Annotated in this window: 54 protein-coding genes, 1 tRNA gene and 1 other RNA gene (2 of these 56 only partly in view); 23 read left to right on the top strand and 33 right to left on the bottom strand. The window is 71.9% G+C overall.

Annotated features, from left to right (window positions below):
- The 3 genes in view from LL239_RS15170 to LL239_RS15160 are tightly spaced (at most 30 nt apart) and all read right to left on the bottom strand, a layout consistent with a single transcriptional unit that may run on beyond the window.
- Positions 1–1,001 carry the 5' portion of an epimerase gene (locus tag LL239_RS15170; RefSeq protein ID WP_228164281.1) on the bottom strand. The gene continues 25 nt to the left of window position 1, outside the view, so 1,001 of the gene's 1,026 nt are visible here — the first part of the coding sequence; its start codon is at positions 999–1,001; its stop codon lies beyond the left edge, outside the window.
- A 23-nt stretch (positions 1,002–1,024) separates the two neighbouring features.
- Positions 1,025–1,459 (bottom strand): hypothetical protein, encoded by a 435-nt coding sequence (locus LL239_RS15165; RefSeq protein ID WP_228164280.1) that lies wholly within the window; start codon positions 1,457–1,459, stop codon positions 1,025–1,027.
- 30 nt (positions 1,460–1,489) lie between these two features.
- A complete protein-coding gene (locus tag LL239_RS15160; RefSeq protein ID WP_228164279.1) occupies positions 1,490–1,990 on the bottom strand; it encodes a CinA family protein in 501 nt (166 codons plus the stop codon).
- Between the two features lie 86 nt (positions 1,991–2,076).
- Between LL239_RS15160 and LL239_RS15155 the strand changes: the two genes are divergently transcribed.
- Complete coding sequence (locus LL239_RS15155) at positions 2,077–3,069, top strand: aldo/keto reductase (RefSeq protein ID WP_228164278.1); 993 nt, start codon at positions 2,077–2,079, stop codon at positions 3,067–3,069.
- Between the two features lie 35 nt (positions 3,070–3,104).
- On the opposite strand, the gene LL239_RS15150 is transcribed toward LL239_RS15155, so the two are convergent.
- The 7 genes from LL239_RS15150 to LL239_RS15120 all read right to left on the bottom strand — a co-directional run bounded on the left by LL239_RS15150 (position 3,105) and on the right by LL239_RS15120 (position 9,703).
- Complete coding sequence (locus tag LL239_RS15150; protein ID WP_228164277.1) at positions 3,105–4,043, bottom strand: carbohydrate ABC transporter permease; 939 nt, start codon at positions 4,041–4,043, stop codon at positions 3,105–3,107.
- Positions 4,040–4,990 carry a carbohydrate ABC transporter permease gene (locus LL239_RS15145; protein WP_228164276.1) on the bottom strand — a complete coding sequence of 317 codons (951 nt, stop codon included), beginning with the start codon at positions 4,988–4,990 and terminating at the stop codon, positions 4,040–4,042. Before LL239_RS15145 ends, LL239_RS15150 begins: the two co-directional genes overlap by 4 nt.
- Before the next feature lies 1 nt (position 4,991).
- Positions 4,992–6,368, bottom strand: a complete 1,377-nt coding sequence (locus LL239_RS15140; protein WP_228164275.1) for an ABC transporter substrate-binding protein — start codon at positions 6,366–6,368, stop codon at positions 4,992–4,994.
- Between the two features lie 140 nt (positions 6,369–6,508).
- Complete coding sequence (locus LL239_RS15135) at positions 6,509–6,961, bottom strand: SRPBCC family protein (protein ID WP_228164274.1); 453 nt, start codon at positions 6,959–6,961, stop codon at positions 6,509–6,511.
- A gap of 108 nt (positions 6,962–7,069) precedes the next feature.
- On the bottom strand, positions 7,070–8,275 hold the full coding sequence (locus tag LL239_RS15130) for an NAD(P)/FAD-dependent oxidoreductase (RefSeq protein ID WP_228164273.1): 1,206 nt from the start codon (positions 8,273–8,275) through the stop codon (positions 7,070–7,072).
- Positions 8,276–8,342: 67 nt separating this feature from the next.
- On the bottom strand, positions 8,343–8,669 hold the full coding sequence (locus tag LL239_RS15125) for a DUF7882 family protein (RefSeq protein ID WP_228164272.1): 327 nt from the start codon (positions 8,667–8,669) through the stop codon (positions 8,343–8,345).
- Between the two features lie 104 nt (positions 8,670–8,773).
- Positions 8,774–9,703, bottom strand: a complete 930-nt coding sequence (locus LL239_RS15120) for a helix-turn-helix transcriptional regulator (protein WP_228164271.1) — start codon at positions 9,701–9,703, stop codon at positions 8,774–8,776.
- Positions 9,704–9,946: 243 nt separating this feature from the next.
- Here LL239_RS15120 and LL239_RS15115 point away from each other — a divergent pair, with 243 nt between their 5' ends.
- Positions 9,947–10,309, top strand: coding sequence for a sugar ABC transporter ATPase (locus tag LL239_RS15115; RefSeq protein WP_228164270.1), 363 nt, complete (start codon positions 9,947–9,949; stop codon positions 10,307–10,309).
- Here LL239_RS15115 and LL239_RS15110 read toward each other — a convergent pair.
- The 4 genes from LL239_RS15110 to LL239_RS15095 form a co-directional block, all read right to left on the bottom strand.
- On the bottom strand, positions 10,279–11,328 hold the full coding sequence (locus LL239_RS15110; protein WP_228164269.1) for a glycosyltransferase: 1,050 nt from the start codon (positions 11,326–11,328) through the stop codon (positions 10,279–10,281). The two genes, LL239_RS15115 and LL239_RS15110, sit on opposite strands and share 31 nt — an antisense overlap.
- Positions 11,328–11,528, bottom strand: a complete 201-nt coding sequence (locus tag LL239_RS15105) for a CDGSH iron-sulfur domain-containing protein (RefSeq protein ID WP_228164268.1) — start codon at positions 11,526–11,528, stop codon at positions 11,328–11,330. Before LL239_RS15105 ends, LL239_RS15110 begins: the two co-directional genes overlap by 1 nt.
- A complete protein-coding gene (locus tag LL239_RS15100) occupies positions 11,525–12,592 on the bottom strand; it encodes an iron-containing redox enzyme family protein (protein WP_374197643.1) in 1,068 nt (355 codons plus the stop codon). The genes LL239_RS15105 and LL239_RS15100 overlap by 4 nt, the downstream gene beginning before the upstream one ends.
- 99 nt (positions 12,593–12,691) lie before the next feature.
- Positions 12,692–13,144 carry an Hsp20/alpha crystallin family protein gene (locus tag LL239_RS15095; protein ID WP_228164267.1) on the bottom strand — a complete coding sequence of 151 codons (453 nt, stop codon included), beginning with the start codon at positions 13,142–13,144 and terminating at the stop codon, positions 12,692–12,694.
- 242 nt (positions 13,145–13,386) lie between these two features.
- On the opposite strand from LL239_RS15095, the gene LL239_RS15090 reads away from it, so the two are divergent.
- A complete protein-coding gene (locus LL239_RS15090) occupies positions 13,387–14,268 on the top strand; it encodes a manganese catalase family protein (protein WP_228164266.1) in 882 nt (293 codons plus the stop codon).
- Positions 14,265–14,840 carry a DUF2231 domain-containing protein gene (locus LL239_RS15085; RefSeq protein WP_228164265.1) on the top strand — a complete coding sequence of 192 codons (576 nt, stop codon included), beginning with the start codon at positions 14,265–14,267 and terminating at the stop codon, positions 14,838–14,840. The genes LL239_RS15090 and LL239_RS15085 overlap by 4 nt, the downstream gene beginning before the upstream one ends.
- A 69-nt stretch (positions 14,841–14,909) precedes the next feature.
- Here LL239_RS15085 and LL239_RS15080 read toward each other — a convergent pair whose 3' ends face one another.
- Complete coding sequence (locus LL239_RS15080) at positions 14,910–15,797, bottom strand: SDR family NAD(P)-dependent oxidoreductase (protein WP_228164264.1); 888 nt, start codon at positions 15,795–15,797, stop codon at positions 14,910–14,912.
- Positions 15,798–16,012: 215 nt separating this feature from the next.
- On the opposite strand from LL239_RS15080, the gene LL239_RS15075 reads away from it, so the two are divergent.
- Together LL239_RS15075 and LL239_RS15070 are read left to right on the top strand one after the other, a co-directional pair.
- Positions 16,013–16,792, top strand: a complete 780-nt coding sequence (locus LL239_RS15075; protein ID WP_228164263.1) for an MBL fold metallo-hydrolase — start codon at positions 16,013–16,015, stop codon at positions 16,790–16,792.
- Positions 16,793–16,857: 65 nt separating this feature from the next.
- Positions 16,858–17,685 carry a UbiA family prenyltransferase gene (locus LL239_RS15070; protein ID WP_228164262.1) on the top strand — a complete coding sequence of 276 codons (828 nt, stop codon included), beginning with the start codon at positions 16,858–16,860 and terminating at the stop codon, positions 17,683–17,685.
- A 43-nt stretch (positions 17,686–17,728) separates the two neighbouring features.
- On the opposite strand, the gene LL239_RS15065 is transcribed toward LL239_RS15070, so the two are convergent.
- From LL239_RS15065 to LL239_RS15055, 3 genes are all read right to left on the bottom strand, one after another.
- Complete coding sequence (locus tag LL239_RS15065; RefSeq protein ID WP_228164261.1) at positions 17,729–18,850, bottom strand: FAD-dependent oxidoreductase; 1,122 nt, start codon at positions 18,848–18,850, stop codon at positions 17,729–17,731.
- The gene (locus LL239_RS15060) at positions 18,843–19,508 is read right to left on the bottom strand and encodes a methyltransferase domain-containing protein (RefSeq protein ID WP_267189325.1); all 666 of its coding nucleotides are present in this window, start codon (positions 19,506–19,508) and stop codon (positions 18,843–18,845) included. The genes LL239_RS15065 and LL239_RS15060 overlap by 8 nt, the downstream gene beginning before the upstream one ends.
- A 71-nt stretch (positions 19,509–19,579) precedes the next feature.
- Entirely contained in the window at positions 19,580–20,671 is a 1,092-nt protein-coding gene (locus LL239_RS15055) for a type III polyketide synthase (RefSeq protein WP_228164259.1), read from the bottom strand.
- Between the two features lie 157 nt (positions 20,672–20,828).
- Between LL239_RS15055 and LL239_RS15050 the strand changes: the two genes are divergently transcribed.
- Positions 20,829–21,152, top strand: coding sequence for a hypothetical protein (locus LL239_RS15050; protein WP_228164258.1), 324 nt, complete (start codon positions 20,829–20,831; stop codon positions 21,150–21,152).
- Positions 21,153–21,173: 21 nt separating this feature from the next.
- On the opposite strand, the gene LL239_RS15045 is transcribed toward LL239_RS15050, so the two are convergent.
- The 5 genes from LL239_RS15045 to LL239_RS15025 all read right to left on the bottom strand — a co-directional run bounded on the left by LL239_RS15045 (position 21,174) and on the right by LL239_RS15025 (position 25,226).
- Entirely contained in the window at positions 21,174–22,016 is an 843-nt protein-coding gene (locus LL239_RS15045) for an SDR family oxidoreductase (protein WP_228164257.1), read from the bottom strand.
- Positions 22,017–22,104: 88 nt separating this feature from the next.
- The gene (locus LL239_RS15040; protein WP_228164256.1) at positions 22,105–23,301 is read right to left on the bottom strand and encodes a glycosyltransferase; all 1,197 of its coding nucleotides are present in this window, start codon (positions 23,299–23,301) and stop codon (positions 22,105–22,107) included.
- A 257-nt stretch (positions 23,302–23,558) separates the two neighbouring features.
- A complete protein-coding gene (locus tag LL239_RS15035; protein ID WP_228164255.1) occupies positions 23,559–24,134 on the bottom strand; it encodes a DUF3618 domain-containing protein in 576 nt (191 codons plus the stop codon).
- On the bottom strand, positions 24,131–24,544 hold the full coding sequence (locus tag LL239_RS15030; RefSeq protein ID WP_228164254.1) for a phage holin family protein: 414 nt from the start codon (positions 24,542–24,544) through the stop codon (positions 24,131–24,133). The genes LL239_RS15035 and LL239_RS15030 overlap by 4 nt, the downstream gene beginning before the upstream one ends.
- On the bottom strand, positions 24,522–25,226 hold the full coding sequence (locus tag LL239_RS15025; protein ID WP_228164253.1) for a hypothetical protein: 705 nt from the start codon (positions 25,224–25,226) through the stop codon (positions 24,522–24,524). The genes LL239_RS15030 and LL239_RS15025 overlap by 23 nt, the downstream gene beginning before the upstream one ends.
- A 204-nt stretch (positions 25,227–25,430) precedes the next feature.
- Between LL239_RS15025 and LL239_RS15020 the strand changes: the two genes are divergently transcribed.
- Complete coding sequence (locus tag LL239_RS15020; RefSeq protein WP_228164252.1) at positions 25,431–25,889, top strand: MarR family winged helix-turn-helix transcriptional regulator; 459 nt, start codon at positions 25,431–25,433, stop codon at positions 25,887–25,889.
- A 14-nt stretch (positions 25,890–25,903) separates the two neighbouring features.
- Here the strand turns inward: LL239_RS15020 and LL239_RS15015 are convergent, their stop codons facing one another.
- Positions 25,904–26,248 carry a hypothetical protein gene (locus LL239_RS15015; protein ID WP_228164251.1) on the bottom strand — a complete coding sequence of 115 codons (345 nt, stop codon included), beginning with the start codon at positions 26,246–26,248 and terminating at the stop codon, positions 25,904–25,906.
- Positions 26,249–26,418: 170 nt separating this feature from the next.
- Here LL239_RS15015 and LL239_RS18075 point away from each other — a divergent pair, with 170 nt between their 5' ends.
- Positions 26,419–27,354: a helix-turn-helix transcriptional regulator gene (locus tag LL239_RS18075; protein WP_228164250.1), complete on the top strand. Its 936-nt coding sequence runs from the start codon at positions 26,419–26,421 to the stop codon at positions 27,352–27,354.
- 16 nt (positions 27,355–27,370) lie between these two features.
- Here the strand turns inward: LL239_RS18075 and LL239_RS15005 are convergent, their stop codons facing one another.
- Entirely contained in the window at positions 27,371–28,861 is a 1,491-nt protein-coding gene (locus tag LL239_RS15005) for a SulP family inorganic anion transporter (RefSeq protein WP_228164249.1), read from the bottom strand.
- A 92-nt stretch (positions 28,862–28,953) separates the two neighbouring features.
- Between LL239_RS15005 and LL239_RS15000 the strand changes: the two genes are divergently transcribed.
- The 3 genes from LL239_RS15000 (at position 28,954) to LL239_RS14990 (ending at position 30,025) form a co-directional block, all read left to right on the top strand.
- Positions 28,954–29,325: a MerR family transcriptional regulator gene (locus LL239_RS15000; protein WP_228164248.1), complete on the top strand. Its 372-nt coding sequence runs from the start codon at positions 28,954–28,956 to the stop codon at positions 29,323–29,325.
- Positions 29,322–29,897, top strand: a complete 576-nt coding sequence (locus LL239_RS14995) for a GNAT family N-acetyltransferase (protein WP_228164247.1) — start codon at positions 29,322–29,324, stop codon at positions 29,895–29,897. Before LL239_RS15000 ends, LL239_RS14995 begins: the two co-directional genes overlap by 4 nt.
- Before the next feature lie 36 nt (positions 29,898–29,933).
- Positions 29,934–30,025: transfer RNA gene (locus LL239_RS14990), tRNA-Ser, on the top strand.
- Positions 30,026–30,083: 58 nt separating this feature from the next.
- On the opposite strand, the gene LL239_RS14985 is transcribed toward LL239_RS14990, so the two are convergent.
- Genes LL239_RS14985 through LL239_RS14975 form a run of 3 tightly spaced genes read right to left on the bottom strand, consistent with a single transcriptional unit; the run spans position 30,084 to position 34,573 of the window.
- Positions 30,084–32,420, bottom strand: coding sequence for a transglutaminase TgpA family protein (locus LL239_RS14985; RefSeq protein WP_228164246.1), 2,337 nt, complete (start codon positions 32,418–32,420; stop codon positions 30,084–30,086).
- Entirely contained in the window at positions 32,407–33,651 is a 1,245-nt protein-coding gene (locus LL239_RS14980; RefSeq protein ID WP_228164245.1) for a DUF58 domain-containing protein, read from the bottom strand. The genes LL239_RS14985 and LL239_RS14980 overlap by 14 nt, the downstream gene beginning before the upstream one ends.
- A gap of 7 nt (positions 33,652–33,658) precedes the next feature.
- Positions 33,659–34,573: an AAA family ATPase gene (locus LL239_RS14975; RefSeq protein ID WP_228164299.1), complete on the bottom strand. Its 915-nt coding sequence runs from the start codon at positions 34,571–34,573 to the stop codon at positions 33,659–33,661.
- A gap of 297 nt (positions 34,574–34,870) precedes the next feature.
- On the opposite strand from LL239_RS14975, the gene LL239_RS14970 reads away from it, so the two are divergent.
- Positions 34,871–35,779 (top strand): ROK family protein, encoded by a 909-nt coding sequence (locus LL239_RS14970; protein WP_228164244.1) that lies wholly within the window; start codon positions 34,871–34,873, stop codon positions 35,777–35,779.
- 12 nt (positions 35,780–35,791) lie between these two features.
- Here LL239_RS14970 and LL239_RS14965 read toward each other — a convergent pair whose 3' ends face one another.
- From LL239_RS14965 to LL239_RS14955, 3 genes are read right to left on the bottom strand one after another with little or no spacing between them, the layout of a single operon-like run.
- Entirely contained in the window at positions 35,792–36,286 is a 495-nt protein-coding gene (locus tag LL239_RS14965; protein WP_228164243.1) for a hypothetical protein, read from the bottom strand.
- Positions 36,287–36,293: 7 nt separating this feature from the next.
- The gene (locus LL239_RS14960) at positions 36,294–38,294 is read right to left on the bottom strand and encodes a primary-amine oxidase (protein WP_228164242.1); all 2,001 of its coding nucleotides are present in this window, start codon (positions 38,292–38,294) and stop codon (positions 36,294–36,296) included.
- Between the two features lie 40 nt (positions 38,295–38,334).
- The gene (locus LL239_RS14955) at positions 38,335–39,810 is read right to left on the bottom strand and encodes an APC family permease (protein WP_228164241.1); all 1,476 of its coding nucleotides are present in this window, start codon (positions 39,808–39,810) and stop codon (positions 38,335–38,337) included.
- A 202-nt stretch (positions 39,811–40,012) separates the two neighbouring features.
- Here LL239_RS14955 and LL239_RS14950 point away from each other — a divergent pair, with 202 nt between their 5' ends.
- Together LL239_RS14950 and LL239_RS14945 are read left to right on the top strand one after the other, a co-directional pair.
- Positions 40,013–41,500 carry an APC family permease gene (locus LL239_RS14950; RefSeq protein WP_228164240.1) on the top strand — a complete coding sequence of 496 codons (1,488 nt, stop codon included), beginning with the start codon at positions 40,013–40,015 and terminating at the stop codon, positions 41,498–41,500.
- Positions 41,493–42,179: a helix-turn-helix domain-containing protein gene (locus LL239_RS14945; protein ID WP_228164239.1), complete on the top strand. Its 687-nt coding sequence runs from the start codon at positions 41,493–41,495 to the stop codon at positions 42,177–42,179. Before LL239_RS14950 ends, LL239_RS14945 begins: the two co-directional genes overlap by 8 nt.
- A 7-nt stretch (positions 42,180–42,186) precedes the next feature.
- Here the strand turns inward: LL239_RS14945 and LL239_RS14940 are convergent, their stop codons facing one another.
- Positions 42,187–43,173, bottom strand: a complete 987-nt coding sequence (locus LL239_RS14940; RefSeq protein WP_228164238.1) for a PDR/VanB family oxidoreductase — start codon at positions 43,171–43,173, stop codon at positions 42,187–42,189.
- Positions 43,174–44,265, bottom strand: a complete 1,092-nt coding sequence (locus LL239_RS14935; protein WP_228164237.1) for an aromatic ring-hydroxylating dioxygenase subunit alpha — start codon at positions 44,263–44,265, stop codon at positions 43,174–43,176.
- A gap of 53 nt (positions 44,266–44,318) precedes the next feature.
- On the opposite strand from LL239_RS14935, the gene LL239_RS14930 reads away from it, so the two are divergent.
- The 8 genes from LL239_RS14930 to recR all read left to right on the top strand — a co-directional run.
- Entirely contained in the window at positions 44,319–44,951 is a 633-nt protein-coding gene (locus tag LL239_RS14930; protein ID WP_308218588.1) for a PadR family transcriptional regulator, read from the top strand.
- 154 nt (positions 44,952–45,105) lie between these two features.
- Positions 45,106–45,202: signal recognition particle sRNA small type (gene ffs, locus LL239_RS14925), an RNA gene on the top strand.
- Between the two features lie 131 nt (positions 45,203–45,333).
- Positions 45,334–47,469, top strand: a complete 2,136-nt coding sequence (pta, locus tag LL239_RS14920; RefSeq protein WP_228164236.1) for a phosphate acetyltransferase — start codon at positions 45,334–45,336, stop codon at positions 47,467–47,469.
- Positions 47,466–48,695 (top strand): acetate/propionate family kinase, encoded by a 1,230-nt coding sequence (locus LL239_RS14915; protein WP_228164235.1) that lies wholly within the window; start codon positions 47,466–47,468, stop codon positions 48,693–48,695. The genes pta and LL239_RS14915 overlap by 4 nt, the downstream gene beginning before the upstream one ends.
- A gap of 86 nt (positions 48,696–48,781) precedes the next feature.
- The gene (locus LL239_RS14910) at positions 48,782–49,516 is read left to right on the top strand and encodes an HAD family hydrolase (protein ID WP_228164234.1); all 735 of its coding nucleotides are present in this window, start codon (positions 48,782–48,784) and stop codon (positions 49,514–49,516) included.
- A gap of 52 nt (positions 49,517–49,568) precedes the next feature.
- Positions 49,569–52,100, top strand: a complete 2,532-nt coding sequence (locus tag LL239_RS14905) for a glycoside hydrolase family 65 protein (protein WP_228164233.1) — start codon at positions 49,569–49,571, stop codon at positions 52,098–52,100.
- Between the two features lie 217 nt (positions 52,101–52,317).
- Entirely contained in the window at positions 52,318–55,104 is a 2,787-nt protein-coding gene (locus LL239_RS14900) for a DNA polymerase III subunit gamma and tau (protein ID WP_228164232.1), read from the top strand.
- Positions 55,104–55,477: the 5' portion of a recombination mediator RecR gene (recR, locus tag LL239_RS14895; protein WP_228164231.1), read on the top strand. The gene runs 220 nt beyond the window's last position; only the first 374 of its 594 coding nucleotides appear in the window; the start codon lies at positions 55,104–55,106; its stop codon lies beyond the right edge, outside the window. The genes LL239_RS14900 and recR overlap by 1 nt, the downstream gene beginning before the upstream one ends.

The raw sequence follows: 55,477 nt of genomic DNA, 5'->3' as shown, positions 1-55,477 counted from the left end.
CGGGGCCGGCGCACGGATGCCACGGCGTCCAGCGCCGGCCCCAGTTCGTCGTAGGCGAAGGTGAAGCCCGCTCGTGTGAGCACGCCCGGGGTGGCCCACCGGCTCTTGAGCACCAGCTCCGGCTCAGTGCCGAGCACGGCCATCGCCGGATCGAGCATCCAGCGGAAGGCGGGGAGCCCGAACGACGTGCCGGCGACCCGTCGCACCTCGCGCATGAGCGTGCGGTTGTCGCTGACACCCGGCGCCGCGAGGTTGACCGGGCCCGCGAGACCGTCGTGATCGCGGAGGAATCGGACGGATGCCACGACGTCGTCGATGTGGATCCAGCTGAATCGCTGACGCCCCCGGGTGCGATGCCACGATGACCAGAGGGGGCCTGTCGGACGGGCACCGATGCCGCGGTAGCGCCGGTGCGGGAACCACCAGCTGTCGATCTGCGGCCCGCCCAGGCCCAGCGTGCCGAGGGCGAGCAGCATCCGGGTCGCGGGCCCGTCGCCGAGCACGATCGCCATGCGCAGCGCGATGCGGCGGGTGGCGGGGAGGACCCCCTCGAAGAACGCCCGCTCCCAGCTCGTGGCGACATCCACCGAGAAACCCTCGCCGATGACGCCGGTGAGTTCGTCGTTGCCGCTCTCGGTCTCGTGGCGGTAGATGGTGGCGGTCGAGGCGTTCATCCAGACGCGGGGCGGGCGGGCGGCATCCCGGACCGCCCGATGCAGAGCACGGGTCGTCTCTACACGGGACCGCAGGATCTCGTCGCGATTCGCGTCGCCGTACCGGCACGACACGATCTTGCCCGCGAGGTTGATCAGCACGTCGGCGCCGTCGACGAGCCGGGCGATCCCGGCGGGGTCCGCCCAGGTGGCCGTCCCCGTGCGGCCCACCGTGACAACGTCGTAGCCGTCCTCGCGGAACGCCGCCGCGAGCGACCGACCCACGAATCCGCTCGCTCCGGCGATCACGACACGGGGCGCAGCGGCGGTGTCGGGTGCGGGCGTCATCCGCACATCCTAGGTCGAGCCGGTCAGGCGTCGTCGGGGTCGGGGAGGTTCTGCGCGATCCTGCTCGACTCCGCCGACCCGCGGCCGACGCCGGGCTCGTACTGCGCGATGAGCGAGTCCGCGTCCGCGCGGTCCTCGCCGGCGGCGTCCGTGGGTGTCGACGGCGCTGCGGTGCCGCCCTCGGGGTGGTGGCGCGAGGTGGAGCCGCTGTCACCGCGCGCGCCGTCGGTGCCGCGCTCCATACCGCCGTCGGCGGCGCGCGTGCCGACCCCCGGCAGGTCGTTCTGGCTCGAGACGTTCTGCACGCGCGCCTCGTCGGCTCCGTCGACCTCGGTGGCGGAGACCGCCCCGGTGTCGGCGCCGGCGCCCCCGGCGGGAACGTCGGCGGTCACGCCCTCGGCATCCGAAACGGTCTTCTCGTGGTCGGCGCCGGGCAGGTCGCTGGGGGGAGTGTTCACGGTGGTCCTTCCGCTGGGTGTGGGGCCACGTTAGGCGCCGCGTCCGTTCGGGGAGACGGGGTTGACGACCTCGGCGAGGAGGGCGACCGCGGCCTCGACGCTCTGCGCGATGACCTCGGCCGGGTCGCCTTCGAACTCGTGCAGACGCCAGGTCGAGGCGTTGCCGGACACTGCGGCGACGTAGACCGTGCCGGCCGGATGACCGGCGTCGTCGGCGTCCGGACCGCCGACGCCGGTGACCGCCACGGCGAAATCGGTGTCCACGAGTCGACGTACGCCGTCGGCGAGCTGGAGAGCGCACTCGGCGGAGCACGGATCGACGTCGGCACCCACGTCGAGCACGTGCACCTTCGTGGCCATCTGGTACGCCACCACCGACCCGGCGAACCACTCCTGGGTGTCGGGCCCTCGGCCCAGGGCCGTACCGACGGCCCCGCTCGTCAGGGACTCGGCGACGGCGATACGGGCTCCGCGCGCGGTGAGCTCGCCGGCCAGGCTCGCCACGGCCGCATCGAGGGAGGTGTCGCTCATGGAGTGTCCTTTCGCTCTGCGGGGCTCGGCGGCCCCGCTGTCGGAGGTGCTGGATAGGCTCGGTGCGATCCCCGAAAGGAACCGCCATGCAGCAGCGTCCCCTCTCCCGCACCGGCCGCGAGGTCTCCGCCATCGGTCTCGGTACCTGGCAGCTCGGACCCGACTGGGGCGGGGTGAGCGAAGACGAGGCGATGCGGGTGCTGGGCGCCTCCGTCGACGCCGGCGTCACGCTCTTCGACACGGCCGACGTCTACGGCGACGGCCGCTCCGAGGAGCTCATCGGCGCGTTCCTGCAGCAGTCCGGAGCCGGCGGCATCACGGTGGCGACCAAGATGGGCCGACGCGAAGAACAGGTGCCCGAGAACTACACGATGGAGAACTTCCGGCTGTGGACCGAGCGGTCGCGCCGGCTCCTCGCCCAGGACACGCTCGATCTCGTGCAGCTGCACTGCCCGCCGTCGGCCGTCATCGACGCCGACGCGACGTGGGATGCGCTCGACCAGCTGGTGTCCGAGGGAGTCATCGCCGCGTACGGCGTGTCGGTCGAGACGATGGACCAGGCCCTGTCCGCGCTGCGCCGGCCGAACCTGACCAACCTGCAGATCATCTTCAACCCGTTCCGCCTGAAGCCGCTCGACGAGGTGCTGCCCGCCGCGGCCGAGAAGGGCGTCGCCGTGTTCGCGCGCGTCCCGCTGGCCAGCGGTCTGCTGTCGGGCAAGTACACCGCCGACACCACGTTCGACAAGGACGACCACCGCACGTACAACCGCAACGGCGAGGCGTTCGACAAGGGTGAGACGTTCTCGGGCGTGCCCTTCGCCGAGGGCGTCGCCGCGGCCGACGAACTGAAGGCCGCTCTCCCCGAGGGCGTCACGCTGCCGGCTGCGACCCTGGCCTGGATCGCGTCGCGCGAGGGCATCACCTCGGTCATCCCGGGCGCACGGTCGGCGCAGCAGGCCACGGCCAACGCGGCCGCGGCCGATCTGCTCGAGGCGGGCTTCGACCTCGGCGCCTTCGATGCGGTCGTGCGCGAGGTCTACGACCGTCGTCTGCGCGCCGAGATCCACCCGCAGTGGTGAGCGTACGCCGCGTCCCACGATGACGGGGCGCGGCGTCATCGCAGTCCCGACGATGCGACGCCCTGGATGATCTGCTTCTGGGCGAGGAAGAAGACGAGGATCATCGGCACCGTGGCGATCACGCTCGCCGTCACGATGATCTCCCAGTTCCACTGACCGCTGAAGCCGAAGGCATCCACCATCGCCTTTAGACCCCGCGGGATCGTGAAGGTCGACGAGTCGCGCAGGTAGATCAGCGCCCGCATGAGATCGGTCCACACCGCCTGCACCTCGAACACGAGCGTGACGGCGAGTGCCGGCCGGGCCATCGGCAGCGCGATGCGCCAGAACACCGCCCACTGCGACGCGCCGTCCACGCGTGCGGCGTCGAAGAAGTCACGGGGGAGCCCCAGCAGGAACTGACGCAGCAGGAAGACGTAGAAGGCGCTCGCGAAGAGGTTCTGCGCCCACAGCGGCACCAGCGTGCCGACGAAGCCGAGCGAGTTCCAGATGAGGAAGGTCGGGATCATCGTCACGGCCCCGGGGAGCATCATGCTCGCCAGCACGAACCCGAAGAGCACCCCGCGGCCGCGGAACCGGAACCACGTGAAGCCCCACGCGACCATGGCGCTGGAGAGCGTGACGGTGACGGCCGCGAGGACGGTGACGATCGCGGTGTTGACGAACCAGAGGGCGAGCGGAGCCTCCTGCCACACCGCGGCGTAGTTGCCGAGGGTGAACGTCTCGGGGATGAGCCGGTTGTCGAACACCTCGCCGCGCGGCTTGAAGGAGGCGCTGACGAGCCACACGAACGGATAGGTGAAGACCACCCCCAGCACCGAGAGTGCGGCGACGACCAGGACCCGGGTGAAGCGAGCGCGGCGTCGCGCCGACGCGGACGGATCCCGGCGGGTCGCCGCGGGCGACACGGACGACGCCGGCCGCTCGGGCTCGTGGAGCCCCTCGGGAGCGGCGAACGGGATGGTGCGGCTCATCGCTGGCCCCCTTCGTAGTAGACCAGGCGACGCGAGACGAGGAGCTGGATGCCGGTGACCACCAGGATCAGTGCGAACAGCAGCCACGCCATCGCCGAGGCGTAGCCCATGTGGAGGAACTCGAACGCCTGCTGGAACAGGTAGATGACGTAGAACAGCGCGGCGTCGTTGCTGTAGGTGCCGTTGCCCGCCCCGAAGAACGCCGTGTACGCCTCGTCGAAGGTCTGCAGACCCGCGATGGTGTTGACCACCACGATGAAGAACAGGGCGGGGCTGATGAGCGGCAGAGTGACGCTCCACGACTGCCGCCAGAACCCCGCGCCGTCCAACCGCGCCGACTCGTACAGCTCCACCGGGACGTTCTGCAGCGCGGCGAGCAGGATCAGCACCGACGACCCGACCGTCCACAGGCTCATCAGGATGAGGCCCGGCTTGATCCACGCCGGATCGGTCGTCCACGCCGGCCCGTCGATGCCCACCACCCGCAGGGCGCCGTTGATCAGCCCGTTCTGCCCGTTGAACAGAAGGAGGAACAGGATGCCGACCGCCACCGGCGGTGTCATCTTGGGCAGGAAGAACAGCGTGCGGAACAACCCCGCCCGGCGCCCGGCTCGATTCAGCAGCAGCGCCAGCGCCAGTGCGACGGCGATGTACAGCGGGATCTGCACGAGCGTGTAGAAGGCGGTGTTGGCGAGCGACTGCAGCACCTTGGGGTCCTCGGCGAGCTGGGCGTAGTTGTCCAGGCCGACGAAGCGTGGATCACGGATGACGTCGTAGTCGGTGAGCGACAGGTACGCGCTGTACAGCAGCGGCCACGCGGTGAAGACGCAGAATCCGACGATCCACGGCGAGAGGAACAGCAGCGCCGAACGCAGGTTGCGGCGTGCGGCCCGCCGACGGGATCGCTCGCGCGTCAGGTCGCGGGCGACCGGAGCGGTCGTGGCCACCTCAGCGGTTCTCGATCTCGGCCCACGCGTCATCGAGGGCGTTCTGAGCCGTCTGCTGCGCCTCGGCCAGGGCCTGTTGCGGGGTGGACTGGCCGTTGAGCACCGCGTTGACGGCATCCTGCCAGGCCTGCGTGAACTCGGCGTCTGCGGGGTTCGCCGGAAGCGAGAAGGTGTGGTCGTTCGCTTCGTACATCGCCTCGACCGCGTCGCTCCACGGAGCGGTGGTCGCCGTGACCTTCTCGCGGACGAGGTCGTCGGCGGCGGCGTTGCCGGTGAGGATGCCGGTGAAGGGCTTGCCCTCGGCCTCCCGCGCCGTCAGTCGGGCGTCGGCGGCGGCCGCCCACGCGTCGACGGAGGTCATCACGCGCGCCCAGCGGCACGCGGCCTCGGGGTTGGCACTGCCGGCGGGAATGGCCCAGGCCGAGCCCGAGGCGTAGGCGAGCGGCTCGCCCTCCATGTCGCGCACGGTGTCGAACACCAGCGGCGCGTCGGGCGAGACGTCGTTGAGGATGTTGACGTACCACTGCTCCATCGGCATCGCGCCCAGGACGCCGGTGGCGAACTGGTTGCCCGCTCCGAAGAAGTCGGCGGAGTCGCGGAACGCCTTCACCGCACTGAACCCGCCCTGCGCGTCGTAGATCCCGACGGCCCACTCCAGCGCCTGCACGACGGCCGGGTCGTCCAGCTGTGCGGTGCGCCCATCCTCCGAGATCAGGTCGGCGCCGCCGGCCTTGGCCCACAGGGGGAGGAACTCCGGCAGCTTGCTGTCGACGCCGATGACGTCCAGTCGTCCGCCGTCGCGGCGCATGAGGGCCTCGTTGGCCGCCGTCATGGCATCCCGATCCGACCCGTTGACCGCGGAGACGTCGAGCCCGGCCGCGGCCAGCAGGTCGGCGTTGGCCATGGTGATCTGGATGCCGTTGAACTCCGGGATGCCGTAGACGGCGTCGTCGAGCGTGACCTGCGCGATCGCCGAGGGCACGTACTGCGCCGTGTCGATGCCCTCGCCCTCGATGCATCCGTCCAGCGGGACGATGGCCCCGCGAGCGGCGAGTGAGCCGATCTGGTTGCGGTCGGCGTAGATGATCTCGGGAGGCTGGCCGCTGGCGATGGCGGAGAGGAACTGCTGGATGTCGAGTTCGCCCTCGACGAGGGAGACGTCGACGCCGCCGAGAGACTCCTTCGCCAGGTCCATCCGCGTGGTGGCGACCTCGTCGACGCCGCCGAACCCCATGACGGTCAGCGAGCCGTCGAGTTCGGCACCGGAGTCGTACTCGGCGCCGGAATCATCGGCGCCGCCGGTACCGACGGCACAGCCGCCGAGCGCGAGGACGCTCACGCAGGCGAGGGGGAGAAGAAGACGGCGGGGGGATGCCATGGCGAGACCTTTCTCTTCGCCCACGTGAGAAGTGGGCAACAGGGGAAGGTAAGAACCACTCCTCGGAGAAGCCGAGGGGGTTGACAGCGAAAGAGCCGGACCCGCCCCAAGGGCGGGTCCGGCTCTCCCGGAGTACGGCGTCAGCTGACGTCGCCGCGCCACGCGCCGGACTCGGCACCGCGCGACTCGATGTACTCCTTGAAGTGCTCGAGGTCCTTCTTGACCGAGTGGTCGTCGGCGCCGAAGACGGCGCCGGCCTTCTCGAGGAGCCCCGTGGGCTCCCAGTCGATCTGCACCGTGACTCGCGTCTCGCTGTCGGAGAGGCGATGGAAGGTGACGACTCCGGCGTGGTTCTCCTCGCCGCCGACGCTGTTCCAGGCGACCCGCTCGTCGGGGTGCTGCTCGGTGATCTCGGCGTCGAACTCGCGCTCGGCTCCGGCGATCTTCACCTTCCAGTGCGTGAGCGTGTCGGTCTTCTGGGTGATGGACTCCACGAAGCTCATGAAGTGCGGGAACTCCTCGAACTGGGTCCACTGGTTGTAGGCGACGCGGACGGGAACGTCGACGTCGATGGTTTCGATGACCTGGGCCATGATCTCCTCTTTCGTGTGATCCGGGGCGGACCCCAGTCTTCGCGCGTTCCGGCCCCGGACCCCCGGGGGTTGAGCGATCGGCTCGAGTGGCCTATAGGCGTCGATCGCTCACGCGCGGCCGCGCAGGATCATGTGCCAGTACACCCAGGGCAGGATCCGGCGATCGGCGATCCACGTCGAACGTCGCTCACGCGACAGCGACCGCCAGAACGGGATCGTCGGCCGAGGTCGCCCCCATCGGTCGAACTCGGCGAAGACGACCGTGCCGCGCGAGACCGTGAACGGCACGACGCTGTAGCCGTCGTACCGAGCGGCCGGCTTTCCGCCGTGCAGGACGGCGCGCATGTTCTTGGCCAGAACCTTGGCCTGGGGGCGTATGGCCCCTCCCGAGGGACGCGTCGCGACGCTCGCCGCGTCGCCGAGCGACCAGATGTCGGCGAACCGGCGATGCTGCAGCGTCTCGGGGTCGACGTCGACGAACCCGTGCGGGTCATCGTCCGCGGACAGTCCGCTGCCGGAGATCCATTCGGGCGCGCGCTGCGGGGGGACCGCGTGCAGGACGTCGTACCGGATCGTCTCCTCGTCGTCGCCGTGCCCGATCGTGACGGTGCGGGCATCGGCATCCACCCGTCTCACCTCGCGGGAGTACCGCACCTCGACGCCGTACCGGTCCAGCACACGGTGGAGCTCGCGGTCGACGTCGGGGACGCCGAACGGAACCGGATCGGGCAGCACGAGGATCACGCGGATGTCGTCGAGCACCCCGAGCGAACGCCACCAGTCGCACGCGAGGTACAGGGGCTTCTGCGCGGCGGCGCCGCACGAGGCCGGCTCCGGCGGCTGCGTGAACACCACCGTGCCGCGGCGCAGGTCGCGCAGGGTCGCGGAGGCGCGGGCGGCAAGACCGAGCTCGTAGTTCGACACGCCCTCGGCTCGATCCATGGCGTCGGTGAGCCCGGGAACCGACTCCCACGCCAGGCGCAGCCCGGCCGCCACCACGAGCTGGTCGTAGTCGAGGTGGCCTCCCGAGACCAGATGCACGCGATGCTCTACCGGATCCACCGTGAACGCCTCGTCGCGGAGCCATCGCACCCCGGGTGGTGTGACGTCGCCCTGCGGGCGCACGGCCTGCGATGCGCGCGCCGTCCCGCCGGCGATGTGCGATTGCAGCGGCGCGTACACGTGTCGTGTGCGGGGCTCGACGACCGTGACGTGGCCGATCCGTGCGCGGGTCAGGCGCCCGGCGATCGAGAGTCCGGCGTTGCCGCCCCCGATCACCACGATGTGCGGACCCGGGGTGGGCGAGTGCGGCATGCGGCATCCTTCCGTTGTCTTCAGCCAACCGCGCCCGTGCCGCACGAGCGAGCGGGTTGACAGGGGCTCATCCGAACGAATCCGACGCGCCGGCGTCCTCCGGGGGCTCGGGGACGACGTACAGCCCGGCGGGCGAATTCGCCATGGTCATCAGCGCTTCGAGCCAGCTGCGGTTCAGCGCCGGCGGCCGTCCCCCGTGGAATTTGAAGACGATGTTGGACCGGGGGTGCAGCCACACCGACGTCCGCCCTCCGCCCGTGCTGACGTCGTCCTTCCACTGGAAGTAGAACGGCTCCCCGCGACGCAGTTTGTTGCCCACCACGATCTGCAGGTGAGCGAGAAGGCGGTCCTCGAAGTCGGCACGGACGGTGCCCTCGTAGATGAACTTGCCCATGACGCATCCTCCTCGTAGACGATCTCGTCACTCTGCCTCGCGTCGCACGCCGCGTTCATCGGTGCAGACGCCTCGCGCCATCACGGCACGGAATGCGACGACGTTCAGAACATCCGGGCGGTCTGGCTCGGGTTGCGGCCGTACACCTCGCGGTAGTACCGCGCGAAGCGCGAGGGGCTGGAGAACCCCCATCGCCGGGCCACCTCGCCGACGCTGTCGTCGCCGCTGTGCAGATCGCGGTGAGCCGCGGTGAGCCGCACCGTCCGCAGGTACGCGGACGGCGTCGTATCCAGCGCGCGGCGGAAGGCGTGCTGCAGACCGCGCGTGGAGATGCCCGCCGCCTCTGCGATGTCGTCGATCGTGATCGGGAGGTGGGCGTGGGAGTCGATGAAGGCCAATGCGCGACGGACGGTGCGAGGAGCGGCGGCACGTTGCCCCGCCCGATCCAGGGCCTCCAGGTAGGTCGTCGAGAAGGTCGTGAGCGTGGACAGCAGCGCGTGCCGCTCGAGTTCGGCGGCGACGAGGGGGTGCTCGTGTCCGGACACCAGGGCGGATGCCACATACCCGAAGCTGCGTTCCCACTGCGACGCGAGCATCCGGTCGCGGGCGACCGGGTCGATCGCCCGGAGAACGAGGCGGTCGTCGCCCGACACCGCCCGTGCGACGCGCTCGGCCGATGTGCGGTCGAACAGGAACGCCCGCACCTTGCCCGTGCCGCTCCACCGGCCATGCATCGGACCGTCGCCGGCGATCCAGGGCTGCCGCGGGTCGATGTCGCGATCGTTCGTGAAGACGCGTCCGTCGAGGGCCGCCAACTGGCACGCCATGATCTGATCGTCCAATTGGATCGACGAGCGCACGTCCGCGCGCAGGGAGTACTGGACGAGGGAGAACGTCCCGGATTCGATCGAGGACCACTCGAATCGAACATGGACGGGGTCCACGCGGTCCAGCCGTGCGCTCGGGATGAACTGCTGCCACACCGCTTCGACATCGCCGGCGCCGGTCGCGCGCACGGTGAGGACTTCGCCCATGTCTGCCCTTCTCCGCGGTGGTCGGACCGCGGCATCCGAGACATCTTGCCCTCGCCACCGCAGCCGAACGCGCGGGAGGACACCGTGCGCGATGCTCGGCCCCCGAGCGAAACGGTCGCGTTACGAGGTGTCTCCGGACGGTGTCAAGGGGCGGGAGCCACGGGTGTGCCCGGGCGTTGGATGGAGCGAGTCGCCGTACGGCGATGCGTGCGCCCGACGCACGGACGACCGAAAGGATCCCCCATGAGCGACGCCTCGATCGACCCCGTCTCGTCCGACCCGACCGTGCCTTCGGCGCCCGACGGCGTCACCGGCGTCCAGCCGTTGCGCGACGGCGACACATCGATCGAGCCGGACCCCGCGCTCGATCCGGCCCAGGCGGAGTGGGATGCCACCACCGCCCGCGACGAGGGGGCGGATCCGGCGGACCTCGCCCCGGCCACGGCGACGGGGGCGGACCCCGCCGAGATCCCTGCCGACGACTCCGACATCCCGCTGGAGGACGTGCACCCCGAGTCCACCGGCACCGACTCGCAGGGCGAGGACCCGGGTGTGGTCGAACTCGGCGAGGAGGGTCAGGGCGACCTCGCACCCGAGGATCTCTGACCTGCGGGTGAGCTTTGGGTGTCCGGTGCGCGCGAAGCGGCCGTGGCCCCGCGTACGCCGCGTCCGGGCGCGCAGTGACGGCGGCGGAGTTCTCGAAGAGAAGTGGCGGCGTGCGGAAACCGCGTATCCGCGTATCGCACGCCGCCGCGCGCCCGCGCGCCGAGGGCGATCCAGCTCGTGACCGCGCGTTCGAGCGCCCAGAGCGGTGCCCACAGCGGCGCCGATCGGGGGAACTCGCGGTGCCCGCCCGCGCGCCGACGGCCGAACTCGGCGGCGGCCACGACCCCGAGCGTGAGCAGCGCCAGGAGGTCGGGGCGGCGACGCAGACCGAACACGAGCGGCGCGATCGACAATTCGAGGACCAGACGCAACGGTTGTGCGTGGCTGTCGTACGCCTGCCGGACCCGTTGACCGAGGAAATGCCGCAGCGTGGGTGGACGGCGCGCGACGTAGACGTCCGGACGGAGCCGGAGCCTGCCGCCCGTGACGCGGACGGTCCGTTCGAGCTCGAGGTTCTCGAACAACGCGTCGGCGTCGTAGCCGCCCGTGCGGTCGAGCACGCTGCGGCGCACGGCATACGTGCCGGGGTAGTCCCGGTGGAAGGCGCGGTTGACCAGGATCCGGCCGGTGTCCCACCGCGCATGCCACGGCAGCGGACGGAAGACGTTCTGCGGGGCGACGAGCTCGGCGCCCTCCAGCGCGGAGACGACGACGTCCAGGCTGGAGCGGTCGTACCGGACGTCGTCGTCGGCGAGGACGACGCGCTCATGTCGCGCGAGTGCGAGACCGGTCAGGACGCCGCGGACCTTGCCGTTGGCGCCGCGGGTGATGTTCGGCTGGATGTGACGGACGTGGGCGGCCCAGGAGTGCGCGTGGGCGGCGAACAGGTCGGCGTCCGATCCGTCAACGACGGTCACGTCGATCCACCCTGCGAGGACGCGCAGGTACTCCGTGAGCTCGTGCAGTGCCTCGTCGTCGTCCCAGCGCAGGGGGAGCACGTACTCGGCGGCGAGACGCATCAGTCGTCGGTGCGGAACCCCGCGGGCTTGTGGGTCCCGTCGCAGAACGGTTTGATCGCCGACAGTCCGCAGCGGCACAGGGCCACGGTGCGGCGGTGCTGGGGGATCGACCTGCCGGACGCATCGCGCAGGTCCACCTCGCCGCGCACGAGCAACGGGCCATCGGGGTAGGCCGTGATCCGCGGCGGGTTCCGGCTCATCGCGCATCCTCGGGGCGCAGGGAGGACTCGCCCCGCGACCACGCATCCAGCAGGTGGGCGCCGACCCGGCCGTCGACGCTCAGGCAGGCCGCAGCGCCGAAGACGATGTCCGGGAGGAGATCGGGTCGGTCCTCGGCCAGGCTGCCGGCGAGGTCGCGGGCGGCGATCTGCTCGTGAACGGCGTCCGCCTCCACGTGCTCGTCGAAGTAGCCGCAGACGTCGTCGTCGAAGCCCAGGCGGCGCAGGCCTTCCGAATACAGGCGGTTCGGGATCGATGAGGTCATCTCGAAAGCCGCGAGGTGTCCCACGACGGCGCCCAGCAGGCGCCGGTTGAGACCGAACATCGACATCGCGTTGTGCGAGGCGAGCGTCACGGCCGGTACGTCGTCGACATAGGCGCCGTACGCATCCGAGAGCCCGGCGCCGCGGACCGCGCGTGCGAACAACTCGGCGTGGACGCGCTCCGGGTCGCCTCCGCCGTACTCGTCGGACTGGATCTCCACCAGTGCCGCTTTCGGGCGCCCGGTCAAGCGCGGGATCGCCCAGGAGTGCGGGTCGGCCTCGCGCAGCGTGTACACCGTGCGGTGCACGAGGAACTCGTGCGCCTGGTCCAGGGTGGCTCTCCTCGCCAGATAGCGCGACAGGCTCGGGCCGGTGTCGGCGGCGGTCAGAGCGAACAGCGCACGTGCCACGGCATCCGCCGTCGCCGCCGGGAGCTCCGGCTGGGAGACGCGCCGCCGCAGCGTCGCCTCGAACGCACGCTCGATGACGCCGCGGGTCGCGATGAGGGAGGGGTCCCACTCGAGGTCGGGGTCGAAGGCCGCGACGGAGCCGTACGCCGACGCGTACAGCGCGAACAGAGCGAGCTGGAGATCGTCATCGATCTCGACGTCGGACGAGGCCGCCACGGCCGCGTCGGCGAGAGCGGTGTGGTTCGTCGCGGCGCCGTCGGCGAGGTGGCCGAGCACAGCCGCGCTGACGGGGCCGCGGGGAGTGAAGGGCAGCGCGGGCGCGTCGTCGGCGCCGGCCGCCAGGGGATCGTGGGGGGAGATGGTCACGGACACTCGAGCACTCTGGAGGTGTCCCGGGGGATCGCCGAGGCCCTTGACAAGGTCCACGCATGCGACGAGGGAGCGGCCCGGGCCGCTCCCTCGTCAGGCGGATCACTGCTCGATCGGCTGCGGGGCGCTCTCGTGCGCGGAGATCACGTCCCCGGAGTCGTCGGTCGAGACCGCGATGCGACGCGGCTTCGCCTTCTCGCTCACGGGGATGGTGACCGACAGCACGCCGTTGCGGTAGGCGGCGCTGATGCGCTCGGTGTCGATGCCCTGACCGAGGTTGAGCTGCCGGACGAACGAGGCGGTCTCCCGCTCGCGCGTGATCCACTTCACGTCGTCGCCCGCGGCGAGGGTGCGCTCGGCCCGGATGGTCAGCAGCTGGCCGTCGACGTCGATGTCGACCGAGCCGGGGTCGACCCCCGGCAGATCGGCGGACAGGACGTAGTGGTCGCCGTCCCGGTAGAGGTCCATCGGCATGCGGCGCGGTCCGCCGCGGCGGGCGTCGAGGAGCGTCGACGCGAGGCGGTCGAGGTCGCGGAAGGGGTCATAAGCGGCCATGGTCGTTTCTCCTTATCGATCGGTCCGGATGCCGGCATCCGGAGAGTGCCTGAAGTTGAGTCACCTTCGCTCAACCTGATGTCAGATTAGCACTCTCACGGGGAGAGTGCCAAGACCTCGTCGCGCGATTGTGCCCCCGCTCGCGGCCTCTGACAACCCCCGTGCCGAGCCCCCGCCCGCGGGCGTTTCGTGGCCGTCGATGCCGCGCCCCCCGGGCGGCGTCCCGACGACCAAGGAGCGAGATGTACTTCCACCGGCAGGAACTCCAGCACGCAGCCACACCCGACAAGCCCGACGCCGTCTACGCGCGCAAGCTGCAGGAGGTGCTCGGCGGACAGTACGGCGAGATCTCCGTCGCGATGCAGTACCAGTTCCAGGCCTGGAACATGCACATGCCGGGCAAGTACCGCGACCTCGTCTTCGGGATCGGGGCCGAGGAGATGGGACATGTCGAGATGCTCGCGGTCATGATCGCGCAGCTCCTGGAGAAGTCGCCCCTCGGCATCACCGAGGAGGCGGTCCAGAACGACCCCACCGTGGCCGCCGTCATCGGCGGCACCGACATCCAGCACGGCATCGTCGCGGGGGCGGGCGCGCGGCCCGTCGACTCCAACGGCAATCCCTGGCAGGGAAGCTTCATCACCGCCAGCGGCAATCTGCTCGCCGACTTCACGGCCAACGCCAATGCGGAGATGCAGGGGCGGGTGCAGGTCGCCCGGCTCTACCACCAGACCGACGACCACGGGGTGAAGGATCTCCTGGCGTTCCTGCTCGCCCGCGACACCATGCACCAGAACCAGTGGGCGGCCGCGGCGGCCGAACTGCAGGAGGAGGGGCTCGAGAGCCTGCCCGTGCCCAGCAACTTCCCGCTCGAGAAGGAGGACCGCGACGTGTCGTACCAGTACATCAACTTCTCGGACGGCGCCGCAGCGGCGGAGGGCCGGTGGGCATCGGGGCCGACGCCCGACGGCAAGGGGGAGTTCACCTATCTGGCCTCGCCGGAGCCCGGCGTGCCGATGCCGCCGCCCACGCACCCCGACGTGCGCTTCTACGGCACGACCGAACTGCCCAACACCGTCGAGAAGCTCGCCGGACGCGCCCAAGACGCGCTGCACAAGGAATGAGCGGGGCCGGACAGCCCGGGGCCGGCGCCGAGCAGCGGCTCGGCGCCGGAGGGGAGCGGACGGGCGCCAGCTTTCCCGCGATGCGCTCGGCCAAGCGCCCGCGCTCGGTCGTGGCCGGCCCGTACGGGCATCCGTTCCATCCGATCGCGGTGACGATCCCGATCGGTGCGTGGACGTCCAGTCTCGTCTTCGACCTGATCGGTCTCGCCGCGGACGAGCCCGCCGCCTTCGCCGCCGGATCGCGGCTGCTGATCGCGATCGGTCTGGTGGGTGCGGTGGTCGCCGCGGTCCTCGGCCTGCTCGACATGTCCCGCATCGAGCGCCGCACGCCCGCGCACCGCACGGCCCTGGTGCATCTCGCGCTCAACACGACGGCGATCATCCTGTTCTCCCTGGGTCTCGTCGTCCGCCTGCTGGATGCAGGGCGCATCCCCGCCGTGGCCTTCGTGCTGAGTCTGATCGCCGCGGCCGGCCTCACCGTGTCGGGGTGGCTCGGCGGCAAGCTCTCGTACCGGTGGGGCGTGCGCGTGGCCGACGAGCAGACGCAGCGGGAGGGTTTCGAAGCGCGGTGAGACCGCCCGCGGGGCCGCCTCGGCGAGACGGCCCCGCGCTCGGCCGTGATCGGTGGCGCTCGGCGCCCGTCAGTGCCGACCGCGCGGGATCCGGCGCCATCCGCCGCTGATCGCGCCGCGGTCGTGCAGGGGCGTCACCACGGCACCGGTCGTGGGCTCGGCAGGCCGGTGCCGAAGTCCCAGCGTGCGCTGCAGCAGGCGCATGCCGCGGTCGTACACGTCCGGCGCCAGCGCGCGGAGGGGTCTGGCGGCGAACTGCGCGGCGCCGACCGCGATCTCGTTGCGGCGTCCGTGCGTGGCGCGTTCGATCGCGCGCGCGACCCGCGACGCCGAGACGACGGGCGGCAGCGGATAAGGCGTGCGGCCGGTCGCATTGGCCGCGCGACGGTAGATCGGGGTGTCGACGCTGGCGGGCAGGACGATGCGCACCCGGATGCCGCGCTCCCCGAGCATCTCCTGGCGCAGCGCCCGTGCGAACCCCAGAAGGCCGTGCTTGGCCGCGACGTAGGGTGCGACGTAGGCGCCCGCGACCTGCGAGAAGAGCGACCCCACGAAAACGATCGTGCCCGTCCCGCGACGGCGGAAATGCGGGAGCACCGCGTGGGCATCGCGCATCGGTCCGAGGAGGTTCGTCTCGATCACGCGGTCGCGCACGGCATCCGGGGTCTGTTCGACCGATCCGTAGGAGAACACGGATGCCGCCGACACCCAGACGTCGATCCGGCCGAAGCGCAGGATGGCGGCGTCCACAGCGCGCCGCGCGGAGCCGGGCAGCGCCAGGTCCAGCGTGAGCGGCAGGACCTCTGCGCCGAGCCGGCGGCAGTCCGCCGCGGCCGCGTCGAGCGCCACGCGATCCCGGCCGACGAGCGCGAGCCGAGCGCCGCGTCGGGCGAAGCGGACGGCGGTGGCCCGGCCGATGCCTCGTGAACCTCCCGTGATGACGACGACCTGCGGCATGCCACTCCTCACGCTCGATCCTGCGCGGGTGCGGTGCCGTCGGCCGGCAGCGCGTCGCGGGATGCCGGTACGGTAGGCCGCGGCGGTGCGGCGGGGGACGGGGTTGACGGGAAGGGGCGCGCTCGACTTTGAGCGCCCACGACGCCGCGCTACCCCTGCGCCCGCGACCGCGCAACCCCGTGGGTCCGTCCGCCGAAGGCCCGCACAGTGGCGCAATGACGTCCCACGACACGGCGCCCGGCGCAGGATCCTCCGGCGACGGCATCGCGGAGGTGGCGGACGGGGTGCTCAAGATCACGTGCGCCGTGACGAACTCCTACCTCGTCGACACGGACGACGGGATCATCCTCATCGACGCGGGACTGCCGCGCAGCTGGCCGCTCGTCCTCGAGGCGCTGCGCGCGCGTCGAGCGTCGCCCGACGATCTGGTCTCGCTGTACCTCACACACGGCCACTTCGACCACGTCGGGCTCGCGAAGCGTCTCCAGGACGATCACCACGTGCCCGTCCACGTGCACGCGTCCGACGTCGCCCTCGCGCGGCATCCCTACCGTTACGACCGGGAGGCCTCGCGCCTGCTGTACCCGCTGCGGCACGTGGGTGGGCTGCCCCACCTGTTCCGCATGGCCGTGGCCGGTGCCCTCGGTGTCCGCGGCATCCGAGCTCGGGGGGATGTCTCGCCGGGCACGCCGGTGCTCGGGGGTCTCGTCCCCATCGCCACGCCCGGACACACCCGCGGGCACATCGCATACCACCTGCCGGGCCGAGGCGTCCTGTTCAGCGGTGACGCGCTCGTCACCCTCGACCCCTACACCGGGCGACGCGGCCCGCGCATCGTCGCCCGCGCGGCCACCGCCGACAGCCCGGTCGCGCTGCAGGCGCTGTCCGCGCTCGAGGCGACCGAGGCGGCCGTCGTCCTGCCCGGGCACGGTGACGCGTGGCCGCACGGCGTCCGTCGGGCCGTCGCCGAAGCCCGCACCGCGGGGCCCCAGTGAGGCTGCGCCTGACCGCGGCCCCGGCCGCCCGCCACCGGGCCGCGACCAGACGGTACCGTCGTCACGTGTCCGATGCCCCCGCCACATTGCCGCTCGTGCGGGCGCTCTGGGGCGCGACGCACCCCGGACCGACCCTCGTCGTCACGGCCCTGTCGCTCGCCCTCGGCGTCGCCGCGGGCCTGGAGGCCGGGCGCCTCGCGGTGCTGGTCGTGGCGGTGTTCGCCGGCCAGGTGTCGGTGGGTCTGTCCAACGACGCGATAGACGCCGCGCGCGACATCGCCGTGGGTCGGACCGACAAGCCCGTCGCGAGCGGAGCCGTCACGCCCGAGCGCGCGCTTGCGGCCGCGGTGGCATCCGTGGTCCTCGCCCTCGCGCTGTCGGTGCCGCTCGGGCCGGGGTTCGTCGCCGCCCACACGGTCGCCCTCGCGTCGGCATGGGCCTACAACGCGGGGCTGAAGTCCACACCGTTCTCGCTCCTGCCGTTCCTGGTGAGCTTCGGTCTGTTCCCGTCGTTTGCGACCCTGGCGCTCCCGCAGCCGGAAGTAGCGGCGCCGTGGGCGTCGCTGGCGGGGGTGGCGCTCGGCGCGGCCGTCCACCTCACCAACGTCGTGCGCGACCTCGACGACGACCGCGCCACCGGCGTCCGTGGACTGCCGCACCGGCTCGGCGCGCGGGTCAGCGTCGTCGTCGCGGCCGCGGGCATCGTCGTCGGCGCCGTCGCGGTGTTCACCGGATCCGGCGGCGGGATCGTCGGCGCGGTCTTCTTCGTCGCCGTGATCCTCGTCGCGGTGGCCACGATCGCGCTGGCCGTGTCGCGTGCCCCGGGGCGGGCGGTGTTCCAGCTCACGATGCTCGCGGCGCTCCTCCTCGCCGTCCACCTCGTCGTCACCTGAGTCCTTCCCGCGTCCGGCGGTCGTCACCGCACCACCGGCGCGCTCACCACCGGCGCGCCGCCGCGTCGAACCCCATCGCGTACGCGCGCGTGAAGACCGCCCCGCCCGGACCGCGCAGGACGGCGCGTAGAGCCGCGGAACGCGCGGCGTGTCCGGCCCGTGAGGCCCCGCGCCCGAGCATCGTATTGAGCCACGCCAGGCGCGCCGCGTGCCGAGCGGATGCCAGCCGGCTCCGCTCCCACCGGGCGAGGTCCTCGGGCGCGGGGCCGCGCACCCACTGCGCGAGCAGCGGCGACAGGGTGAGCGCGTCCAGCAGGCCGAGGTTCATGCCCTGCCCGCCGATCGGGCTCACCTCGTGCGCCGCGTCGCCGACGACGACGACGCGCCCTCGCCGCAATGCCGGGGCCACCGCCCGGCGCACGCGGAAGGTCGATGCCTCCGCGGTGTCCACGTCGAGCCCGATGCGGTCTGCGAGCGCGGTGCGCAGGAAGCCGGCGGCATCCGGCACGTCGGACGTGCCCGCCCAGGCCACGAGTCGCCGCTTCCCTCCCGGCAGGGGGAACGACTCCACGACGCCGTCGCGTTCGAGGTGCACGAGCGCCGTCGCATCGCCCGGGGCCTGGACATCGACCATCGCGTACCGGTCGGGGTAGTGGTGCGTGCGCACGGCGTCGGGCCGGTAGACGAGGCCGCGCCCCGCCCAGCCGGCGGCGACGACCACGACCTTCGCGCGTCGCTCGTCCTCGCCGCGCGCGCCGGCGGTGCGCACGCGCACCTCGGTCCCGGTGTCGCGGACCGCCGTCACGCCCACGCCGCGGTGCACCGGCGGACAGAGGCTCGTGAGCACCTCGACCGTGTCGGCCTGCGCGAGTGCCGCGACGTACGGATGCCGCGCCCGCAGCCGGTCGAACCGGATGGCGGAGAGAGTCCTCCCGTCGGCCCGCGCCTCGCCGCGGCGGATGCGCACCGCTCGCGCGAGCAGCGCGTCCGTCGCTCCGGACGGCTCGAGGCGGGCGAGGACGGGGGAGTGGATGCCGATGGCCCGCGTTCCGGCGTCCGCATTCGCGCGCCGCTCGACGATCTCGACCTCCACACCGCGGCCGCGCAGATCGGCGGCCAGGGCCAGTCCCACGGGCCCGGCGCCCACCACCAGCACCTCAGCCACGGTGATCCCCCGTCCCGGCCGCGACGGCCAGCACCCGGAACGGCGCCGGCGTCTCCACCCGCCAGGGGCCACCGAGCGCCCGTGCCAGCTCGTCGGCGCGATAGCTGCGGCGGATGGAGCGCAGGCCGTCCGTGCGCAGGAACGTGCCCGGTGCCAGCGGCGTCACCCCGACGGCGTACAACGCATAGGCCCATCGCCCCCGCGCGATGTCGGCGTGCAGGACCATCGAGCGGGCGAGGGTGCGCGAGTCGTCGACGAAACCGCGCAGCTGCGCGGCATCGAGGTGATGGAGCACATGATTGGACAGCACGATGTCGAACCGCTCACCTGCGGCGAGCAACGCCGTCGAGTCGCGCGACACGAACCGGACGCCGGACCGTTCGCGCTCGCGGGCCGCCTCGAGGGCGCGCGGATCGGGGTCGGCGCCGACCCACTCGACATCGAATCCGTCGCGCGCGGCAAGACCCGCCAGACGTACCACGACGTCGCCGCCGCCGCACCCGAGGTCGAGCACGCGCGCGGGACCGCCCAGCTCTCGCAGCACCGGGCGCACGTGCGTGCGGTACACCCCGCCCCACCCCGACACCGCGCGATTGACCAGATCGAAGCGACGGTAGGTCGCCGCGAGCGTCCGTGGGTCGCAGTCGGGGTCGTCCATCAGTTCCGTGAGGTCGGTGTCGCGGCGGGCGAGGCCCCGCCAGACTCCCCGCCCCCCGGCCCCCACGGTGGTCACTCGGGACGGCGCAGCATGAGGCGCGCCGCCTCCACCGTGAGGCCCGGGCCGAACGCCAGCGCCGCCACGTGCTCGCCGTCCACGCGGTCGGCATCGGCGAGCAGGTCGCGCAGGATGAACAGCAGGGTCGCGCTCGACATGTTGCCGTGCGCGCGCAGGACCTCGCGCGACGGCGCGAGGGCGGTGGCCTCCAGGGCGAGCGCGGACTCGACGCGGTCGAGGATGCTCCGTCCGCCGGGGTGGACGGCCCACGCATCGACCTGCGCGAGGTCGCCCAGGACGTCGGCGGCGATCGCCGCGATCTCGCGGCCGATGATGCGCGGAACCTCGGGGGTGAGGGTCATCTCGAAGCCCGAGTCGCCCACCGTCCAGGCCATGTCCTTCTCGCCCTCGTCGGTGACGTAGGTGGCGAACCCCTCGAGATCGAGCACGGGTCGCGTTCCGTCGCCCGCGGCGACCACCGCCGCCGCAGCCCCGTCGGCGAACACCGACGCCGCGACGATCTGGTCGGGGTGCGACGAGGTCTGCCAGTGCAGCGAGCACAGCTCGGCCGCGGCCACGAGGACCACCGCTGCGGGATCGGCCGCCACGATCCGAGCCGCGAGCCGCAGCGCGGGGATCGCCGCCGCGCACCCGATGAAGCCCAGGTGATAGCGCTCGACGCTCGGTGACAGCCCCAGGTCGCGCACGAGAAGGTAATCGGGACCGGGGGCGAACATCCCCGTGCACGAGACGGTCACGACGTGGGTCACGGCATCGGCATCCCTCCCCGACCCGGCGATCGCGGCTTCGGCTGCTTCGGCGAACAGTGCCGGGGCGGTGCGGCGGTACTCGTCGTTGCGGGCGCCCGTCGGGGGCATGAGCAGGCTGTCGCCCGCACGTGCCGCCAGTCCCTCGGCGTCGCCTCCGGCCAGCTGCGGCAGCACCGTGTGGCGGGTGTCGATGGCCGCGGCGTCGAACGCGGCGCCCACCAGGCGCTGGCTGCGCCGATCGAATCCGGGCTGCGAGGCGAACAGGTCGCGCAGCGCCGACTGGGCGACACGGGTGCGGGGCAGGGCCGTGCCGATCGAGAGGATGCTCGCGGTCATGACTCACTGTAGGCACGGTTTGCCGACGCGGACGCGGGGATGGTGCCGCCCCCGCGGGCCGTCTATGGTGCGGAACTCCCCAAACGGGGTGTCAACCCCGTCGAGAGCGCAGACCCGACGACCGTACGGTGGCCGTCCTGCCTCCGGAAGGATCCTCATGAGCGACGTCGACCCCACCCGTGTGACGAACCAGGATGCCGTGCGCCGCCCGAAGCCGCGCGTGTGGATGGTGGCATCCGGCCTTCTGGCCCTCGTGGCCGTCGTGCTGTTCGCGTTCGCGATCCCGATCGTGGCGGCGTGGGCATGGATCGGGATCGCGTTCCAGGTGGCGATCTTCGCGGCGATCGCCGTCAACGGCTTCACCGGACGACGCGGCTCGTACCAGGGCTACATCTTCGCCGTGCTGATGTGCGTGCAGGCGGCGGTGGCGCTGCTGGTCATCGTCGTGATCGCGGTCGCGGCCTGGGCGCCCCTCGGCTGACCGCGGGACGCCCGCGCCGCGTCAGAGGATCGGCTTGCCGCCGGTGACGGCCACGCGTGCACCCGAGACGTAGCTGCCCTCGTCCGAGGCCAGCAGCACGTATACCGGTGCCAACTCCGCGGGCTGTCCCGCGCGGCCGAGCGGCGTCTGCTCGCCGAAGCTCTCGACCGCCTCCTCGGGCATCGTCGAGGGGATGAGCGGTGTCCACACCGGGCCCGGCGCGACGCTGTTGGCCCGGATGCCCCGCTCGCCGAGCAGCTGGGCGAGCGAAGCGGTCATGTTGGCGATCGCGGCCTTCGTCGCCGCGTACGGCAGGAGCGTGGGATTGGGCATGTCGGAGTTCACCGAGCTCGACCCGATGATCGACGCCCCCTGCTTCAGGTGCGGCAGCGCCGCTTTCACGAGGTGGAAGTACGCGCTGACGTTGGTCGCCCACGTGTAGTCCCATTCCTCGTCGGACACCTCCTCGAGGGTGTCATGGCTCATCTGGAACGCCGCGTTGCTCACGAGCACGTCCAGTCCGCCGAGCTGATCGACGGTCCGGGCGATGAGGTCGCGGCAGTGCTGCGGGTCGGACACGTCGCCGGGCAGCAGGATCGCGCGGCGGCCGGCGTCCTCGACGAAGCGACGGGCCTCCTGGGCGTCCTCGTGCTCGTTGAGGTACGCGATGGCGACGTCGGCGCCCTCACGGGCGAACGCCAGCGCGACGGCCTTGCCGATGCCGCTGTCGCCGCCGGTGATGAGCGCGACCTTTCCCTCGAGGCGGCCCGAACCGCGGTAGCTGTCCTCGCCGTAGTCGGGCTTGGGGTCCATGGCCCGGTCGGTGCCGGGAACGTCCTGCTGCTGAGCGGGCTGCTGGGTCATGTCTCCTCCTGGGGGTCGGGGACGTACCACTCCACCGCTCGCCCGGCGATCGCGCACGAGGGTTGACAGGCCGGCCTCCTCCGGGGGGTCAGGCGGCGAGCACCTCGGGCAGCACGAGATCCTCGATCGCCCCGCGGTAGTCGGCGATCATGCGGCGGCGGTCCAGGCGCGCACGGGCCGAGATCGCGGCGGACCGCAGTTCGACCCGGCGCGCGATCGCCTCGTCCCACGCCGCGGCGATCGCGTCGGCGTCGCGCGGGGTCACCAGGCCGATGCCCGCCACGACGCGTGCGGCGTCGCCGACATCGGTCGTGACGGGGACGGCGCCGGATGCCGCGCCCTCGGCCAGGCACAGCGGCGACGCCTCGCCGAAGGCGCTGGTGAGCGCGACGACGTCGGCGATGCGGTAGAGCGCGGGCATGTCCTCGCGCAACCCCAGCGCGTGGAGAGCTGCACCCGCACCCAGACCCGCGGCGGCGACGAGCGCCGAGAAAGCCGGATTGCGGTGGGTCATCCCCGCCCCGCACAGCACGTAATGGGCACCCGGATTCCGACGCGCGTGGCGTGCCACGGAGTCCAAGAACAGCCCCGGGTCCTTCATCGCGTCGAACCGTGCCGCCAGCAGCACGACCGGGGCGGACTCGGGGATGCCGAGCGCGTCGCGAATGCGGCGCCGCTCGGCGCGCGTGCCGGGACGGAACCGGCGAGTGTCGATGCCGTTGTCGATCACCCACGCGCGGGACGTGGCCACGCCCGCGCGCGCGTACGCCAGCGAGGTCGACGCTGCGCACGAGATCGTCGCCGACACCGCGCCGGTCGCACCGGCGTCGACGAGCCACCCCAACGCCGGACCGGAATGGGCGGGGTCGGACCGGTGCAGGCAGGCCGCCGTCGGGCGATCGGGCAGCATCCCGGCGCGATCGAGGGCGACGACCAGGCTCAGCGGCTGTTCCTTCAGCGAGAGCACGATGTCGGCATCCGCGATGAGCGCGGCGGCGTGCGCGAGCTCGGCGTCGGTGAACGAGTCCGGAGTCATGGGCTCGTCCCCCGCGATCCGGTCGAAGGTCTCGATGCGCACGCCCGCGTCGCGGAGCGTATGGAACCGCGTGTCGTCGTGGGCGTGCTGCACGGACGCATCGCGACGGGCCGCCGAGGTCAGCGACAGCACGCGATGATGCTGACGCCCGTCCGAATGCAGTCCTGCGACGACATCGGAGTGGAGGATGCGGGCTCCTCCCGCGAAGAATCCCTCGTACAGAGACAGCACACGCACGGGTCGGGTCATCCTGATCGCTTTCCGGGGAGGGGCGCCGCGGTGCGGTGCCGAGCCGATCACCGCGGTTGCGGTTTCCCCATGCTGCGGGGTCGACCCCCGGCGGCGGGTTACGCCCCGAAGACCATTGCGTGAACGCGTGCGACCGGAAAGAGCCGACGCGCCGGCCCCCGGGGGAAGGGACCGACGCGTCGGGAGCAGGGGCCGCGGGCGGCCCAGGGAGGAACCGCGGGACGGAACGAGCCCGGTGCCCCGTCCCGCGGGGTCTGTCAGGCCTGGCGCACGTTCTGCCCGGCCTCCTGAGCCTGGTCGCGCACCGTGGACGCGGCCGAGGCCGACTCGTCCTTGACGTGTCCGACGGCTTCGCTCGCCCGATCCTTCAGGGCCGAAGCAGCCTCCGAAGCCGGCTCGCGCAGGTCCTCGACGATCTCGTGCGCGAGGTCCTTCGCGCCTTCGACGACCGGCTGCGCCTTGTCCTTCGCGGCGGCGGCCGCGTCGCGCTCGCCGCGCGTGGGCGGGATGAGGGAGGCGACCACCATGCCCACCCCGAAGGCGACCAGCCCGACCGCGAGCGGATTGCCCTTCGCCTTCGCGGTCGCGTCGTGGGCGGCACCGTGCACCGCGTCGGCGGCTCCGTGGGCGAGGCCCGACGCGCCGTGCGCGGTGTCGTCGGCGGCGCCCATCAGGCGATCGCGGAGTCCGCTCACCGCGCGGTGCACCTTGTCCTTCTGGCGGTCGACGATCTTCGACGGCGTGACCTTGTCGGCGAGCGCGTCGACGTCGGATCCGAGATTCGCGCGGGTGCGCTCGATGTCGGCGCGGATGGCTTCCGGTGAATCGGTCATCGGTTCTCCTCGTTTCTGGTGAATGCGTCCGGAATCTCACGGAGGGTCTCCGCCGTGACCGGCGCGCCCTCCACCTTCTTCAGCTCGGTGCGGCCGACCGCGTACAGGATGCCCGCGATGATCGCCCAGACCACGGCCACCACGACCGCAGCCCATCCCTGCCCGATCAGCAGAGTGAGGGCCGCCCACAGGGCGAGCGACAGGAACAGCACGACCATCCCCGCGGCGTAGCCGGCCCCGCCCAGGAGGCCCGCGCCCTTGGCGGACTTCGAGGCGGTGTCCTTCAGCTCGGCCTTGGCCAGCGTGAGCTCCTGGCGGACGAGCGTCGACATGTCACGGGTGACCTCGCCGACCAGCTCGCCCAGCGACGTCGTAGCTGCGCGCTGTTCAGACGGTGTCGGGTCGGTCATGCGACTGCTCCCCTCCGGTGCCGTCGATGAGGTGCGCGGATCGGCTGTACACGGGGGTATCGGCCTCGACGGCGACACCCTCCGTCGCGCGTGCCTGCGCGTCTGCGGCGGCGAAGCGCGGACCGTCGGAGGCGACCGCGCCCGGGGAGCCGTCCGTGTTCGCGTGAGTGGCGGACGAGGTCGCTCCGGCGGCGAGCGCTCGGGTGAGTCGTCCGACGACCAGTCCTGCCAGCGCGGCGCCTGCGATGAAGGCACCGGGGCGCCGGCGTGCGAACGCCTTCACGTCGCCGAGCAGCTCCTGCGGGTCGCGGTCGGAGAGCCAGCGGCCCGCCGAGGAGGCGTGCGTGGCGATCCGTCGCACGAGATCGCCGGCGATCCCGGACCCCTCGTCGGCGTCAGCCATCCGCGACAGATCGTCGCCGAAGGCGCTCGCGCCGTCCGCGAGACGCTGCTTCTGACCGGCTGCCTGCTCGGAGAGCTGTCGTCCGGTTTGGGACAGCAGCTGGGTGAACTGGGTCTTGGCTTCGCTCGCGACCGCGCCCACTTCTTCCTTGCCGGTCCGGGCGACGCCGGCGGCTTCGTGTCCGACGGTCTCCGTGACACCGGATGCCTCCTGCGCGGCCGTCTCCGCTTTCGCGGTCACGCCGGCTTCTCCGTCGTTCGACGCAGTGAACTGCGACATGGTCGCTCCTTCCGTCCTGCTGTTGGGGGGAGGTCCGGTATACGGCGCATCCGTACAGCGGCGCGCCACCCTTGCGCCGCCCGTTCCGGCGTGCAACGCGCGCACCGGCCCGAGGGGCCGCGCTCGATGGCCCGCGCGCAGAGAACCGCGACGCGTCGCGCGCATGCCCTCACGCCGCTCGTCGCACCAGTACGATCAGGGGTCGTGCAGAACTCCTCCGACTCGCCCGCGGCGCCGAGGACGCGCTCCGATCTCGGACGCGCTCTCGTGGCCTACGACGAGGCGCGTCGCGCCGCGACGGCGGCGGCGCGTCGCACGCTCGGCCTGAACGAGCTCGATGCGAAGGCGCTGATCTTCGTGGCGCAGAATCCGGGCGCCCGGCCGTCACACGTGCGCGATCACCTGGGCATCACGTCCGCCGGGGTGACGACCCTCATCGACCGGCTCGTACAGCGAGGCGCGGTGCGCCGGGATCTCGACAACGAGGACCGACGTGTGAACCACATCACTGCGACGGTGGATCTGGAATGCCCTCCGTGGTCTGCGTTGCGCGCGTACGACGATGCGGTCGAGGCCGCCATCGAGACCATGGACCCCGCCGAGGCCGACGCGGTCGCGGCGGCTCTCGATCGCCTCACCGCGGCGGGAACGGCATCCGGCTGACGCGCTGAGTCGCCTCAGGTGCGGTCGTCGAGGAAAGCTTCCGCGCGCGCCTGCAGGAACGTGCACAGGGCGGAGAGCATCGCCAGTTCGCCCGACAGCGCGAGGACGCGCGCCGAGCCGAGCGGTGCGGCGCTCTCGCGCGGCTCGAACGTCACGGCCCATCCGGTGGAGCCGGGCTCGGTCTCGGGAGCCACGTAGAACGTCGTCGAGACACTCCGCAGTCGCGCGGCGATCAGTCCCCCGTCGGAACCGTCGTCGGCGTCCTGCGGGATCACGCGCAAGATGCCGGCGTCGTCGTACCCGAGCGCGCGGAAGTCGTCGATCCACGTCTGCAGCGTGGTCATGGTGCGAAAGGGCATGGGGGCATCCCGTCGGTAAGGGGCGCAGCGGGGGCGGCGACGATAGATTATCCGGTATTTCTTCGATGCGACGCGCATCTCCTGCCGCGATGGGACCGGTTTCATCGCACAGATCGCCGCGCTGCGCAACGGTCTATCCGCTTTCTGCACGTCGTATTTATGAAATGCCTGTGGAACATACGCACGTCGAAACCAGGGATGCCACCACGGTCGAGGAGATGTGGCAGACCGTCCTGCCCGGAGCCCGCATCTCCCGGGCCGACGGCATCCAACCCGCTTTCGTCTTCCACGGGGCCGCCCAACCGGGCTTCGGGTTCTGCGATTACACCGTCGGTTCGACGATGGTGACCGAGACGGACCCCGACGACCAGCTGATCGTCGGGCGGATCGGGGGCTCACGCATCCGGGCGACGTATCGGCGAGAGCGCATCGACACGACGGTGCCGTTCGTCGTCGTCGACCGCCCGATCGAGATCGCGTTCTCGGGGCGCATCGCGGGCACCGCCGTGTCCTTCGCGCGCACCGACGTGGACGAGGCGGCGCGCAGGCTGTCCGGCGACGATGCCCTGCGCGTGCGTCCGACCGGGCACGCGCCCGTCTCCGAACATCGTCTGCGCTACTGGAACCGCACGTGGGAGTACGCCAGGGACGTGCTGCTGCGCTCTCCCGAACGTGCTCCGGTGATCGAACAGCAGGTGCGCACGCTTCTGCTCGAAGCCACGCTCATGACTTTCCCGTCGACCTTCACCGAGGCGCTCGCCGCGGGGCGGCCCGCGCGGCCGTTGCCCGCTCCCGTTCGTCGGGCGAAGGCCTACATCGAGGCCCACGCCACGGGGCCCATCGCCCTGGCCGACATCGCGCAGGCGGCGCGGCTGTCGCCGCGCGGTCTTCAGTACGCCTTCCGGACGGCGACCGGACGTACGCCGATGCAGTACGTCCGCCGCGTCCGTCTGGATGCCGCCCGTGCCGAGCTGCGCGGAGCGGACCCGTCGGTGGACACGGTGGCCGCGATCGCCGCGAGGTGGGGTTTCTCCAACCTCGGTCGCTTCGCCGCGATGTACCGGAGCGAGTTCGGCGAGACGCCGTCCACGACGCTCCGCTCCTGAGGGCGGCGTCGGCGTCTCAGTGCCCGCCGAGCGTGCCGCTGAGCCGGCCGTGGAAGTTCGCGGTGGCCGGATTCATGCCGGTGATCTCGACGGTCGTGCCGAGTCGGGCGTATCGGGTCTGCACAGCGTCGAGCGCCGCGACCGTCGAGGCGTCCCAGACGTGCGAATCGGACAGATCGATCACCACCCGGCCGGGGTCGCGGTGGTAGGCGAACTTCGTCGTCAGGTCGTTGCTCGAGGCGAAGAACAGCTCGCCCTCCACGCGGTATCGGGCGAGGTCCCCGTCGACCTCCCGGTGCACGGTGGTGACGCCGGCCACACGCCGCGCGAACAGCACTGCGGCGACGACCACCCCGACACCCACGCCGATGGCGAGGTTGTGCGTCCACACGGTCACGGCAACGGTCGACAGCATGACGATCGTCTCGCTCAGCGGCATCCGGCGCAGGGACGAGGGGCGGATGCTGTGCCAGTCGAAGGTCGCGACGGAGACCACGATCATCACCGCGACCAGGACCGCCATCGGGATGACGGCGACCACGTCTCCGAAGACCAGGACCAGCACGAGCAGGAAGACCCCGGCCAGGAACGTCGAGATGCGCGTGCGGGCCCCCGACGCCTTCACGTTGATCATCGTCTGACCGATCATCGCGCAGCCGCCCATCCCTCCGAAGAGGCCCGAGAGCACGTTCGCGGCGCCCTGGCCGAGCGACTCGCGTGTCTTCGATGAGGGCGTGTCGGTGATGTCGTCGACCAGAGCCGCGGTCATCAGCGACTCGAGCAGACCGACCACCGCCATCGCGAGGGCGAACGGGAAGATGATGGCCAGGGTCTCGAAGGTCAGCGGCACGGTGGGCAGGAGCAGCATCGGCAGGCTCTCGGGGAGGGCGCCCTGTTCCCCGACCGTGGGCACCGAGATCCCGAACACGACGGCGGCTCCGGTGAGCAGGACGATCGCCACGAGCGGCGCAGGCACGGCGCGCGTGAGCCGGGGGAGCAGGTACATGATCACCAAGCCGGCCGCGGTGAGCGGATAGACCATCCACGGGACGCCGATGAGCTGTGGCACCTGCGCGACGAAGATGAGGATCGCGAGGGCGTTGACGAACCCCACCATGACGCTCCGGGGGATGTAGCGCATGAGCTTGGCCACGCCGAGGAGTCCGAGGGCGACCTGGAGGATGCCACCGAGGATCACCGTGGCCACGAGGTAGTCGACCCCGTGCTCGCGGGCCACGGGGGCGATGACGAGCGCGATGGCCCCCGTCGCGGCGGTGATCATGGCCGGTCTCCCGCCGAGGAAGGCGATCGCCACGGCCATGACGAACGACGAGAACAGGCCGAGTCGCGGGTCGACCCCGGCGATGATCGAGAAGGCGATCGCCTCGGGGATGAGGGCGATGGCGACGACCAGGCCGGCCAGCACCTCGCGGGTGAGCAGGCGCGGGGAGCGCAGGGCCTGCCGCACGGTGGGCTCGGGGCGCGGGCGCGCGAGGACGTCGGTCACAGGGACTCCGGTGGGGTGGGGGAGAATCGAGGGGTCGCGAACGCGACCGGGCAACTCTACCGTAACGAGAGGGTTGCCGGATCGGGGAGGTCATGAAGAACGTGCGGCGGATGCAGATCGGCGAACTCGCCGAACGGACGGGGCTCTCCGTCCGCACCCTCCGCCACTACGACGAGATCGGTCTCCTGCGCCCGTCCGCGCGGTCCGAGGGAGGCTTCCGCCTCTACACCGACGAGGACGAGTCGCGCCTGCTGCTGATCCGTCGTATGAAGCCCCTCGGTTACTCCCTCGAGCAGATGGGGGAACTGCTCGCGGTCGTCGACGGCTTGGCCGGAGCCCCCGACGACCTCGCTCTCCGGGCCCGGCTCGACGGCATCCGCGAGGAGGCGAGGGCGCGCCGCGATGCCCTGCGCCGTCAGGTGGAGGCCGCGGACGAGTTCCTCACTCAGCTGGCGGCGCGATGACCGCGCACTCGCTCGAGCTCGTGGGCTTCGGCGTTCGTCTCGCGCCGGCCCACCCCGACGACGCCGCCGAAGCGTGGCTGCTCACCGACGCCGACCTGTGGCGGGGGATGACGACGCCGTGGCCCGCGTCCGCCGAGGAGTACGCCGACCGCATCGATCAGCAGCGCGCCGCCCCGGGCGTCTTCGCATTCACCGTCCGGGATGCCGTCACCGGACGGGTGCACGGGGCCACGACGTTCTACGACCACGCGCCCGCACAGGGCCGCGTCGAGATCGGCACGACATGGTACGGGCGCGAGTTCCAGGGCGGTCGGACGAACCCGGCGGCGAAGATGCTGCTCCTGACGCACGCGTTCGAGGAGTGGGAGCTCAACCGTGTCGCCTTGCGATGCGACGCCCGGAACGACCGCAGCGCCCGTGCCATCCAGCGACTGGGCGCCACGCCCGAGGGGCGCTTGCGTCGGCACCGGATCGCGGCGGACGGCACGGTCGGCGACACGCTGTACTTCTCGATCCTCCGTGACGAGTGGCCCGAGGTCCGCGCGGGACTGGTCGGCCGTCTCGCTCTCTGACGGGCGCCCCTTCGGCGCCGTGTAAGATCGTCTGTTGGAAGTGTGTCCGAGCGGCCTAAGGAGCATGGCTGGAATCCATGTAGGCGGGGTAACTCGCCTCGCAGGTTCAAATCCTGTCACTTCCGCCAGAGATCGTCGCCCCCGTCCCACCGGACGGGGGCGACGTTCTATCCGGGCCGGTGCACGTCAGCCGACCGTCTCGGGCGTGGCCACCTGCGCCGGGTCCTCGCGCATCGCCAGCGAGCGGGGCAGGACGACGGCGATCACCCGGCGTCCCGGTGTCGCCGCGGCGCGGAGGCGGGCGCGGATACGACCCACCGCGTCGAGCAACGCGGGCCCGTGATCGGCCCCGCCGCCGTCCTCGGCGTAGACGGCGCGCTCCAGCGCGTCGCGGAGCAGCCCGATGTCGTCCGCGTCGACGCCGTGGGTCTCGGCGAGGCGTGCGGCGAACGCACGCGGCGACTCTGCGGCGGGGGCCCGGATGCCGAGGTCCACCGCCTCCGCCCGTATCTCCGTCCACGCCGCGACGGCGTCACCGGCGCGGATGCGCGGGGTGCGGGAACGTCGGCGCCCGGCCCGCAGCGCCGCCGGCGTCGCGGCGATGAGCAGCAGGATCACCGCGCCGACGGTCAGCAGCACGCCGGCGGGATTCTGTCCGTTCTCGGTCGCGGCGCCGGAGGCCGCGGTTCCGGGGCCGTCCTGGTCGTCGAGCTGCGGAGCATCGGTCTGAGAGGCTCCGGGGGTGGCGGCATCCTGCTGCTGCGGGGTGTCCACCGCGCCGGTGGATCCCCCCGTGTCGCCGGAGGCGAAGGTCGTCGGGACACCCAGGCTGTTCGTCGGTTCGAACGGCACCCAGCCGATGCCCTGGAAGTACACCTCCGGCCACGCGTGCAGCTGGCTGGAGGTGACGGTGTACTCGATGCGGCCCTCCTGTTCGACCGACCCGGACCGTGTTCCGGGCAGGTAGCCGACCACGATGCGCGCGGGCATGTCCAGGGTGCGCGCCATGACGGCGAACGCGGAGGCGAAGTGCACGCAGTAGCCCGTGCGCTCGTCCAGGAAGCGGGCGATGGCATCCGTTCCGGCCCCGTCGAAGCCGGCGTCGACGGGGGCGTCCAGCGAGTAGCGGAACTGGCTGCTGCGGAACCACGTCTGCAGGTCGATGAGCGCGTCGTACGGGGACTGCGCGCCGGCGGTCACGGAGCGCGCCGTCTCGCCGATGATGGCCGGGACGTCGGGCGGAAGCGCCCGCACCGCATCGCCCAGTCCATCCCCGCCCACGGGCCGCGCTCGGATCTGCTCGAGCGTCGGGCGCGGCACGAGGGCCTGGGCCTGATACTCCTGGTTCCGTGACGACCCGGAGCGCGACACGATCGTGCGGTTCTCGGGCATGCCGAGCCATTCGCCCTCCAGGCCCGTGACCGTCGACGCGGGATAGGGGACAGGCAGCCACGGGCTGTCGAGGTCACCGACGGTGACGGTCGTGGTCCAGTCCGCCAGGGCGATGTCGCCGTCGACCGCAACGGGGTCGAAGACGGGCGCGTCACCGCGCACGCCGACGGTGTCGCCGGTGTCGGGCTGCCAGACCGCGCCGTCGAATCGCGAGAGCGTGACCGCACGCAGGTACGGCGCCGACGGGCCCGTCGTGCTGACGGTGAGCACGTCGATCTCGCGCGGCTGCCGGAGATCGTTGCCGAGTTCGAGGTTCGGGTTGATCGTCGTGCCGAATCCCGCGCCGGTGCCCGAGGCGAACCGCAGCCCGGGCTGAGGCAGCAGCGGCACGGCCACCAGCGTGACCAGGACCGACACCGCGGCGATGCCGATCGCGGTTGCCGACGCGCCCCAGATCCGTGCGCCGACGAGCCGCGACCCTGCGCCCGCGCGGGTGGTGTCGGCGCGCGTGGTGCCTGCGTGCGTGCGCGCGCGGACGTCCATGCGCAGGAGGAAGAGCACGGCGGCGGCCAGAGCGAGGACCGCCGGGACGTCCACGGCGGCGGGGATGGCGATGGTGGGGATGAGCGAGACGGCCACGAGGCCGACACCGGCCAGGAGCGGCATCCGGGCGGTGAGGACGACGTGGTCGAGCACGACGGCGAGACCGGCCACCGCGGCCACGAGGACGAACGCCAGTCCGGAGGCGGGGACGACCGGCGCGACCCCCACGCGGATCTCTTCGGATGCCGCCGCGAACAGGCCCGGAACGGAGGCGATCGTCGTCGGGGTGGGGATGAGGCCCAGCAACGCCGTCGACCGTCCGAACATCACCGTCAGGAGCACGACGACGACGACGAGCTCGACCACGGTGGCCACGACGGCGGGAAGCCGGAGGAACCGCACCATGAGTCCCGAGACCAGCACCGCGGCGGCCGCCGCGTACGCTCCCGCCGTCCACGGGCCGGCCGCGATCACCGAGAACACCGGCACGAGCGCCGCCACGACACCCGCGAAGATGCCGACCGAGAGCAGTGCCAGGTCGCGCCGGCGTCGTGCCGGCCGTGACTCGGCCCGCTCAGGCGCCGACACGGGCGTCCTCCGGCCGTGTCGTGTCGGCCCAGGCGTGCGCGACGTCGCCGCCCGGGCGCAGCGTCGTCGCGTGCCACCCCGTCGCCGTGCGGGTGTCAAGGCCGTCGGCGTCGGACACCGCGATCAGCACGGCCATGGTCGAGCGCGGCGCGGCCGCGCGCAGCGCGAGGACGTCGTCCTCGTGCAGGCGCCCGGTGACGACCACGACGGGGCCGGCCGACGCGGCCGCGGACGCGGGCACGACACGGCGGGACGGTGCGTCGGCGCGGGCGCGCACGGTCGCCAACGACGCCGCGAGCGCGCGGGCCTCGGCATCCTCTCCGCCGTCGACCGGTTCGGCGAGCAGCTCGCCGTCGCTGTCGACCACGTCGACCGTGTACCCCTCGTGCACCAGGCGAGCCACCACCGAGACGCACGCCGACACAGCCGTCTCGAACGCGCGGTCACCGCCCGGAGCGTCGGCGGCCGCCGGAGACCAGCGCGAGAGGGCGCGATCGAGCACCACGGTGGCGGCGGGGCTGGACTCCTGCTCCTCCTGACGCACCATGAGCGTGTCCCGGTGAGCGGTCGCCCGCCAGTGGATGCGTCGCATCGAATCGCCCGGCGCGTAGGGCCGCGCGACGAGGTTGTCCGCCCCCTGGCCCAGCTGCAAGGCCGCGCTCTGCCGCGTGCCCCCGGCCTCGCCGGGTGAGGAGGGAAGGGGACCGAGCTCGACGATCGTCGGCGCGACGGTCACCTCGGTCGCCCTCCCGACGCCGAAACGGCGCCGGATCAGCCCGAACGGGTCGGTCGTTGACACCCGCAGCGGCCCGACGGCGTACGTTCCCCGGACGACGCCGCGCACCTCGTACCGCAGGCGCACCGGTGCTCCCGTGCGGCGCAGGGTCGACGCGGCGGCGGGGAACCCGCCCTCCGCCCGCCCGCGGAGCCCGGTCGGCAGGTCGTCGGACCAGCGACCGGGAAGGGTCGGCAGCGCCGTGCGCACGCGCACCGACAAGCGGACCTCGGCGAGTCCGCCCACTTCTGCCACCTCGGGCGACACCGTGCGCACGACCTCGCCCGATGCCCGGACGAAGAGCGCGCTCGCCGCGGCGCACACGACCAGCGCCAGCATCAGGACGCCGAAGTACATCAGTTCGGGGATCGCGGCCCGCTGAGCCACCACGAGGGCGATCGCCGCGAGGGCGAGCGCGCCCGTGCCGCGCAGGGTCAGCGGCCAGCGCTCTCTCACGGCGTGCTCACGCTCGCTGGGTCAGCGGGACGCGCACGCTCGCCGCGATCCGCTCGAGGGCGTCGGCCACCACGACGGCGCCCGCGCGTCCTCCGGCCGCCGACCGGTTCGCGATGATCCGGTGCGCGAACACGGGGGACAGGAGCGCGGTGAGGTCGTCGGGGATGACGTACGCGCGGCCGTCGAGCGCCGCGCGCACCTTGGCCGCGCGGACGAGCTGCAGGGTCGCGCGGGGGCTGGCGCCCAGACGGATGTCGGGGTGGCTGCGCGTGGCCTGCGCCAGCGCGACGGCGTACTCCTCGAGCGCCGGGGCCACGTGCACCCCGCGGGCCCACGCGATCATCGCCGTGACCTGCCGCGCCGACACCACCGGGGTGAGCGCGTCGAGCGGATTGATGGTGTCGCGCTGGCGGAGCATGAGCGTCTCGGCCTCGGCGTCCGGGTACCCCATCGAGATCCGCAGCAGGAAGCGGTCGCGCTGCGCCTCGGGAAGGGCGTACGTCCCCTCCATCTCGAACGGGTTCTGCGTCGCCACGACGAGGAAGGGGGAGGGGAGCACGTGCGTGCGGCCGTCCACGGTGACCTGGCGCTCCTCCATCGCCTCCAGCAGCGACGACTGCGTCTTGGGTGAGGAGCGGTTGATCTCGTCGGCGATGACGATGTGCGCGAACACCGCGCCCGGGGTGAACTCGAACTGCCGTTGGACGGGGTTGAACACCGACACACCGGTGATGTCACCGGGAAGCAGATCCGGAGTGAATTGGATGCGGCGGACATCGGCGTCGATCGTCGCCGCCAGCGCGCGGGCGAGCACGGTCTTGCCGACGCCGGGCACGTCCTCGATCAGCAGGTGCCCCTCGGCGAGCAGGGCGATGAGGGCGCTGCGCACGGCGTCGGGCTTGCCATCGATCACGCGCGACATGGACGCGGTGATCCGTCCGGTGAGGCGGGCGAAGGATTCGGCATCCAGCGACTCGTCGGCCTCCGTGCGCGGCGGCTGCAGATCGGGTCGGCGCAGCCGCGGGCCCGCCTCGGGCGTCACCGTCTCGTCCATGGCATCCCTCGTGTCGCACTGCGGCGGTGGAGCGTCGGGCCGCCGTGACCTGATCGTAACCTGCACCGACCGGCCCGGGGCCGGAACACGGCAGGTGCTCAGGTGCCGCACTCGCGCCCGCCGGCCCTAGGATCAGGCATCGTCGCCCGACCCGAGGAGAAACGCATGTCCCTTTCCGCACCCGTGCTCGCCGTCGACATCGGGGGAACGAAGGTGGATGCCGCCGTCGTCACGGCCGACGGAGAGGTGGTGCGCGCGAGCGTGACGCGCCGCCCGACCGGCCGCGACAACACGCGCGAAGGGATCGCCGGAAACATCCGCGCCGCGGCCGAGGGGGCGCTCGCGGCGGTGCCGGGCGTACGCGTCGAGGCGGTCGGCGTCGGCAGCGCCGGTCCGGTAGATCTGCCCGCGCGGTCCGTGTCGCCCCTGAACCTCCCCGAGGCGCAGGGACTGGTGATCGACGATGTGCTGAGCGGGCTCGTGGACGGACCGCTCACCCTCGCCCTGGACGGCACGTGCATCGCGCTGGCGGAGCACTGGCGCGGAGCCCTGGTCGGGTACCAGAACGCGATGGCGATCGTGGTGTCCACCGGCGTCGGCGGCGGGCTGGTCCTCGACGGCAAGCCGATCAGCGGCGCTTCGGGCAACGCCGGCCACCTCGGGCAGACGTTCGTCCGCACGATCGAGGACGACGCCGCCGCCGCGACCCTCGAAGCCGTGGCCGCCGGCCCGGGCTCGGTCGCCTGGGCGCGCGAGCAGGGGTGGACGGGCCAGACGGGCCTCGACCTCGCGGCCTCCTATCGCGCGGGGGAGGCGATCGCCGTCGCCGCCGTGCGCCGCTCGGCCGTCGCGGTCGGTCAGGCGATCGCGGCGGCCGCCACCCTGTGCGATCTCGAGGCCGTCGCCATCGCCGGCGGCTTCGCGAAGGTCGCCGACGACTACGTCGACCAGGTGCGCGCCGCGGCGCATGCCGCGGCGCAGCACGCCTACGCCCGCCGGTGCCGCATCGTGCCCTCGGGTCTCGACGGCGACGGGCCGCTGCTGGGCGCGGCCGCGCTCGCGCTGCGAGCGTGACACCGCGCGACGTCAGAGGAGGGCCGCGGCCATGAGCACCACTGACGCGCCCATGGCGCTGATCTGGAGGCGGTCCACGCGCGCACGCATGCGACGTATCAACGCCGCCGACACGACCGCATAGGCTCCCGAACCGACCAGGAGCACCGGGGCGAGCGCGATCCCGTGCGCGTGTCCGGCCGCCGGTGCGTGCGCCGTCATCACCAGCGAGAGCGCCGCCATCACCACCAGGCCGAGGGCGGTGTGCAGTGTCATCGCCACCGGGACGCGGGGCGCCCGGTGCCGCCGCGGTCGCCGCACCATCGCCAGCACCAGCGCCGCGAGGATCAGCAGCGCCGACCAGTACACGGGGGCCAGCAGGCCGGACAGCGCTGTGTCGAGCATCGCCAGCAGCATGAGCACCGAGGCGACGACCTCGGGCGGCCGCACCCGGGCGCGATCGGCGGCCAGACAGCACGTTCCGATCGCGGCGGGGGCGACCGCCCACAGGTGGAGCGCCTCGCTCATCGGGCGCTCAGTGGTGGCCGCCGTCGTGGCCGTGGTGCCCGTGTCCGTGGTCGTGCGCGTGACCGCCGGGGGCCGGCGCGCAGTGCGCGCTCTCGGGCGCGGGCACGTTCAGCACCGGGTTGCGCTCGAAGAAGTTGTACGGCTTCAGCGTGAACTTGGCGTAGTCCATCGGCATCACCGGCCAATCCTCGTTGCGCGGGAAGTGGGTGAGACCGAACGTGTGCCACAGCACGACGTCCTCGCCCACGAGCGGCTCATCGCCCGAGATGAAGTCCGGGATGCCGGCCCCGCCCGGGTGCTGGTTCACGAAGTCGCCGGCCGCATAGCGCTCGGCCGGGTCGTACTTCGTGACGAAGAGGTTCTTCGTCGCGAAGGCGGCGCGGGCCGCGATCGAGGACGTCTCGTCGGCCAGCAGCACGGGCGTCTCGGTCGGGAACAGCACGTACGAAGTGGCCTGGCCCCGCTCGGTGGTCTTCTCGGTCGATGCGATCTGCCACACCCGGTTCACGGCGCCGTCCGCGACCCGGCCCGAGACCTTCTCCGACGTGATCGGCGTGACCTTCTTCGTGAAGGCGTTGCCGGCGGGGTTGGTGGGCGAGGTCGGCAGGCGCACCGCGTCGATCTCGTTGACGACGTTCGCGACGCCGTCGACGGTCATGTCCAGCCGGGCCGAGAACAGGTGCTGGTGGTACGGCGCGCCGAGCCCCGGCGCGACCTCGGAGGCGAAGGGGTAGTCCTCGCCCGGGTAGGCGGAGGTGAACAGGATGCCGGTGAGCTTGGCCTCGCACTCGATGGTGCCGTCGAGGTAGAGGTACCAGTAGAAGCCGTAGTCGTAGTTGCCGACCGTGGTGAAGAAGGAGATGACGAGCCGACGGGCACGACGGACCTCGCTGGAGCCGGTGAAGATGTCGGTGTGCTTCCACAGGGAGCCGAAGTCCTCCTCGTGCATGCAGACCGCGTTGCGGATGGTCCGCGGCATCCCGTTCTCGTCCGACAGCACGGCGTCGACGTAGGTGATGTCGCCGACGCAGTCGCATCCCAGTTCCAGCTCGTTCGTGTAGCGGCCGAAGAGGTACTCGCCGGTGTCGAAGTAGTTCTGCCAGAAGCGGTTCGGCGCGGGGTCGGCGTAGGGCACGACCATCTCGCTGATCGACCCGCGATACATCACAGGGCGCCCGGCGAAGGAGAGCTGGCGCAGGATCAGGCCCTCGCGGGTGTCGAACCCGATGCGCAGGTCCCACTCGCCCCAGGTGACGTGCTCGTCGTCCACGGTGAAGCTCGAGCCCTCGGGCTGGGTGATGACGATGGGCTTCAGGCCCTCCAACGGCGGCCCCTGCAGCTCGGGGTCGTCGAAGTTGCCGTGGGTCTCCGGCACCGTGAACCCGGGGGTGTCGACGATCTCGATCACGGCGCGCGCGGCGACGTCGATGTAGGCGGTCAGGCCGTCGACGGGGTGGGCCCAAGGGTGGTCGGCGGGGTGGTCCTGGCGGAACGCGAAGGTACGCAGGATGCGGCGGCCCACCTCGTTCTCGTACCCGTAGTGCCCGGCCGACAACGGCACGAGCACGACGTCCTCGGGCGTCAGCCCGCGGGCGGCCAGCGCGGCGACCCACGCGGCGCTCTCGTTCGCGATGACGCCGACCTCCTCGAACTCGGCATCGAGGATGGGCAGCTGTCCCTCCGACCCGTCGAGTTCGTCGCGTCGCAGGACGGCTCCCGTGGCGAGGGAGACGACCAGGTCGAGCGAGTGCGCGGTGCGCAGGTTCAGCAGCTGGACGCGCGCGCGACGCTCGGGAGCGGCGGCTTCTCCGCGCTCCCACGCGAGCACCTCGCCCTTGGGGGCCTCCTCGAGACCGACGTAGGCGAAGCGGGTCGCCTCGTCGACGCCGTCGAGCCCCGCGACGATCGTGCGGACGGCGGTGATCTCCGCGGCGGTGAGGGATCCGAGCGGATGGGCGGGGGCATCCGGTGCGACGAAAGCGGAAACGGTGGGATCGGTGAGGGTCATGGTGTCTCTCTCGGTGGAGCGGATGGGGGAAGGGGAGGGGTCAACCGGCGATGGCGTCGGTGAGCTTGGCGTAGGCGGCGGGGCGCCGCCGGCGGATCCACGCGGCCTGCGCGTAGCCGAGGAGGGGGAACAGCGCCACGAGGGCGAGCAGCCCGGCGCTCACGGCGCCGAAGACCGGTGTCCCCTCCGCGTCGACGTCGCCGACCATGATCGGGAAGTAGACGACGATGATCACGGCCGAGGCCAGGAGGCCGACGAAGCCGAGCGCGGGGGCGATGACGGTGTTCCAGACCCGCCGGTCGGCCCGGTTGCGGGCGAAGTAGACGATCACCGCGATCGAGGTGGCGGCCATGAGGACCGCGATCGCGAGGGTCGCGACCCCCGCGAACCAGGTGAACACCTGCAGCAGCGGGTCGAGGTTCAGCACGGCGAACACGGCCGTGAGGATCACCGCGGTGGCCGTCTGGGCGATCGACGAGGCGTGCGGGGACAGGTGGCGTGCGTGCACACCGCCCAGGCGGTCCGGCAGCACACCGGCGGTGGCCATCGCGTGCTGGTAGCGGGTGAGGACGTTGTGGAACGACAGCACGCACGCGAACATCGAGGTCAGCAGCAGGACGTTGACGATGATCTCCCCGACGCTTCCGAGGTAGATCGCGACGGTGCGGAGCATCAGCGTCCCGGGGTCCTCCGCGGCCGCCGCGAGCACGCCGTCCGGGCCCCACGCCATGACCAGGCCCCACGAGGCGAGCGTGTAGAAGACGCCGATGCCGATCACGGCGACGTAGGTGGCACGGGGGATCGTGCGGTCCGGGTCGCGCGCCTCGTCGCGGAAGATCGCCGTGGCCTCGAACCCGATGAACGCCGCGATCGCGAACATCAGGCCCACGCCGGGCGACCCGCTCAGCACGTTCGCGGGCTCGAACGGCGCGGCGCTCAGGCCCTCCGGACCGCCGTCGAACACGACGGCCGCGACGAGCGCGAGCACGATCGCCACCTCGGCGACGAGGAGGACGCCGAGCACCTTGCTCGAGAGGTCGATGTGGCGGTAGCCCAGGATGCCGACGAGCCCCACGACCGCGAGCGCGTAGAGCCACCACGCGAGGTCGGGTCCGCCGAGCGAGACGACGGTGATCTCCAGCAGGTAGCCGATGTAGCCGTACACCGAGACCTGGATGGTCGTGTACGTGAGCATCGCCGTCCACGCGGCGGCGAGTCCGGACGGACGGCCGAGGCCGTACCCGATGTAGGTGAAGAACGCGCCCGGCCGCGGGACGTGCCGCGTCATCGCGGCGAGCCCGACCGAGAACAGCAGGAGGATCACAGCGCTGATCGCGTACAGCGTCGGGAAGCCCGCGCCGTTTCCGATCAGGATGCCGAGGGGTGCGGCGCCCCCGACGACGGTGAGCGGCGAGGCGGCGGCGACCACCATGAAGACGATCGCCGTGACGCCCAGGGAGCCGCGCAGGGTCCGCGAGGGTGCGGCCGCGGTGCCCTTCGATTCGAGCTGGGTCATGTCGGAGCCTTTCGGTTGCGGGTGTGCATCCGAGGGTCCTCTCGCGTCGTTGCCCGATCGTGTAGGGGGCGTGAAAGACCTCGACAGCGGACTGAGACGCCCGCGTGTCCGCGTCTCAGTCGCGGACACGCACACGAAACATCGGTGTCGCGCCGGTGCAACGGCCCGGGCGTACGGTCGCTGCGAGCACTCGGGGAGCACCATGACCGCACTTGCCCGCGCCATCGCCCGGCCCACGCCCGTCGCCGGATTCGGCGCGCGATCTCCTTTGCACGGACTCGAACGCCGCAGCATCGGTGTCTTCGATCTCGCCGCCCAGTCCGTCGCCGCGGTCGCTCCCGCGGCAGCTGCCACGACGGTCGTGCTCCTCGTGGCCGGGGTGGCTCCGGGGGCCGTGGTGGCCGCCATCGTCGCCGCCGGGGTTCTGAGCTTCGGGGTCGCGCGCACCGTGTCGCAGTTCGCGCGCCGGTTCGCCGCCGCCGGCGCGCTGTACACCTACACCGCGCGCGGGCTGGGCGAGCGGGCGGGGCTGGCCGCGGGAGCGGCGATCGTGGTCGGCTACGGCGCCATCGCGATGTTCGCGCTCCTCGGGGGCGCGTACTACCTGAGCTATCTCCTCGCGGCGGCCTGGCCCGGCCTCGACGGGTGGGCGACGGTGACGATGACGCTGCTGGGGGAGGTCGTGTTCGTCGCGATCGTCCTGGTCGCCGGCATCCGTCTGTCCGCTCGGGTGGCGCTCGTGGTCGAGGCCATCTCGGTCGCGCTCATCCTCGCCCTGCTGTCGGTGCTGCTCGTCCTGATCGGCCCGGCCGATGTGGTCGCGTCTCTCAGTCCCGGGCCCACCGACCCCGTGGCGCTTGCGGCGGGCGCCGTCGTGGCGCTGACGGCGTTCGTCGGTTTCGAGTCGGCCGCGACCCTCGGTGTGGAATCGGTCGCGCCCCTGCGCAACGTGCCCCGCGCGATCATGGGCACCGTCGTGATCAGCGGGGCGGTGTATGTCCTGGCGGCGGTCACGCAGGCCGCCGGTTTCCGTGCGTTGGGCCTGGACCTGGCCGCGAGCGCCTCGCCGGTGAACGACCTGGCGAGCGCGTTCGGGCTGGGCCCGTGGGGCGTGGCCGCCGACATCGGGATCGCGGCGTCGTTCCTGGCATGCGCCATCGGCACGCTGACCGCGTTGGTTCGGGTGCTCTTCGCGATGAGCCGCGACGGGGTGCTTCCGGCGCGGCTGGGGCGGACGCATCCTCGCCTGCGCACGCCGATCGCCGCGATCCTGGCGGCGCTGCCCGTGGTCGGGGGCGTGCCCGTCGTGCTGGCGATCGTCGGGGCGGATCTGCGCGAGGCGATGCAGGCGACCCTCGCCGTCGGGGCGACCGGGTACATCGTCGCCTACGTTCTGGTGTGCGTCGCAGCGCCCGTGTTCCTGCGCCGGATCGGCGAGTTCACGGCCGGCCCCGCTGTCGCCGCCGGTGTCTCGGCTGTCGCTCTGACCGCTGCGCTGGTGGCGTTCCTCGTCGTCGGCTCCGATCTCGTGGGGCTCGTGTCCGTCGCAGGGGCGGGCCTGGTCGCAGGGGTGCTGATCGCCGTCGTCGCCGCGCGCCCGCGCGAGCGCCCGATCGGCGCGTACGACGAGCCGGTCGCCGCACAGGTGCTCGGTGGAGTCGCACCGCCGGGTCGGCGGACCGATGCCTGAACCGCCGGGCCTCGCCGCCCGCCAGCCGGGAGCCGTCCGATCGGCGCTGGCGGTGCTCGAGGCCGTGGCCCATCTGGGCGCCGGCGTCAGCGCCCAGCGCATCTCAACCGAGCTGGGGCTCGCGCGGGCGACCACCTACCGCCTCCTCAACCTCCTGGTGGAGGACGAGTACCTGGTCCGCACCCCCGATCTGTCGGGCTTCGCGCTCGGCGCTCGCGTCGCGCAGCTCGTCGGCGTGACCGCGCCCGCCCGGCTCCCGGCGGCGGCCCGGACGCTGCTGGCGGAGGCGCGGCGGACCATTCGCGGTGGCGTGCACGTCGTGCTCTTCGTGGAGGGACGCCTCGTCGTCCTCGACGCGGACCCGGATTTCCCGTTGTCGGACGCCGCGCGCCTCGCTCGCGAACCCGCCCGCTACGCGCTGGGGCGGATGCTGCTGTGCGCCGAGGGACAGGCTCCGGATGCCTCCGTGGCGGCGGACCTGCAGCGGTTCGGGGTCACGCGTCAGTGCGGCGAGCTGACACCGACCACGGGATGCCTGGCCCTGCCTCTCCGCGACGACCGCGGTGTCACTGTCGGCGCGGTCGGGTTCTCGGGTGCCCGCCACCGCGTCGAAGACCCGGCGGAGCTCATCGGCGCGCTCGAGCCGACCGTGCGGGCCCTCGCCCCGCTGGTGGTGTGACCCGGGATCAGGTCGGCAGGATGGTGACGACCCCCGTGGTGCCGCCGGTGGGAGCCACCACGCGCGAGACGCAGCAGCACATCCTGGTGCTCGCGTCGCGCTGACGCTCGCTGTAGAACACGTCGCGATGATCGATGTCTCCGTCGAGAGCGGCGACCCGCACCTCGCAGAGCCCGCATTCGCCCTTGCGGCAGTCGTACAGGAGATCGGCACCCGCGGCCTCGAGCGCTTCCAGCATCGACTGGTTCGGGGGCACGACGGTTTCCAGCCCGAGGGAGGGGATCCGGACGGTGAACGGTTGCGGATCGTGCCAGCCGCTGTTGCCGAACGTCTCGGTGCGCAGGTCGGCCGGCGGAAGACCCGCCTCGATCCACGCCCGACGCACGGCATCCATGAGTCGGATCGGTCCGCAGACGTACATCTCGGTGCCCGGCTCGATGGAGGCGACCAGCTGCGGCACCGAGATCGACGTCCCCTCGTCGCGGACGTGCACGCGCAGGCGATCCCCGTGCCGTTCGCGGAGATCATCGAGGTAGGCCATGAGCGACCGGCTGCGCCCCAGGTAGAGCATGCGGTAGTCGGCGCCGACGGTGCGCAGTCGTTCGGCCATACCCGCCAGGGCGGTGATGCCGATCCCGCCGGCCAGCAGCACGTACCGGCGGGCCCCCAGACGCAGCGGGAAGTCGTTCAGCGGCTGCGTCATCTCCACCCGGTCCCTCGGCCGGAGCGCGTTCATCACCGCGGCGCCACCGCGACTCACCGGGGAGGTGTAGACGCTGAGCGCCACCCGTGCGCCATCGGATGTGGCATCCACGATGGAGTACGAGCGCCTCTCGACCTTGCCCGCGATCGGTAGGCGCAGGTCGAGGTGGGCTCCGGGCTCCACCCGGACGGGGGAGTCGACGTCGATCTCGACCCGCCGGATCTCGGGGGTGAGGTCGCGGGCGGCCGCGACCGTGCCCCTCTGCCAGACCTCGCTGTGTGCGACAGCCATTCAGCCCACCGCCGCGGGGGTGCGCTCGCGGCCCTCGGCGGCGAGCATGCGCTCGAGGAGCCGTCGGACCCACATGCCGCCGGCGTCGATGTTCAGGCTGTAGAACTCGTAGTCGGGGTTGGCGTCGATGGCCGCCTGCTGCGCACGCAGCATCGCCTCGTCCTCGCCGAACACCCCGTGCACGCCCTCGCGCAGCTGAGTGGTGATGAGCTGGCTGTCGAGGCGGTAGTTGCGCTGGAACGACCAGAAGTAGTGGCTCGTGCGATCGGTCTCCGGGGTGATGGTGTTCATCACGTAGCCGTTGACGCCCTGGGACCGGTCGCCCTCCGGGGCGCCGGTGCCCGCTCGCGCCACTCCCACGTCGATGCAGATCGTCGAGGGTGCCTCGAAGTGGATGATCTGCCAGCGGTCGACGCGGCCGGTGAAACCGGGGAACTTGTCGCGCATGTTCTTCAACCAGAACGGCGGCGGCTCGATGTCGCGCATCCATCGCTCCACCGTGACGGTGGTCTCGGTGTGGGTGGTGATGAACTCGGACTCGCTGAGTTCTTTCTGCCCGATGCTGCTGGAATGGACGAATTCCTCGTGGCTGAGGTCCATCAGGTTGTCGAGGATGAGCTGGTAGTTGCACGGGGCGTGGATCGTCAGGCCGTCACCGGTCCAGTCCGGGTGCGTCATCTGGTGCATGTCCGGGATGCGATCGGGGTCCGCCAGGGTGGGGTCGCCCACCCACACCCACACGTACCGGTAGCGATCCACGACCGGGAACGACGGCACCAGGGCACTGGGATTGATGGTCTCCTGGGCGGGCATCGAGGTGCAGCGGCCGCGGGGGTCGTAGGTGATGCCGTGGTACGGGCAGCGGATGTCGCCGGGGCCGACGAGCGTGCCCTGCGACAGCGGGACCAGCCGGTGCCAGCACGCGTCGGCCAATGCCACGGCGGTGCCGTCCTCGGTGCGGTAGAGCGCGAGGGGGCGTCCGGCCACGGTGCGGGCGAGGATGCGCGTGCGGTTCACCTCGTGGTCCCACGCCGCGACGTACCACGCGTTGCGGGGGTGATCGAGCAGCTTCGCCGCCGTCGTCTCGGTCATGGGACCTCCTCGTCCTCAATAACTATCTATATAGATATCGGCAGGAAGTTATCGTGGGCGGACGCACCGACGCAAGAGGGGATGCCGCGATGAGCCTGCGCTACGCGCTGTTGGCGCTGCTGACCGCCCAGCCGATGACCGGGTACGACCTCGCCAAGGCCTTCCATGGCTCCGTCGGGCACGTCTGGCACGCTCCCGACTCGCAGATCTACCCCGAGCTCAAGCGCATGGTCGCCGACGGGCTCCTCCGCGACGAAGCCGTCCCCTGGGGTGCGGCCACGACCAAGACGCTGTACACGATCACCGATGACGGCGTCGACGACCTGCGCCGGTGGATGGAGCGGCCCGTCGCCTACGGGGCGGACCGCGATCCCGCCCTCCTTCGGGCGGCCTACTTCGAGTGGGCCGATCCGGATGCCGCTCGCCGCCGTCTCCGCGAGCACATCGACCACTTCCGCATGCGCCGCGGTCTGTGGCAGGCGCAGCTGGAGGCGATCCGCAACCGCACCCACCCCACCGTGGCGCGGCGTCTGGAGACGGACACCCTGCACGACCCCGAAGCGATCGTGGCGTTCAAGGTGTTCGCCTACGAGGGGTTCGTCGCACGCGCGGACCACGAGATCGCTTGGGCCGAACGCGGTCTCGCGCTCATCGACGCGCTCGAAGGCCGCTCCGAGAAGCGGTAGGGCCGTGGGGATCGGCGAGCCCCCTGCCCGGACTCGCCGACTTCCGCGCGCCGTCCCGGCAGGCTCCGGCACCCCGTCGCCCGACCGACGCAGTGGACGGACCCTCCCTGAACGGCCGTCGGCTCGCGAAGGAGCGCGTGTCGGGTAGACTCGAGTCGGCTCTCCGCGTGGCGGCATCCAGGCCAACTCCCCCAGGACGGAAACGTAGCAAGGGTAACCAGGCTCTACCGGGTGCGCGGAGGGTCTTTTTTCATGCCCGCGGCCGGGAGTGCAGCGTCGATCTCCGAGACGGGGGAGGAGCCGCGCGTGCGCGCGGCCTCTGATCGCTCGACGCCGAGGCAACCCCGGTGCGCCGTCGGCGGTCCCGCATAGGGTGGACGGCGTGACGCAGAGCATCTACATCACGTCGGCCGAGGGGCACTCGGGCAAGTCCACGGTGGCGCTGGGTGTCCTCGACGCCTTGAGCCGCGTCACCCCGCGCGTCGGCGTCTTCCGACCCATCGCGCGGTCGACGGCCGAGCGCGACTACGTGCTCGAGATGCTGCTGGACCACGACGGCGTTGACCTCGAGTACGACGAGTGCGTCGGCGTGACCTACGACGACGTCCGCGACGACCCCGACGCCGCTCTCGGGCGGATCGTCGAGCGGTACAAGGCCGTCGAGGCCCAGTGCGACGCGGTCGTGGTCATCGGCAGCGACTACACCGACGTCGGCAGTCCCGCCGAGCTGGCGTACAACGCCCGGATCGCGGCGAACCTCGGCGCCCCCGTCCTCCTCGTCCTGGGCGGTCGCGCCCAGCAGGGTCAGGGCGAGACCCTCGGCCTCTCGTTGGCCCGGACCCCGCAGGAGGTCGGGCAGATCGCCGCGCTGGCCATGCCCGAGCTGCTGCACGAACGCGCCGAGGTCTTCGCCGTCGTCGTCAACCGTGCCGACCCCGACCGGCTCGACGACATCGTCGGCTCGGTCCGGCACGTCGTCGAGGCGGCGGGCGCTCCCCGCGGCCGCACCGTGCCGGTGTGGGCCCTCCCCGAGGACCGCTTCCTCATCGCCCCGTCGATGCGCGGGGTGTTGAGGTCGGTCGAGGGCGAGCTCATCAAGGGCGACCCCGAGCTGCTGACCCGCGAGGTGCTCGGCGTCGTGGTGGCCGGCATGTCCATGGTGAACGTGTTGCCGCGGCTGCAGGAGTCGGCGGTCATCGTCATCCCCGCCGATCGCACCGAGGTGCTGCTCGCGACGCTGCTGGCCAACGCCTCGGGCACCTTCCCGTCGCTCGCGGGTGTCGTGCTCAACGGAGGGTTCGAGCTCCCCGACGCGATCGTGCGCCTGATCGACGGCCTCGGCTCGTCGCTGCCCATCATCGCCACCGACCTCGGCACCTACGACACCGCGGTGCGCATCATGAACACGCGCGGGCGTCTCGCCGCGGACTCGCAGCGCCGGTACGACACCGCCCTGGCGATGTTCGAGAGACACGTCGACACCGAGATGCTCACCCGCGAGCTCGGCGTCGCGCGCCCGAGCGTGGTCACCCCGTTGATGTTCGAATACGGTCTCGTCGACCGCGCGCGCAGCGACCGGCGTCGCATCGTGCTGCCCGAGGGCAACGATGACCGGGTCCTGCGCGCCGCGGCGACCGTGCTCGCCCGCGGCATCGCCGATCTGACGATCCTCGGCGAGCCCATCGAGGTGCGCGGACGCGCGATCGAGCTGGGCATCGACATCCGCGACGCCGAGGTGCTGAGCCCGTTCGACGCCGTGCACGTCGACAAGTTCGCCACCGAGTACGCGCGCCTGCGAGCCCACAAGGGCGTGACCTACGCCCAAGCCGCCGACACCGTGACCGACGTGTCGTACTTCGGCACGCTCATGGTGCACCTGGGTCTCGCCGACGGCATGGTCTCGGGCGCCGCGCACACCACGGCGCACACGATCCGCCCGGCGTTCGAGATCATCAAGACCGCGCCGGGCGTCTCGGTCGTCTCGAGCGTGTTCCTGATGGCCCTCGCCGATCGCGTGCTCGTCTACGGCGACTGCGCGGTGATCCCCGACCCCACCAGCGAACAGCTGGCCGACATCGCGATCTCCTCGGCCGCGACCGCCGAGCAGTTCGGCATCGAGCCCCGCGTCGCGATGCTGTCGTACTCGACGGGCGAGTCCGGCACCGGCGCCGACGTCGAGAAGGTGCGCGCGGCGACCGCCCTCGTGCGCGAGCGTGCACCCCGACTGCTCGTCGAGGGACCGATCCAGTACGACGCCGCGGCCGACGCCGCCGTCGCCAAGGCCAAGATGCCCGGCTCCGAGGTCGCCGGGCGGGCGACGGTGTTCGTCTTCCCCGACCTGAACACCGGCAACAACACCTACAAGGCGGTCCAGCGCTCGGCGGGGGCCGTGGCGATCGGCCCGGTGCTGCAGGGCCTGAACAAGCCCATCAACGACCTGTCGCGCGGCGCCCTCGTCGACGACATCGTCAACACGATCGCGATCACCGCGATCCAGGCCCAGGGGAGCGCCTCATGAGCGTCGTTCTGGTCGTCAACAGCGGCTCGTCGTCCTTCAAGTACCAGCTGCTCGACATGCAGGACGAGCGTGTGCTCGCCTCGGGTCTCGTGGAGCGCATCGGTGAGCCTATGGGGTCGGCGAAGCACACGGTCGTCGGGGCGCTGACTGACCCGGACGGTCCGGCTCCCGCGGTCACGGATGCCACCTCCACCCTGGAACGCGAGATCCCCGATCACACGGCCGGGTTCGCCGTCATGCTCGAGGCCTTCGCGGCACACGGCCCCTCGCTCGACGAGCGCCCGCCCATCGCGGTCGGGCACCGTGTGGTCCACGGCGGCGCCCGGTTCTTCGCGCCGACCCTGGTGACCCCCCTCGTCGAGATCAACATCGACGAGCTCTCCGTGCTCGCGCCGCTGCACAACCCGGCGAACCTCGCCGGGATCGTGGCGGCGAAGAAGGTGTTCCCCGACGTGCCGCACGTCGCGGTGTTCGACACCGCGTTCCACCAGTCGCTCGCCCCGGCCGCCTACACGTACGCCATCGATCGCGGGATCGCCGAGGCGCACCGCATCCGTCGCTACGGCTTCCACGGCACGAGCCACAAGTTCGTGAGCGAGTCCGCGGCAGCGTTCCTCGGCCGCCCTCTCACCGAGCTGCGCCAGATCGTGTTCCACCTCGGCAACGGCGCGTCGGCCACGGCCATCGAGGGCGGGCGCTCGGTCGAGACGTCGATGGGTCTGACCCCGCTCGAGGGTCTCGTCATGGGAACGCGCTCCGGAGACCTGGACCCCGCCGTGCTGCTGCAGCTCGCCCGCCGTGCCGATCTGTCGATCGCCGACCTCGACGCGCTGCTGAACAAGCGCTCGGGTCTGGTCGGTCTCGCCGGCGTCTCCGACATGCGCGACCTCACCGCACGGTGCGACGCCGGTGACCCCGACGCGCAGCTCGCCTTCGATGTCTACATCCACCGGCTCCGCGCCTATGCGGGGGCCTACCTCGCGCAGCTCGGCGGCGTCGACGTCATCTCGTTCACCGCGGGCGTCGGCGAGAACGCGGCGCGCGTGCGCGCCGAGGCCGTCGCGACCCTCGGCTTCGCCGGTGTCGAGCTCGACCCCGAGCGCAACGAGGCGCGGGGGAGCGGCATCCGTCGGATCTCCTCCGACGCCTCGCGCGTCGAGGTGCTCGTCGTCCCGACCAACGAAGAACTTGAGATCGCCCGACAGACGCTGTCGGTCGCCTCCTGACCCCGCCGCGCAGCCCCACGCGCCACTACGCTGGGAGAGCGGCGCACCGTCGTGTCCGCGCGTCCCGCCCGCGATCTGGAGCACCCGTGACCGACAGCCGTGACCTGCCCGATCTGACCTCCTACGACGCCGTCCTGTTCGACCTCGACGGCGTGCTCACCCCCACCGCAGAAGTGCACATGCGCGCGTGGAAAGAGATGTTCGACGAGCTGTTCGCCGCGTGGGACATCCAGCCGCCCTACACCGACCGCGACTACTTCGATCACGTCGACGGCAAGAAGCGCTACGACGGGGTGGCGAGTCTGCTGCGCAGCCGCGATGTCGAGGTGCCGTGGGGCGACCCCTCCGACGACCCGTCGACGGACACGGTGTGCGGGGTCGGCAATCGCAAGAACGTCGTGTTCTCACGCATCCTCCGCGCCGAGGGCATCGCGCCCTACCCGGGCTCGGTGGCCCTGCTCGACGTGCTGCAGGCTGCGGGAACGCCGATCGCCGTGGTGTCCAGCTCCAAGAACGCCGTCGAGGTGCTCGAGGCCGCCGGTATCCGCGACCGCTTCCCCGTCGTGATGGACGGCGTCGTCGCCGAGCGCGATCACCTGGCATCCAAGCCTGCGCCCGACGTCTTCGCCGAGGCCGCCCGCATGCTGGCTGTGGATCCTGCCCGTTCGGCCGCGGTCGAAGACGCCACCAGCGGCGTCGCCTCGGCATCCGGTGCGGGCTTCGGACTCGTCGTGGGTGTCGACCGCGGCGCGGGAGCGGACGAGCTCGTCGCCGCCGGAGCCGACGTGGTCGTCGACGACCTGCAGGCGTTCGTAGACTGAGCCGTCGCCCCGCGCGACTGACCCGAAACCCGGCACCGGAAGGCATGCCCCGATGATCGATCGCGATCGTTTCCCCATCGACGAGTGGCGCCTCGTCGAGACCGAGTTCTCGGCCGACGACACCGGCGTCACCGAGACGCTCTTCGCCGTCGGCAACGGCTACCTGGGGTTGCGTGGCAACTCCATCGAGGGTCGCTTCGCCCATGAGCAGGGCACCTTCATCAACGGGTTCCACGAGACTTTCCCGATCCGGCACGCCGAGCAGGCCTACGGCTTCGCCGAGGTGGGGCAGACGATCATCAACGCCCCGGATGCCAAGGTCATGCGCGTCTACGTCGACGACGAGCCGCTCTCTCTCGACGTCGCCGATGTCCGCGAGTACGAGCGCGTCCTCGACATGCGCCAGGGCATCCTGCGCCGGACCCTCCTGTGGGTCACCCCGTCCGGCAAGGAGGTGCGCATCGAGGACGAGCGGTTCGTGTCGTTCGATGAGAAGCACCTCGCGGTGCTGCGCCTGACGGTGACGGTGCTCAACTCCGACGCCCCCGTCACGGTGGCGTGCCAGCTGCTGAACCGGCAGGACGGCGAGGGCATCTACGGCGGATCGCCCATGGCATCCAAGTCCTCCGGCTTCGATCCCCGCAAGACCGAGAAGCTCACCGACCGTGTCCTGCAACCGCGCGAGTACTGGCAGGACGGCGAGCGTTCGGCGCTGTCATACGAGGTGACCGAGTCGGGCATGACGCTTGCCGTGGTCGCCGACCACGAGGTCGACACGGCGAACGAGTACACGTCGCGCCAGCTGATCGAGCCCGACATCGCCAAGAACGTCTTCCGCGTGCAGGCGCGCGCCGGCGTGCCCACGACGATCACCAAGCTCGTCAGCTATCACACCTCTCGCGGGGTCCCCGCCGGCGAGCTCGTCGACCGGTGCCGCCGCACCCTCGACCGCGCGCGCACCGTCGGCGTCGGCGAGCTCGTCGACCGTCAGATCGCCTGGTTCGCGGCATTCTGGGATCGATCCGACGTCCGCATCGGCGGCCAGGCCGACCTGCAGCAGGCCACGCGCTGGTGCCTGTTCCAACTGGCGCAGGCCGCCGCCCGCGCCGACGGTCAGGGCGTGCCCGCCAAGGGCGTCACCGGCTCGGGGTACAGCGGTCACTACTTCTGGGACACGGAGGTGTACGTGTTGCCGTTCCTGGCCTACACGACGCCGCAGTGGGCCCGGAACGCGCTGCGGATGCGGTACCTCATGCTGCCGGCGGCCCGCAAGCGCGCGCACCAGCTCAACGAGGCCGGCGCCCTCTTCCCGTGGCGCACGATCAACGGCGAGGAGGCCTCCGCCTACTACGCCGCCGGTACCGCCCAGTACCACATCAACGCCGACGTCGCCTTCGCGCTGGCGAAGTACGTCCGCGCCACGGGCGACGAGGAGTTCCTCGCCCGCGAGGGAGTCGACATCGCCGTGGACACGGCGCGTCTGTGGTCGACGCTGGGGTTCTGGCGTTCCAGCGACAGCGCCGACGACGGCGAACAGGACTCGTTCCACATCCACGGCGTCACCGGGCCGGACGAGTACACCACCGTCGTCAACGACAACCTCTTCACCAACGTCATGGCGCGCTTCAACCTGCGCTTCGCCGCCCGTACGGTGCGCGACCTCGCCGAGAACGACCCCGAGGCCTATGGCCGTATGGCCGACCGGATGAACCTCGACCCCTCCGAGCCCGACCGCTGGGAGATGGCGGCCGAGGCCATGCACATCCCGTTCAGCCCGGCCCTCGGCATCCATCCCCAGGACGCGGTGTTCCTGGAGCGCGAGATCTGGGACCTGGAGAACACCCCGCCCGACCAGCGCCCGCTCCTGCTGCACTTCCACCCGCTGGTCATCTACCGGTACCAGGTGCTGAAGCAGGCCGACGTCGTGCTCGCGCTTTTCCTGCAGGGCAATCACTTCACGGATGCCGAGAAGCTCGCCGACTTCGAGTACTACGACCCGCTCACCACGGGCGACTCGACGCTGTCGGCGGTCGTGCAGTCGATCCTGGCTGCCGAGGTCGGATACCAGGACCTCGCGCTGGAGTACTTCCGCCAGGCCGCGTTCGTCGACCTCGGCGACCTGCACCACAACGCCTCCGATGGCGTGCACGTGGCGTCCGCCGGCGGCGTGTGGACCGCGCTGGTCAGCGGCTTCGGCGGCATGCGCGACCACTTCGGCAGGCTGACGTTCGACCCTCGCCTGCCCGCCGACTGGCCGGAGCTGTCGTACGTGCTGCACTGGCACGGCACGCGCCTGAACGTCACGCTCACCGCCGCCGCGCTGACGCTGCACGCCGGCGACGAGGGCGAGCCGGTCGAGTTCGCGGTGCGCGGGGTGGACTACACGGTCTCGCCGGGCGAGAGCGTCCGCGTCGCACTGCACGGGCAGGGCCCGATCATCCCGGGGCGCCCGTCGATCCGCCAGCTCGAGGGGTCGGTCCGCGAGGACGGCACGCTGCTCTCGGCGTCGGTGCCGATCGTCACCGCGGCCATCCCCCTGGTCTCCAGCGACGACGAGCCCGTGTCGGTCGGGCTCGACGCCTGATCCCGCTCCCCGACGCGGCGGCGCCCCGCGGGGTGCCGCCGCGTTCGGCGTTCGGGACCGGAACGCGTTCGGGGAGGCACGCTGCTCCGTGACGCGAGAAGGGCGTTCCGGGCAGGACCGGCCCGTTTCCGTGGCGTCCCCTGATCTGACGGCGGGGTGAGGGGTGACGGGGGAGCGCGACCGACGCGATGTCGGTGGCACGCCGTAGGCTGGAGGAGTGACGACAGCCCTGTACCGCCGCTACCGCCCGCAGGCGTTCGGCGAGATGATCGGGCAGTCGCAGGTGACCGAGCCGCTGATGACCGCCCTCCGCAGTGATCGGGTGGGGCACGCCTACCTCTTCTCGGGTCCGCGCGGCTGCGGCAAGACCACCTCGGCCCGGATTCTCGCCCGCTGCCTCAACTGCGCCCAGGGGCCCACCGACACCCCGTGCGGAGAATGCGACAGCTGCGTCGAGCTCGGCCGCGGCGGCGGGGGGTCGCTCGACGTGGTCGAGATCGACGCCGCCAGCCACAACGGCGTCGATGACGCCCGCGACCTGCGCGAGCGCGCGATCTTCGCCCCGGCGCGCGATCGCTTCAAGATCTTCATCCTCGATGAGGCGCACATGGTGACGCAGCAGGGCTTCAACGCCCTGCTCAAGCTGGTCGAAGAGCCCCCGGCGCACGTGAAGTTCATCTTCGCCACGACCGAGCCCGAGAAGGTGCTCGGCACCATCCGCTCGCGCACCCACCACTACCCGTTCCGGCTGGTGCCGCCGGCCGCGATGCTCGAATACGTGCAGGAGCTGTGCGAGAGCGAGGGTGTCGCCGTCGAGGCGGGCGTGCTTCCGCTCGTCGTCCGCGCGGGCAGCGGGTCGCCGCGCGACACGCTCTCCCTGCTCGATCAGCTCATCGCCGGCTCCGATCGCGATGCCGAAGACCACGTGCTCGTGAACTACGAGCGCGCCGTCGCCCTGTTGGGATACACGCACTCCGAACTGCTCGACGAGGTCGTCGACGCCTTCGCCGCGCTCGACGGTGCCGGTGCCTTCGCGGCCGTCGACCGCGTCGTGCAGACGGGGCAGGATCCGCGCCGCTTCGTCGACGACCTTCTCGAGCGTCTGCGCGATCTCATCGTCGTGGCGGCCACCGGAGCGGGCGCCTCGGCGGTGCTGCGCGGCGTTCCCGACGACGAGCTCGAGCGCATGGCCCGCCAGGCGACGGCCTTCGGCGTGGCCCGGCTGTCGCGGACGGCCGACCTCGTCGTCGCGGCGCTCGACGAGATGACCGGGGCCACCTCGCCGCGCCTGCAGTTGGAGTTGCTCGTCGCGCGCGTGCTCACGCATGCGGGGGTGTCCCAGGGCGTCTCACCCGCGGCGGCTTCGGCGCACGCGACCGAGCACGCCACGGCGCCGGCTCCTACGCCTGCCGCCCCGGCCCGTTCGTCCGGCGCTGCCGCGGCGACCCCGGGCGTCGCGAACCCCGGTGTGGCGAACCCCGGTGTGGCGAACCCCGGTGTCGGGAACCCCGGTGTCGCGAACCCCGGTGTGGCGAACCCCGGTGTCGCGAACCCCGGTGTGGCGAACCCCGCTGTCGCGAACCCTGGCGGGACGGCGCCGGGACGTGTCTCCGCGCCGGTCGCAGCTCCGAACGTGGCTCGGCCGGTCGTGTCACCGCCGGTCGCACCGCCGGCGTCCGGCTCGGCCGTCGCCTCGCCGGGCGCACCGGCCGTGGCCGCGCCGGGCGTACCCGCCGTTGAGGCGCCGGGTGCAGCCGCCGTCGAGGCGCCGTCCGCGGTCCGCGCGTCGCAGCCGGCCGCGCCGTCACCGCACACGCCCTCCGACGACGACGCCCCGCCCCCGTTCGACGACGACGATGCGCCGCCGCCGTTCGATGACGACGAGTCCGTTCGCGACAGCGGGCCCCGGTCTCACGCCGCGGAGACGACAGCTCTCCCGACCGCGACGACGGAACCCGCGGTCGCCGCGGCGTCCGCCCCCTCCGACCCGCACCCCTTCGACTCCGCGCCGACACCGGATGCCGTGACCGCCGACGGTGCGCCCGACGGTGTGTCCGCCCCGAGCGAGAGTGACGGCGCGACGGACAACACCCCTTCGCCCGGCGAGGCTGCGCCGCTCCAACCGGCAGCCCCGACGCCCCCCGTCGCGCCGGTCGGGCCGCTCGAGCTCTCCCACGTGCGCGACGCCTGGCCCGAAGTGCTCGGCCAGCTCGAAGCGGTGAGCCGCACATCCTGGCTGATCGTGTCGAACGCGTCCGTGCTCGCCTTCGACGACGACGTGCTCACCCTGGGCTTCCGCACCGGATCCGACCTCACGGCGTTCAAGACACGCTCCGCCGACGGCGGCCCCAGCGAAGACCTCCGCCAGGCGATCCAGTCGGTGCTGGGCATCCGGGTCAAGTACCTCGCACGTCTCGAGGGCGACGGCGGAGACGGCGGTTCCGGAGGGACGCCGCCGGGCGCGCCGGGATCGGGCCCCGACGGCGCACGTTCCCGGCAGCAGGGACCGGCTCCGCGCTCGACGGCCCCGTACGCCTCGGCGTCGGTCACCGACTGGGCGGTCGCCCCGATCCCGGGCGCGACGGCCGCCAGCGGCGCGGCACCCGGGGCAGCAGCCCCCGGCCCCGCCGGTGCGGTGAGCGCCGCCTCGCCCGTCTCGCCGGCGAACGCGTCCGGCGCGACCACCGCGCTCGCCGTCGACGACGAGCCCGAAGAGGCCGCCGCCCGGCCAGTGCCGCGCATCGCCCCACCGCCCTTCGAGGGCTCCGTGCTGCCGTCCTCCGACATCGCGCCTTCGGTTCCTGCTCCCGACGAGGTCGACGACGACGATGTGATCCCTCCCGCCGATGACGAGGCCGACCTGCCCGTTCCGCCGGTGGTGGTGCCGCGCATGGCCCCGTTGCGCGGGGGAGTGCAGCGTCACGGGGAGGCCGTGGTCCGCCAGATGCTCGGGGCGACCTACGTCCGCGACGAGCCCTACGAGCCCCCGACGAGGTTCAGCTGATGTACGACGGCATCGTCCAAGACCTCATCGATGAGTTCGGCCGACTCCCCGGCATCGGCCCGAAGTCTGCTCAGCGCATCGCGTTCCACATCTTGCAGTCGCCGACGTTCGACGTGTCTCGGCTCTCGACGCTGCTGGGTGAGATCCGCGACAAGGTGAAGTTCTGCGAGATCTGCGGAAACGTCTCCGAGCAGGACCGCTGCTCCATCTGCCGCGACCCGCGCCGGAACGCGACCCTGATCTGCGTCGTCGAAGACGCCAAAGACGTCGCCGCGATCGAGCGCACGCGCGAGTTCCGCGGGCTGTACCACGTGCTGGGGGGCGCGATCAGCCCGATCGCCGGCGTCGGTCCCGACGACCTGCGCATCACGCA

It is taken from the genome of Microbacterium testaceum, from assembly GCF_020781835.1.
Lineage (GTDB): Bacteria > Actinomycetota > Actinomycetes > Actinomycetales > Microbacteriaceae > Microbacterium > Microbacterium testaceum_H.
Note: the sequence above shows the minus strand (reverse complement) of the source record. Positions and strands in the feature narration are given on the sequence as shown.

Bases quoted from the DNA above. Each gene is read 5' to 3' on its own strand.
- LL239_RS15160 (WP_228164279.1), bottom strand. From the start codon at position 1,990: ATGAGCGACACCTCCCTCGATGCGGCCGTGGCGAGCCTGGCCGGCGAG.
- LL239_RS15155 (WP_228164278.1), top strand. From the start codon at position 2,077: ATGCAGCAGCGTCCCCTCTCCCGCACCGGCCGCGAGGTCTCCGCCATC.
- LL239_RS15150 (WP_228164277.1), bottom strand. From the start codon at position 4,043: ATGAGCCGCACCATCCCGTTCGCCGCTCCCGAGGGGCTCCACGAGCCC.
- LL239_RS15140 (WP_228164275.1), bottom strand. From the start codon at position 6,368: ATGGCATCCCCCCGCCGTCTTCTTCTCCCCCTCGCCTGCGTGAGCGTC.
- LL239_RS15135 (WP_228164274.1), bottom strand. From the start codon at position 6,961: ATGGCCCAGGTCATCGAAACCATCGACGTCGACGTTCCCGTCCGCGTC.
- LL239_RS15130 (WP_228164273.1), bottom strand. From the start codon at position 8,275: ATGCCGCACTCGCCCACCCCGGGTCCGCACATCGTGGTGATCGGGGGC.
- LL239_RS15125 (WP_228164272.1), bottom strand. From the start codon at position 8,669: ATGGGCAAGTTCATCTACGAGGGCACCGTCCGTGCCGACTTCGAGGAC.
- LL239_RS15120 (WP_228164271.1), bottom strand. From the start codon at position 9,703: ATGGGCGAAGTCCTCACCGTGCGCGCGACCGGCGCCGGCGATGTCGAA.
- LL239_RS15115 (WP_228164270.1), top strand. From the start codon at position 9,947: ATGAGCGACGCCTCGATCGACCCCGTCTCGTCCGACCCGACCGTGCCT.
- LL239_RS15110 (WP_228164269.1), bottom strand. From the start codon at position 11,328: ATGCGTCTCGCCGCCGAGTACGTGCTCCCCCTGCGCTGGGACGACGAC.
- LL239_RS15105 (WP_228164268.1), bottom strand. From the start codon at position 11,528: ATGAGCCGGAACCCGCCGCGGATCACGGCCTACCCCGATGGCCCGTTG.
- LL239_RS15095 (WP_228164267.1), bottom strand. From the start codon at position 13,144: ATGGCCGCTTATGACCCCTTCCGCGACCTCGACCGCCTCGCGTCGACG.
- LL239_RS15090 (WP_228164266.1), top strand. From the start codon at position 13,387: ATGTACTTCCACCGGCAGGAACTCCAGCACGCAGCCACACCCGACAAG.
- LL239_RS15085 (WP_228164265.1), top strand. From the start codon at position 14,265: ATGAGCGGGGCCGGACAGCCCGGGGCCGGCGCCGAGCAGCGGCTCGGC.
- LL239_RS15080 (WP_228164264.1), bottom strand. From the start codon at position 15,797: ATGCCGCAGGTCGTCGTCATCACGGGAGGTTCACGAGGCATCGGCCGG.
- LL239_RS15075 (WP_228164263.1), top strand. From the start codon at position 16,013: ATGACGTCCCACGACACGGCGCCCGGCGCAGGATCCTCCGGCGACGGC.
- LL239_RS15060 (WP_267189325.1), bottom strand. From the start codon at position 19,508: ATGGACGACCCCGACTGCGACCCACGGACGCTCGCGGCGACCTACCGT.
- LL239_RS15055 (WP_228164259.1), bottom strand. From the start codon at position 20,671: ATGACCGCGAGCATCCTCTCGATCGGCACGGCCCTGCCCCGCACCCGT.
- LL239_RS15050 (WP_228164258.1), top strand. From the start codon at position 20,829: ATGAGCGACGTCGACCCCACCCGTGTGACGAACCAGGATGCCGTGCGC.
- LL239_RS15045 (WP_228164257.1), bottom strand. From the start codon at position 22,016: ATGACCCAGCAGCCCGCTCAGCAGCAGGACGTTCCCGGCACCGACCGG.
- LL239_RS15040 (WP_228164256.1), bottom strand. From the start codon at position 23,301: ATGACCCGACCCGTGCGTGTGCTGTCTCTGTACGAGGGATTCTTCGCG.
- LL239_RS15035 (WP_228164255.1), bottom strand. From the start codon at position 24,134: ATGACCGATTCACCGGAAGCCATCCGCGCCGACATCGAGCGCACCCGC.
- LL239_RS15030 (WP_228164254.1), bottom strand. From the start codon at position 24,544: ATGACCGACCCGACACCGTCTGAACAGCGCGCAGCTACGACGTCGCTG.
- LL239_RS15025 (WP_228164253.1), bottom strand. From the start codon at position 25,226: ATGTCGCAGTTCACTGCGTCGAACGACGGAGAAGCCGGCGTGACCGCG.
- LL239_RS15015 (WP_228164251.1), bottom strand. From the start codon at position 26,248: ATGCCCTTTCGCACCATGACCACGCTGCAGACGTGGATCGACGACTTC.
- LL239_RS15000 (WP_228164248.1), top strand. From the start codon at position 28,954: ATGAAGAACGTGCGGCGGATGCAGATCGGCGAACTCGCCGAACGGACG.
- LL239_RS14995 (WP_228164247.1), top strand. From the start codon at position 29,322: ATGACCGCGCACTCGCTCGAGCTCGTGGGCTTCGGCGTTCGTCTCGCG.
- LL239_RS14975 (WP_228164299.1), bottom strand. From the start codon at position 34,573: ATGTCGCGCGTGATCGATGGCAAGCCCGACGCCGTGCGCAGCGCCCTC.
- LL239_RS14970 (WP_228164244.1), top strand. From the start codon at position 34,871: ATGTCCCTTTCCGCACCCGTGCTCGCCGTCGACATCGGGGGAACGAAG.
- LL239_RS14965 (WP_228164243.1), bottom strand. From the start codon at position 36,286: ATGAGCGAGGCGCTCCACCTGTGGGCGGTCGCCCCCGCCGCGATCGGA.
- LL239_RS14960 (WP_228164242.1), bottom strand. From the start codon at position 38,294: ATGACCCTCACCGATCCCACCGTTTCCGCTTTCGTCGCACCGGATGCC.
- LL239_RS14955 (WP_228164241.1), bottom strand. From the start codon at position 39,810: ATGACCCAGCTCGAATCGAAGGGCACCGCGGCCGCACCCTCGCGGACC.
- LL239_RS14950 (WP_228164240.1), top strand. From the start codon at position 40,013: ATGACCGCACTTGCCCGCGCCATCGCCCGGCCCACGCCCGTCGCCGGA.
- LL239_RS14945 (WP_228164239.1), top strand. From the start codon at position 41,493: ATGCCTGAACCGCCGGGCCTCGCCGCCCGCCAGCCGGGAGCCGTCCGA.
- LL239_RS14940 (WP_228164238.1), bottom strand. From the start codon at position 43,173: ATGGCTGTCGCACACAGCGAGGTCTGGCAGAGGGGCACGGTCGCGGCC.
- LL239_RS14935 (WP_228164237.1), bottom strand. From the start codon at position 44,265: ATGACCGAGACGACGGCGGCGAAGCTGCTCGATCACCCCCGCAACGCG.
- LL239_RS14915 (WP_228164235.1), top strand. From the start codon at position 47,466: ATGAGCGTCGTTCTGGTCGTCAACAGCGGCTCGTCGTCCTTCAAGTAC.
- LL239_RS14905 (WP_228164233.1), top strand. From the start codon at position 49,569: ATGATCGATCGCGATCGTTTCCCCATCGACGAGTGGCGCCTCGTCGAG.